The organism is Stenotrophomonas rhizophila, from assembly GCF_020857975.1.
GTDB lineage: Bacteria > Pseudomonadota > Gammaproteobacteria > Xanthomonadales > Xanthomonadaceae > Stenotrophomonas > Stenotrophomonas rhizophila_C.
This window is the reverse complement of the sequence record NZ_JACWUO010000011.1, coordinates 1-56,033: the sequence shown is the minus strand read 5'-3', so window position 1 is coordinate 56,033 and position 56,033 is coordinate 1. Positions and strand designations below refer to the sequence as shown.

At 67.5% G+C, this 56,033-nt stretch carries 51 protein-coding genes and 4 tRNA genes (1 of these 55 running past the window's edge); 36 read left to right on the top strand and 19 right to left on the bottom strand.

The features are described from left to right. A protein-coding gene (locus tag IC535_RS12025; protein ID WP_228886596.1) for an NAD-dependent succinate-semialdehyde dehydrogenase crosses the window boundary here: on the top strand, positions 1–253 show its final stretch. It extends 1,112 nt beyond the left edge of the window; only the last 253 of its 1,365 coding nucleotides appear in the window; the start codon falls outside the window, past its left edge; it ends in the stop codon at positions 251–253. Positions 254–366: 113 nt separating this feature from the next. On the opposite strand, the gene IC535_RS12020 is transcribed toward IC535_RS12025, so the two are convergent. The 7 genes from IC535_RS12020 to miaB all read right to left on the bottom strand — a co-directional run bounded on the left by IC535_RS12020 (position 367) and on the right by miaB (position 7,595). Further along, entirely contained in the window at positions 367–1,368 is a 1,002-nt protein-coding gene (locus IC535_RS12020) for a magnesium and cobalt transport protein CorA (protein ID WP_228886597.1), read from the bottom strand. Positions 1,369–1,383: 15 nt separating this feature from the next. Beyond that, complete coding sequence (locus IC535_RS12015; RefSeq protein WP_228886598.1) at positions 1,384–2,697, bottom strand: DUF4105 domain-containing protein; 1,314 nt, start codon at positions 2,695–2,697, stop codon at positions 1,384–1,386. An 8-nt stretch (positions 2,698–2,705) separates the two neighbouring features. Further along, a complete protein-coding gene (locus tag IC535_RS12010; RefSeq protein ID WP_228886599.1) occupies positions 2,706–3,587 on the bottom strand; it encodes an HlyC/CorC family transporter in 882 nt (293 codons plus the stop codon). Positions 3,588–3,653: 66 nt separating this feature from the next. Beyond that, positions 3,654–4,232: a hypothetical protein gene (locus IC535_RS12005; RefSeq protein WP_228886614.1), complete on the bottom strand. Its 579-nt coding sequence runs from the start codon at positions 4,230–4,232 to the stop codon at positions 3,654–3,656. Positions 4,233–4,263: 31 nt separating this feature from the next. Then, on the bottom strand, positions 4,264–4,749 hold the full coding sequence (ybeY, locus tag IC535_RS12000) for an rRNA maturation RNase YbeY (RefSeq protein WP_228886600.1): 486 nt from the start codon (positions 4,747–4,749) through the stop codon (positions 4,264–4,266). Between the two features lie 58 nt (positions 4,750–4,807). Then, positions 4,808–5,791: a PhoH family protein gene (locus IC535_RS11995; RefSeq protein ID WP_228886601.1), complete on the bottom strand. Its 984-nt coding sequence runs from the start codon at positions 5,789–5,791 to the stop codon at positions 4,808–4,810. 310 nt (positions 5,792–6,101) lie between these two features. After that, a complete protein-coding gene (gene miaB / locus IC535_RS11990) occupies positions 6,102–7,595 on the bottom strand; it encodes a tRNA (N6-isopentenyl adenosine(37)-C2)-methylthiotransferase MiaB (protein WP_267473011.1) in 1,494 nt (497 codons plus the stop codon). Positions 7,596–7,791: 196 nt separating this feature from the next. On the opposite strand from miaB, the gene IC535_RS11985 reads away from it, so the two are divergent. The 6 genes from IC535_RS11985 to IC535_RS11960 all read left to right on the top strand — a co-directional run bounded on the left by IC535_RS11985 (position 7,792) and on the right by IC535_RS11960 (position 12,930). Further along, positions 7,792–8,727, top strand: coding sequence for a lytic transglycosylase domain-containing protein (locus IC535_RS11985; protein ID WP_228886602.1), 936 nt, complete (start codon positions 7,792–7,794; stop codon positions 8,725–8,727). Positions 8,728–8,917: 190 nt separating this feature from the next. Then, a complete protein-coding gene (gene petA / locus IC535_RS11980) occupies positions 8,918–9,538 on the top strand; it encodes a ubiquinol-cytochrome c reductase iron-sulfur subunit (RefSeq protein WP_176989573.1) in 621 nt (206 codons plus the stop codon). A 2-nt stretch (positions 9,539–9,540) separates the two neighbouring features. Beyond that, on the top strand, positions 9,541–10,800 hold the full coding sequence (locus IC535_RS11975; RefSeq protein WP_228886603.1) for a cytochrome b: 1,260 nt from the start codon (positions 9,541–9,543) through the stop codon (positions 10,798–10,800). Then, positions 10,793–11,539, top strand: coding sequence for a cytochrome c1 (locus tag IC535_RS11970; RefSeq protein WP_228886604.1), 747 nt, complete (start codon positions 10,793–10,795; stop codon positions 11,537–11,539). Before IC535_RS11975 ends, IC535_RS11970 begins: the two co-directional genes overlap by 8 nt. Before the next feature lie 160 nt (positions 11,540–11,699). Continuing rightward, positions 11,700–12,335: a glutathione S-transferase N-terminal domain-containing protein gene (locus tag IC535_RS11965; protein WP_228886605.1), complete on the top strand. Its 636-nt coding sequence runs from the start codon at positions 11,700–11,702 to the stop codon at positions 12,333–12,335. A 151-nt stretch (positions 12,336–12,486) separates the two neighbouring features. Then, positions 12,487–12,930, top strand: coding sequence for a ClpXP protease specificity-enhancing factor (locus IC535_RS11960; protein WP_228886606.1), 444 nt, complete (start codon positions 12,487–12,489; stop codon positions 12,928–12,930). Between the two features lie 101 nt (positions 12,931–13,031). Here the strand turns inward: IC535_RS11960 and IC535_RS11955 are convergent, their stop codons facing one another. The 4 genes from IC535_RS11955 to IC535_RS11940 form a co-directional block, all read right to left on the bottom strand. After that, positions 13,032–13,388 carry a DUF3301 domain-containing protein gene (locus tag IC535_RS11955; protein ID WP_228886607.1) on the bottom strand — a complete coding sequence of 119 codons (357 nt, stop codon included), beginning with the start codon at positions 13,386–13,388 and terminating at the stop codon, positions 13,032–13,034. A gap of 84 nt (positions 13,389–13,472) precedes the next feature. Beyond that, positions 13,473–14,510, bottom strand: coding sequence for a DUF2272 domain-containing protein (locus IC535_RS11950; protein ID WP_228886608.1), 1,038 nt, complete (start codon positions 14,508–14,510; stop codon positions 13,473–13,475). A gap of 194 nt (positions 14,511–14,704) precedes the next feature. After that, complete coding sequence (nadC, locus tag IC535_RS11945) at positions 14,705–15,562, bottom strand: carboxylating nicotinate-nucleotide diphosphorylase (protein ID WP_228887179.1); 858 nt, start codon at positions 15,560–15,562, stop codon at positions 14,705–14,707. Next, positions 15,559–15,828, bottom strand: coding sequence for a Trm112 family protein (locus tag IC535_RS11940; protein ID WP_228887180.1), 270 nt, complete (start codon positions 15,826–15,828; stop codon positions 15,559–15,561). The genes nadC and IC535_RS11940 overlap by 4 nt, the downstream gene beginning before the upstream one ends. Positions 15,829–15,887: 59 nt before the next feature. Between IC535_RS11940 and purE the strand changes: the two genes are divergently transcribed. Together purE and IC535_RS11930 are read left to right on the top strand one after the other, a co-directional pair. Next, positions 15,888–16,391, top strand: a complete 504-nt coding sequence (purE, locus tag IC535_RS11935) for a 5-(carboxyamino)imidazole ribonucleotide mutase (RefSeq protein ID WP_228887181.1) — start codon at positions 15,888–15,890, stop codon at positions 16,389–16,391. Further along, on the top strand, positions 16,388–17,536 hold the full coding sequence (locus tag IC535_RS11930) for a 5-(carboxyamino)imidazole ribonucleotide synthase (protein ID WP_228887182.1): 1,149 nt from the start codon (positions 16,388–16,390) through the stop codon (positions 17,534–17,536). Before purE ends, IC535_RS11930 begins: the two co-directional genes overlap by 4 nt. A gap of 123 nt (positions 17,537–17,659) precedes the next feature. Here the strand turns inward: IC535_RS11930 and IC535_RS11925 are convergent, their stop codons facing one another. Beyond that, on the bottom strand, positions 17,660–18,241 hold the full coding sequence (locus tag IC535_RS11925) for a superoxide dismutase (RefSeq protein WP_228887183.1): 582 nt from the start codon (positions 18,239–18,241) through the stop codon (positions 17,660–17,662). Positions 18,242–18,359: 118 nt separating this feature from the next. On the opposite strand from IC535_RS11925, the gene grxD reads away from it, so the two are divergent. The 11 genes from grxD (at position 18,360) to IC535_RS11870 (ending at position 31,938) form a co-directional block, all read left to right on the top strand. Then, positions 18,360–18,680: a Grx4 family monothiol glutaredoxin gene (gene grxD / locus IC535_RS11920; protein ID WP_228887184.1), complete on the top strand. Its 321-nt coding sequence runs from the start codon at positions 18,360–18,362 to the stop codon at positions 18,678–18,680. Further along, a complete protein-coding gene (locus IC535_RS11915; protein WP_228887185.1) occupies positions 18,677–19,420 on the top strand; it encodes an SDR family NAD(P)-dependent oxidoreductase in 744 nt (247 codons plus the stop codon). The genes grxD and IC535_RS11915 overlap by 4 nt, the downstream gene beginning before the upstream one ends. Positions 19,421–19,759: 339 nt before the next feature. Further along, complete coding sequence (locus IC535_RS11910; RefSeq protein ID WP_228887186.1) at positions 19,760–23,020, top strand: TonB-dependent receptor; 3,261 nt, start codon at positions 19,760–19,762, stop codon at positions 23,018–23,020. 266 nt (positions 23,021–23,286) lie between these two features. Beyond that, positions 23,287–24,675 (top strand): nucleotide 5'-monophosphate nucleosidase PpnN, encoded by a 1,389-nt coding sequence (gene ppnN, locus IC535_RS11905; protein ID WP_228887187.1) that lies wholly within the window; start codon positions 23,287–23,289, stop codon positions 24,673–24,675. 195 nt (positions 24,676–24,870) lie between these two features. Beyond that, positions 24,871–25,386: a GspH/FimT family pseudopilin gene (locus IC535_RS11900; protein ID WP_228887188.1), complete on the top strand. Its 516-nt coding sequence runs from the start codon at positions 24,871–24,873 to the stop codon at positions 25,384–25,386. Continuing rightward, positions 25,383–25,874 carry a type IV pilus modification protein PilV gene (gene pilV, locus IC535_RS11895; RefSeq protein WP_228887189.1) on the top strand — a complete coding sequence of 164 codons (492 nt, stop codon included), beginning with the start codon at positions 25,383–25,385 and terminating at the stop codon, positions 25,872–25,874. Before IC535_RS11900 ends, pilV begins: the two co-directional genes overlap by 4 nt. Continuing rightward, complete coding sequence (locus tag IC535_RS11890) at positions 25,871–27,040, top strand: PilW family protein (protein WP_228887190.1); 1,170 nt, start codon at positions 25,871–25,873, stop codon at positions 27,038–27,040. The genes pilV and IC535_RS11890 overlap by 4 nt, the downstream gene beginning before the upstream one ends. A gap of 5 nt (positions 27,041–27,045) precedes the next feature. Further along, positions 27,046–27,570 carry a pilus assembly PilX family protein gene (locus IC535_RS11885; protein ID WP_228887191.1) on the top strand — a complete coding sequence of 175 codons (525 nt, stop codon included), beginning with the start codon at positions 27,046–27,048 and terminating at the stop codon, positions 27,568–27,570. Positions 27,571–27,581: 11 nt separating this feature from the next. Next, the gene (locus IC535_RS11880) at positions 27,582–31,334 is read left to right on the top strand and encodes a pilus assembly protein (RefSeq protein WP_228887192.1); all 3,753 of its coding nucleotides are present in this window, start codon (positions 27,582–27,584) and stop codon (positions 31,332–31,334) included. A 26-nt stretch (positions 31,335–31,360) separates the two neighbouring features. Next, entirely contained in the window at positions 31,361–31,771 is a 411-nt protein-coding gene (locus tag IC535_RS11875; protein ID WP_228887193.1) for a type IV pilin protein, read from the top strand. 90 nt (positions 31,772–31,861) lie between these two features. Beyond that, positions 31,862–31,938 (top strand) — tRNA-Asn (locus tag IC535_RS11870). Between the two features lie 64 nt (positions 31,939–32,002). On the opposite strand, the gene IC535_RS11865 is transcribed toward IC535_RS11870, so the two are convergent. Then, on the bottom strand, positions 32,003–32,545 hold the full coding sequence (locus IC535_RS11865) for a GspH/FimT family pseudopilin (RefSeq protein ID WP_228887194.1): 543 nt from the start codon (positions 32,543–32,545) through the stop codon (positions 32,003–32,005). A 153-nt stretch (positions 32,546–32,698) separates the two neighbouring features. On the opposite strand from IC535_RS11865, the gene uvrB reads away from it, so the two are divergent. From uvrB to IC535_RS11800, 13 genes are all read left to right on the top strand, one after another. Beyond that, positions 32,699–34,723 carry an excinuclease ABC subunit UvrB gene (gene uvrB / locus IC535_RS11860; protein ID WP_228887195.1) on the top strand — a complete coding sequence of 675 codons (2,025 nt, stop codon included), beginning with the start codon at positions 32,699–32,701 and terminating at the stop codon, positions 34,721–34,723. Between the two features lie 106 nt (positions 34,724–34,829). After that, positions 34,830–34,904 (top strand) — tRNA-Val (locus IC535_RS11855). A 141-nt stretch (positions 34,905–35,045) separates the two neighbouring features. Next, positions 35,046–35,402, top strand: a complete 357-nt coding sequence (locus IC535_RS11850) for a YkgJ family cysteine cluster protein (protein WP_228887196.1) — start codon at positions 35,046–35,048, stop codon at positions 35,400–35,402. Positions 35,403–35,556: 154 nt separating this feature from the next. After that, positions 35,557–37,965 carry a DNA internalization-related competence protein ComEC/Rec2 gene (locus tag IC535_RS11845; protein ID WP_228887197.1) on the top strand — a complete coding sequence of 803 codons (2,409 nt, stop codon included), beginning with the start codon at positions 35,557–35,559 and terminating at the stop codon, positions 37,963–37,965. A 3-nt stretch (positions 37,966–37,968) separates the two neighbouring features. Continuing rightward, positions 37,969–38,640 carry a MotA/TolQ/ExbB proton channel family protein gene (locus IC535_RS11840; protein WP_228887198.1) on the top strand — a complete coding sequence of 224 codons (672 nt, stop codon included), beginning with the start codon at positions 37,969–37,971 and terminating at the stop codon, positions 38,638–38,640. A gap of 3 nt (positions 38,641–38,643) precedes the next feature. Next, a complete protein-coding gene (locus IC535_RS11835; protein WP_228887199.1) occupies positions 38,644–39,066 on the top strand; it encodes an ExbD/TolR family protein in 423 nt (140 codons plus the stop codon). Continuing rightward, a complete protein-coding gene (gene msbA, locus IC535_RS11830; protein ID WP_228887200.1) occupies positions 39,063–40,811 on the top strand; it encodes a lipid A export permease/ATP-binding protein MsbA in 1,749 nt (582 codons plus the stop codon). Before IC535_RS11835 ends, msbA begins: the two co-directional genes overlap by 4 nt. After that, positions 40,811–41,833: a tetraacyldisaccharide 4'-kinase gene (gene lpxK, locus IC535_RS11825; protein WP_228887201.1), complete on the top strand. Its 1,023-nt coding sequence runs from the start codon at positions 40,811–40,813 to the stop codon at positions 41,831–41,833. Before msbA ends, lpxK begins: the two co-directional genes overlap by 1 nt. Positions 41,834–41,927: 94 nt before the next feature. Beyond that, on the top strand, positions 41,928–42,701 hold the full coding sequence (kdsB, locus tag IC535_RS11820; protein ID WP_228887202.1) for a 3-deoxy-manno-octulosonate cytidylyltransferase: 774 nt from the start codon (positions 41,928–41,930) through the stop codon (positions 42,699–42,701). A gap of 102 nt (positions 42,702–42,803) precedes the next feature. Next, positions 42,804–44,219 (top strand): hypothetical protein, encoded by a 1,416-nt coding sequence (locus IC535_RS11815; RefSeq protein WP_228887203.1) that lies wholly within the window; start codon positions 42,804–42,806, stop codon positions 44,217–44,219. Continuing rightward, complete coding sequence (uvrC, locus tag IC535_RS11810; RefSeq protein ID WP_228887204.1) at positions 44,216–46,060, top strand: excinuclease ABC subunit UvrC; 1,845 nt, start codon at positions 44,216–44,218, stop codon at positions 46,058–46,060. The genes IC535_RS11815 and uvrC overlap by 4 nt, the downstream gene beginning before the upstream one ends. 9 nt (positions 46,061–46,069) lie before the next feature. After that, positions 46,070–46,693 (top strand): CDP-diacylglycerol--glycerol-3-phosphate 3-phosphatidyltransferase, encoded by a 624-nt coding sequence (gene pgsA, locus IC535_RS11805; RefSeq protein WP_228887205.1) that lies wholly within the window; start codon positions 46,070–46,072, stop codon positions 46,691–46,693. Between the two features lie 46 nt (positions 46,694–46,739). After that, positions 46,740–46,815 (top strand) — tRNA-Gly (locus IC535_RS11800). Between the two features lie 171 nt (positions 46,816–46,986). Here IC535_RS11800 and IC535_RS11795 read toward each other — a convergent pair. Genes IC535_RS11795 through IC535_RS11785 form a run of 3 tightly spaced genes read right to left on the bottom strand, consistent with a single transcriptional unit; the run spans position 46,987 to position 49,889 of the window. Next, positions 46,987–47,922, bottom strand: coding sequence for a DMT family transporter (locus IC535_RS11795; RefSeq protein ID WP_228887206.1), 936 nt, complete (start codon positions 47,920–47,922; stop codon positions 46,987–46,989). Continuing rightward, complete coding sequence (locus tag IC535_RS11790) at positions 47,916–48,887, bottom strand: 2OG-Fe(II) oxygenase family protein (protein ID WP_228887207.1); 972 nt, start codon at positions 48,885–48,887, stop codon at positions 47,916–47,918. Before IC535_RS11790 ends, IC535_RS11795 begins: the two co-directional genes overlap by 7 nt. A gap of 18 nt (positions 48,888–48,905) precedes the next feature. Beyond that, complete coding sequence (locus IC535_RS11785; RefSeq protein WP_228887208.1) at positions 48,906–49,889, bottom strand: hypothetical protein; 984 nt, start codon at positions 49,887–49,889, stop codon at positions 48,906–48,908. A gap of 160 nt (positions 49,890–50,049) precedes the next feature. On the opposite strand from IC535_RS11785, the gene IC535_RS11780 reads away from it, so the two are divergent. Then, the gene (locus IC535_RS11780) at positions 50,050–50,934 is read left to right on the top strand and encodes a LysR substrate-binding domain-containing protein (RefSeq protein WP_228887209.1); all 885 of its coding nucleotides are present in this window, start codon (positions 50,050–50,052) and stop codon (positions 50,932–50,934) included. 111 nt (positions 50,935–51,045) lie between these two features. On the opposite strand, the gene IC535_RS11775 is transcribed toward IC535_RS11780, so the two are convergent. Continuing rightward, positions 51,046–51,393 (bottom strand): hypothetical protein, encoded by a 348-nt coding sequence (locus IC535_RS11775; RefSeq protein ID WP_228887210.1) that lies wholly within the window; start codon positions 51,391–51,393, stop codon positions 51,046–51,048. A 178-nt stretch (positions 51,394–51,571) separates the two neighbouring features. Here IC535_RS11775 and IC535_RS11770 point away from each other — a divergent pair, with 178 nt between their 5' ends. Next, positions 51,572–52,684, top strand: a complete 1,113-nt coding sequence (locus IC535_RS11770) for an NAD(P)/FAD-dependent oxidoreductase (protein ID WP_228887211.1) — start codon at positions 51,572–51,574, stop codon at positions 52,682–52,684. A gap of 51 nt (positions 52,685–52,735) precedes the next feature. Here IC535_RS11770 and IC535_RS11765 read toward each other — a convergent pair whose 3' ends face one another. Next, the gene (locus IC535_RS11765) at positions 52,736–53,170 is read right to left on the bottom strand and encodes a hypothetical protein (RefSeq protein ID WP_228887212.1); all 435 of its coding nucleotides are present in this window, start codon (positions 53,168–53,170) and stop codon (positions 52,736–52,738) included. 178 nt (positions 53,171–53,348) lie between these two features. Further along, positions 53,349–55,622 carry a hypothetical protein gene (locus tag IC535_RS11760; RefSeq protein WP_228887213.1) on the bottom strand — a complete coding sequence of 758 codons (2,274 nt, stop codon included), beginning with the start codon at positions 55,620–55,622 and terminating at the stop codon, positions 53,349–53,351. 335 nt (positions 55,623–55,957) lie between these two features. Here IC535_RS11760 and IC535_RS11755 point away from each other — a divergent pair. Further along, a tRNA-Gly gene (locus IC535_RS11755) sits at positions 55,958–56,033 on the top strand.

Sequence of the window (56,033 nt, the reverse complement as noted above, 5' to 3'; positions counted from 1 at the left end):
CGATGACGCCGAGGCGCTGCGGGTGGCCAACGACACCAGCTTCGGCCTGGGTGGCAGTGTCTGGAGCGGGGATGTGGTGCGTGCCGAGGCGATCGCCAAGCGGCTGGAATGCGGCGCGGCCTTCGTCAACGCCATCGTCAAGAGCGACCCCCGCCTGCCTTTCGGCGGCACCAAGCGCTCCGGCTTCGGCCGCGAACTGGCCGATCACGGCATCCATGAGTTCATGAACATCAAGAGCGTTTACGTGGCCTGAGAATGATCCGGTAGTGCCGGCCGCTGGCCGGCTCTGCGGTCAACCCGGCATCGCCTGGAGCCGGCCAGCGGCCGGCACTACCGGCAATCGCCGACACCGCTTACAGACACCGGTTACAGCCAGCGCACCCGCTTGAACAGGCGGTACAGGCCCACGCAGATCGCGCCCACGCCGATGATCATCGCCGGGTACGCCCAGGGCTGCTCCAGCTCGGGCATGTGGGTGAAGTTCATCCCGTACCAGCTGGTGATCAGGGTCGGGGCGGCCAGCAGCGCGGCCCAGGCACCCAGGCGCTTGACCGTCTCGCCCTGGGCCAGGGTCACCAGCGACAGGTTCACGCTCAGCGCGGTGCCCAGCATCTCGCGCAGGGTATCGATCACATCGCTGATCCGCACCGCGTGGTCGTGTACGTCGCGCAGGTACAGCTTGACCTCGTCGGGTACCAGCTCGCCCTGGTAGCGCTTGATCTGCGCCAGCATGTCCTGCAACGGCGCCACCGCCATGCGCATCTTGTTGAGTTCGCGCTTCAACTCGTACAGGCGCACCACGGTCTGGCGCTTGTAGCTGTCCGAAAAGATGTCCTTTTCCAGCAGCTCCAGGGTCTCGCGGTAACGCTGGGTGATCGGCAGGTAGTTGTCGACCACGAAATCCAGCACCGCATACAGGCAGTAGGACGGGCCCATGGTGCGCAGCAGTTCCGGCTCGCGCTCGACCCGTGCGCGCGGGGCGGCATAGGACAGCGAGGCGCCGTGGCGCACGGTGACCAGGAAGCGCGGGCCGAGGAAGGCGTGGGTTTCACCGTACTCGATGCGCTCATCGACCATCTGCGCGGTGGTCACCACCACGAACAGCGAATTGCCGTAGGCCTCCACCTTGGGCCGCTGGTGCGCGTTGCGGGCGTCTTCGATGGCCAGCGAGTGCAGGCAGAATTCTTCCTGCAGCTTGAGCAGTACGCTGTCGGCCGGCTCGTACAGGCCGACCCAGACAAAGCCGTTGCCGCTTTCGATCACATCGCTGATCGCATCCAGGCTGATGTCGTGGCGCTTGCCCTGGTCATCGTAGTGCACGCAGTTGATGACGCAGGGCGGATTGACCGGTGCGGGGGTATTTTCCATGGCCGGCATCGTGCGTCAGCCGGCCGTGACGGGCAAGTCACGGCGGCCCAGCACCCAGGCCAGCGCCAGGTGCACCGGCAACAGCAGCACGATCCACTGCAGATTGACCTGCGCCTGCAGGGTCAGCCAATGCAGTACCAGGCCCAGCGCCGACAGCAGCGCCACCGCCCACAGCACCGCGGCGAACCACGCGCGCGGGGTGCGCCCGCGCAGCAGGGTGATCGCGCCGGGCAGCAACAGCAGGCACAACGGCGAGAGCTGCAGCAGGTTGCGGTTGGCCCAGGCCGCCTGGTGCGCGCTGAAGCCCCACAGGTAGGTCAGCAGGGCGCCGGCGATGCCGCACAGCAGCCACAGCGGCAGCGCGACGGCGCCAAGCAGGCGCCGCCGTGCACGCAGGGCCACGATCCCGGCCGCGGCCAGCAGCCCGCACAGCAGCCACGGCCACCAGTGGCGCGGCGATTCGGTGGGTTCGGCCGCGATCCGGTGCGGCAGCAGTTCCTGCTCGGCCTGCACCAGCGGGCGGCCGTCGCTGTTGCGGGCCTGGCGCAGCGCATCGGCCAGGCGCATCGGCACGAAGGCTTCCTGCCAGCGCGACAGCGGCTGGTCGGCATACGGGCCCAGCCCGATGTCGAAGCCCAGCCACATCCACGGCGACGGCGAGGCCAGCCGCACCGATTCGCTGCGGTAGGTATTGCCGCGCGAGCGCCCGGACAGCTGCGAATGCAATCCGCCGCCCAGTGCCTGGTCGATCGCATCGCGGACCATGGTGGCGCAGTTGGCGGTGTAGTAATCGTAGTGGTAGCGCGCGTTTTCCGGCTTGGCGCGTTCGGCCAGCGAGGCCGCCAATGCACGCGCCTGCGCCGGGTCCAGGTCCAGCCACTGCAGGCTGGCGCCACGGCCGCTGTCACGGTAGTAGGACAGGTCCTCGTCCAGCGGCAGCGCCACCAGGTAATACATCATGTCGCCGCGCACGAAGCGCCCGACGAAATCGGGCTCGCCCGGATCGAAATAGCCGAAGTTGTACGAGGTCGCCTGGCCGCTGGCCGGGTCCAGCACCACCAGCGCATCGTGGCCGAAGCGTTCGAAGAAGATCTCGCCCGGCTGCATGGTCACCACGCCTATGCGTGGTGCGGAAGGCATGTTCACGCCGACGCGTGGTGCAGAGGGCATGTTCACGCCGTCCACCGCCGCCGAGGGTTCGGCAGGCGCGTGCCCCGGCGGAGCAGGGGCAGCCTGCGCCAGCGCAGGCAACGGCAGGCTGGCCAGGGCCAGCATCCAGGACAGGAACAACAGGCGGCACGACGGCCACCGCTTCAGCAGGGGCCGCATGGCGTGGATCAATCCTCGTTGTTCGTGTCCGGCGGCAGCACGGTCACATGGAACGCCTGTACGCGGCGGGCGTCGGCGCGCGCCACCCGGAACACGAAGCGGTCCAGGCTGAGCTCGTCGCCGGTTTCGGGCAGGTGGCCGATCGCCTCGGTGACCAGGCCGCCGATGGTGTCGTAGTCGTCGTCGGGGAAGCCGGCGCCGAAACGCTCGTTGAAATCCTCGATCGGGGTCAGCGCGTCGACCACGTACTGGCCATCGGCCTGGATCGCGATCTGCGCGGTGTGGTCCTCGGCCTCGTCGTGTTCGTCGTCGATCTCGCCGACGATCTGCTCCAGCACGTCCTCGATGGTGACCAGGCCGGCGACGCCGCCGTACTCATCGACCACGATCGCCATGTGGTTGCGCGAGAGCCGGAACTCCTTGAGCAGCACATTGAGCTTCTTGGCTTCGGGGATCAGCACCGCCGGGCGCAGCAGCTCGCGGATGTTGGCCGGGCCGTGGTCGGCGACCACGCCGCGCAGCAGGTCCTTGGCCAGCAGGATGCCGAGGATGTCGTCCTTGTTGTCGCCGTGCACCGGGAAGCGCGAATGGCCCGATTCGACCACCTGCTTCATCAGGTCCAGGAACGGGGCTTCCACCGGCAAGGAGACCATCTGCGAGCGCGAAATCATCACATCGCCCACGGTGAGCTCGGCCACCGCGATCGCCCCCTCCATCATCCGCAGGGTGTCGGCGGCGATCAGGCCGTCTTCCTCTGCGGTGTGCAGTACCGCCACCAGCTCGTCGCGGGTGTGGGGTTCGCCGGAGAAGGCAGAGGTCAGGCGTTCAAGCCAGCTGCGCTTCTTCTCATGTTGCTCCAGGGCGGAGCTACTACTGTCGTCTTCAGACATCTCTGGAAAAAAAGGCACCCGGCGTGCCGGGCGTTGGAGGGGAGTCTAGCAGGATGCGGGGCGCTGTCAGCGCCCGGCGGCAGCCGCTGGCGGGGCGGCCGGGACCGGGGCCGGCGGCGCTTCGGGCGCTTCCGGCGGCAGGTCCAGGCTGTAGGTACAGCCGGCCAGGGTCTTGCCCGGGTGGGTCTTGACCGTGGACAGGCTCAGGATCACCGATTCGATCATCGGTTCGCCGGTGACCGGGTCGGTGACATCGCGGCTGACCAGTTCGCGCCCGGCCATGAACTTTTCCGGCGTATCCACCCCGTCCTCCAGCGCCAGCGTGCGGGCCAGCGGGCGCGGGTCGGGCAGGTCCAGGATCGCCATGATGCTGGCCCCGGCGATGGCCAGGTACTCGGTGCGCTGGCCGAACACGGTGAGCGGCGTGGCCAGGCGGAACTCGCTCATGAACGCGTTGGTCTGCGGCAGCGGCTGCAGGCCGTTGGCCACCGCCTTGAGCGGGTCGGCCACTACCGGCGCCAGGGCGTTGTAGTCGGCCAGGCCCTGGCGGCATTCGATCAGCGCCGGCAGGTCCAGCGCGGCGGCCGAGCCGGTGGCCGGCAGCAGGGCGGACAGGGCCAGGCACAGGCCTGCGCAGGTGGTCATCGGGAGGGGGAAGGTCGGCATGCCGGGCGGCTCACTGCTCGTTGGCGTAGGGGTCGTCGATGCCCAGGTCGGCGAGGATCTCGCGTTCCAGCTGTTCCATCGCCTCGGCTTCCTTGTCGTCCTCGTGGTCCCAGCCCAGCAGGTGCAGCACGCCGTGCACGGTCAGGTGCGCATAGTGGGCGTTGAGCCGCTTGTCCTGCTCGGCCGCCTCGCTGGCCACCACCGGCGCGCAGATCACCAGATCGCCCAGCAGCGGGAACTTGACCCCCTTGGGCAACCCTTCGGGCAGCTCGGCCGGGAAGCTGAGCACGTTGGTGGCGTAATCCTTGCCGCGGTAGTGCCGGTTCAGCGACTGGCCCTCCTTGGCGTCGACCAGGCGGATGGCCAGGTCGGCTTCGCGGATGCGGCCCTTCAGTGCGGCTGCCACCCACTTGCGGAAACTCACCGCCGAGGGCAGCCCGGCGCGGGGCAGGGCGTAGCTGACGGCGACATCGAGGCGGACGGGACCTTTGGTCATGGCGTGAGTTCCGGGTAATCAGGGGGAGCGGGGGCGGGCACGGCGGCGGGCCGCCGGGTCATTCCGCGCCCGGCTTGACCTGCTGCAGGTCGCGGCGTTCGTAGGCACTGACGATGCGCGCCACCAGCGGGTGGCGGACCACGTCGCGCGCCTCGAAGAAGGTGAAGCTGACGCCATCGACGTCGTGCAGCACCTCGATCGCATCGCGCAGGCCGGATTTGACGTGCTTGGGCAGATCGGTCTGGGTCAGGTCGCCGGTGACCACCGCGGTCGAGCCGAAGCCCAGCCGGGTCAGGAACATCTTCATCTGTTCGATGGTGGTGTTCTGCGCCTCGTCCAGGATCACGTACGCGTCGTTGAGCGTGCGCCCGCGCATATACGCCAGCGGCGCGATCTCGATGACGTTCTTTTCCAGCAGCTTGAGCACTTTTTCCACGCCCAGCATTTCATACAGCGCGTCGTACAGCGGGCGCAGGTAGGGGTCGACCTTCTGGCTGAGGTCGCCGGGCAGGAAGCCGAGCTTTTCGCCGGCCTCCACTGCCGGGCGCACCAGGATCAACCGCTGCACGCGCGACTCGTTCAGGGCCTCCACCGCGCTGGCCACGGCCAGGAAAGTCTTGCCGGTACCGGCCGGGCCGATCCCGAAGTTGATGTCGTGGGTGGTGATCTGGTGCAGGTAGCGCGCCTGGTTGGCGCCGCGCCCGCGCACCGTGCCGCGCTTGACCTTGATCGCCACTTCCTGCGCTTCGTAGGCCCGCTCGACCACGTGTTCGACGTTGGCCTGGTTCAGGCGCAGGTGGATGGCGTGGTTGTCGAAGGGGGTGTCGGCCGCTTCCAGGTACAGCGCCTCGATCAGCTTCTGTGCCTCTTCGGCAACGCGGCTGGGGCCGGTCACGCGGAACACGTGCCCGCGGTTGGCGATCTCCACGCCGAGCTTGAGTTCGATCTGGCGCAGGTGCTCGTCGAAGGGGCCGGCCAGGTTGGCCAGGCGCTCGTTGTCTTCCGGGGCCAGGGTGAAATCGCGTTGTGCCAGTGCCGTCATTGCGTCCGGCGGCCGTCAATCCAGGGGACTGGGCCGCAAGCTGGGGAAAGGAAGCACAGGGTAGCGCGCGCGTGGGGCCGCCGCTACAACGCCGGCCATGCGCGGGGCTGGCGGGCCTGCGTGGGGGGTTCTCCACAGCGGCTGTGCAAGGACGCTGCAGCAACCTGTGGATACCCCGTGCCAGCCCTTGCGCTGCAAGGGTTGTGACGGGGTGGTGAAAAATTGTCCTCGGGCGATCTGCGCGGGCCGCGAAGCGGAAACACCGGCATCCGGCAGATCCGGTAGGTACCGACCGTTGGTCGGTACGCCCTCAGGCCACCACCATTCGCGCGCGCAGCGAATTGCTGTACGCCTCGGTGATCACCACGTCGACGAACTGGCCGACCAGGCGCGGGTGGCCGGGGAAGTTCACCGAGCGCATGTTCTCGCTCTTGCCGGTCAGCTCGTTGGGATTGCGCTTGGAGGGGCCTTCGACCAGCACGGTCTGCACGCTGCCCACCATCTTTTCCGAGATCGCCGCGGCCTGCTGGTTGATCCGTGCCTGAAGCCGCGACAGCCGTGCGTGCTTTTCGGCGTCGCCGAGGGTGTCGGGCAGATCCGCGGCCGGGGTGCCGGGGCGGCGCGAGTAGATGAAGGAAAAGCTGTGATCGAAGCCGATGTCTTCGATCAGCTGCATGGTCTTCTCGAAATCGGCCTCGGTCTCGCCGGGGAAGCCGACGATGAAGTCCGAACTGATCGAGATGTCCGGGCGCACCGCGCGCAGCTTGCGGATCTTGGCCTTGAACTCCAGCGCGGTGTAGCCGCGCTTCATCGCCGACAGCACCCGGTCGCTGCCGGCCTGTACCGGCAGGTGCAGGAAGTTGGCCAGCTGCGGCACGTCGCGGTAGGCATCCACCAGCGAATCGCTGAATTCCAGCGGATGGGAGGTGGTGAAGCGGATCCGGCCGACCCCGTCGATCTGCGCGATGGTGCGGATCAGCAGGCCGAGATCGGCGTAGTGCACCTCCCCACTCGAGCCTGGACTCGCGTCGGCGCCATCGCCATACGGGCCGCGGTAGGCGTTCACGTTCTGGCCCAGCAGGTTGATTTCGCGCACGCCCTGGGCGGCCAGCTGCGCCACTTCCACCACCACGTCCTCGAACGGACGGCTGACCTCGGTGCCGCGGGTATAGGGCACCACGCAGAACGAGCAGTACTTGGAGCAGCCTTCCATGATCGACACGAAGGCCGAGGCGCCGTCGGCGCGCGGCTCGGGCAGGCGGTCGAACTTCTCGATCTCCGGGAAGCTGATGTCCACCTGCGACTTGCCCGATTCGCGCCGCTGCCGGATCAGCTCGGGCAGGCGGTGCAGGGTCTGCGGGCCGAACACCAGGTCCACGTGCGGGGCGCGCTTGATGATCGCCTCGCCTTCCTGGGAGGCCACGCAGCCGCCGACGCCGATGATCACGCCGCGCCCGTTGTTCTTCAGTGCCTTCCAGTAGCCCAGCTGGCTGAATACCTTCTCCTGGGCCTTTTCGCGGATCGAGCAGGTATTCATCAGCAGCACATCGGCCTCGGCCGGGTCGTCGGTCAGCTCCAGGCCTTCGGCGGCGGCCAGCACGTCGGCCATCTTGGACGAGTCGTACTCGTTCATCTGGCAACCGTGGGTCTTGATGTACAGCTTGCCGCGCACCGGACCGGTCACCTGCGGCCTGGCGCCGGGCAGCGGCAGCAGGTCGGGGCGGGCGGCGGGGGTGGCGGGGGCAGAGGCAGGCAGGGCGGAGCCGGCCGAAGTCGGCGCGGTCGAAGCTGGCGTCCCGGTCATGGCGCTTATTCCAGTCGGGTGGGCGGGCAGGCAACCGCAACGGCTGCCGGGGAGCCGGCCATTGTAACGGGGAAGGGCAAGGCGCGCGGGCGCCCGCCGTGGCGGCTGTGACGGCCGTCCGGGTTGGTCCCGGGCGGGGGAGGTCTGGCGCATCAACCCCTTGGCAAGCCCGGGCGAACTTGGGACACTCGCGCCCATGAGGGGAATCTTGGGGATTGCCGCGCTGGCCCTGGCTGCGCTGACCGCTGTGCCGGCCAGTGCGGGCACGCTGTACAAGTGCGTCGGCGCCGACGGCATTCCCAGCTATGTCAGCAAGCGCATGTCCGGCGCGGCCTGCAGCGTGGTCAGCAGCTACCGTCCCGAACGCAATGCCCCGCGCCGTTATGTCCCGCCGCCGGCCCCGGCTCCGGCCGTCGCACCCGCAGTTGCCACCGCCGCCGCACTCAGCCCGGCCCGGGCCGATGGCGCCACTGCCGGCACCGCCGTGGCCGTGGGCGCCCCGGTCCCGGCCGCCGCGCCCGCAAAGCCGCGCACCGGCAAGGCCGGGCGGGTGGTCAACGGCCAGGTCTATTCGTACATGAAGGACGGCGTGCGCCACTACACCAGCGCCCGCCCGGCCCAGCTGGCCAGCCTCGGCCCGGTGCGCACCATCCACTACAGCTTCATCGAACGCTGCTACGCCTGCGGCGCCAACCCGGGCGTCAACTTCGGCTCGGTGCGCCTGAACACCACCGCCTTCCAGTCCGAGATCAGCGCCGCGGCGCGTGAGTTCGGCGTCGAAGAGGCGATCGTGCGCGCCATCATCCACGCCGAGTCGGCCTACAACCCCACCGCGCTCAGCCGTGCCGGCGCGCAGGGCCTGATGCAGCTGATGCCGCCGACCGCGCGCCGCTTCGGCGTGACCGATTCGTATGACGCGGCGCAGAACATCCGCGGCGGCGTGCAATACCTGTCGTGGCTGCTCAAGCGTTTCAACGGCAACCTGACCCTGGCCGCGGCCGGCTACAACGCCGGCGAAGGCGCGGTCGATCGCCATGGCGGGGTGCCGCCCTACAGCGAAACCCAGTACTACGTGAAGCGGGTGGCGCAGCTGGCCGACCGCTACCGCGCCGCGCCGGTCAGCAGCCAGTGACCGGCCGCGCCGGTGCTGCCCATGGCGCTGGCGGGCCTTCATGGCGTAATGTCCTGCAGTAATGTGGTTCGGTGATACCGCGTTGTGTGGCCGACTTCGGTTCAGCTACACTCGCGGCTGATTCAATGTGGACTGGCCCCCACCGGTCTGCTGGCAGCCTCAAGCTACCTAATCAATATCGGAGTGCCGGATGGCCAACGATGGGGTAAACGATCCAGTCAACACTGGACGTCGACGGTTCCTTTCAGCAACCACTGCGGTGGTCGGAGCGGTTGGCGTCGGATTTGCAGCGGTACCGTTCATCAAGTCCTGGAATCCCAGTGCCCGCGCCAAACTGGCCGGTGCCCCGGTGATTGCCGATATCAGCGCCCTGCAGGAAGGCCAGCGACTGGTCATGGAGTGGCGTGGGCAGCCGATCTGGATCGTCAAGCGTTCCAAGGCCATCCTCGAGGCGCTGCACGGCCTTGACGGGCGCCTGAAGGACCCCGGGTCGGGCGAAAAAGAACAGCAGCCCGAGTACGTGCTCAAGCAGAATCCCGAATTCCGCTCGATCAAGGCCGAGGTCTCGGTGCTGGTCGGGCTGTGCACCCATCTGGGCTGTTCGCCGGAAATGGTGGCCGAGATCCGCCCCGAGCCCTACGACCCGCAGTGGAAGGGCGGCTACTTCTGCCCCTGCCACAAGTCGCGCTTCGATATGTCCGGTCGCGTGTTCAAGGATGTCCCGGCGCCGATCAACCTGCTGGTGCCGCCGCACCATTACCAGGACGACAACACCATCATCATCGGCGTTGATCCGCAGGGGGCGGCTTGACCATGGCCAATATCCTTACCCGTACCGCCACCGGGGTATTCGACTGGGTCAACGCGCGCGCGCCCGGGCTGATGCCGGTCTACCGCAAGCACGTCAGCGAGTATTACGCGCCGAAGAACTTCAACCTCTGGTACTACTTCGGTTCGCTGGCGCTGCTGATCCTGGTCAACCAGATCGTCACCGGCATCTTCCTGACGATGCACTACAAGACCAACGCGGCCGAAGCGTTCGCCTCCATCGAATACATCATGCGCGATGTCGAATGGGGCTGGCTGATCCGCTACATGCACTCCACCGGTGCCTCGCTGTTCTTCATCGTGGTCTACCTGCACATGTTCCGCGGGCTGCTGTACGGCAGCTACCAGAAGCCGCGCGAGCTGGTGTGGATCCTGGGCATGCTGATCTACCTGGTGCTGATGGCCGAAGCCTTCATGGGCTACGTGCTGCCCTGGGGCCAGATGTCGTTCTGGGGCGCCAAGGTGATCATCTCGCTGTTCGGCGCGATTCCGGTGATCGGCAACGGCCTGACCGAATGGATCATGGGCGACTACCTGCCCAGCGATGCCACCCTCAACCGCTTCTTCGCCCTGCACGTGATCGCCCTGCCGCTGGTGTTGCTGCTGCTGGTGGTGCTGCACCTGGGGGCGCTGCACGAGGTGGGCTCCAACAACCCCGACGGGGTGGAGATCAAGAAGGGCCCGAAGGGCAACCGCTGGTCGGCCACCGCGCCCACCGACGGCATTCCGTTCCACCCGTACTACACGCTCAAGGATGCGGTCGGTGCCGGGTTCCTGCTGATCATCGCCGCCTTCATCATCTTCTTCGCGCCGGCCTTCGGCGGCCTGTTCCTGGAACACGACAACTTCACCGAGGCCAACCGCCTGGTCACCCCCGAACACATCAAGCCGGTCTGGTACTACACCCCGTACTACGCGATGTTGCGGGTGGTGCCCAACAAGCTCGGCGGCGTGCTGGTGATGTTCTCGGCGATCGCCATCCTGTTCCTGGTGCCCTGGCTGGACCGGGCCAAGGTCAAGTCCTACCGCTACCGCGGGGCGCTCTCGCGCGCGCTGTTGAGCATGTTCGCGGTGTGCTTCGTCTGGCTGGGGGTGATCGGCTCGGGCCCCGGTACCGATGCGCACGAGACCTATGTCGGGCGCGTGCTGACCTTCCTGTACTTCGCCTTCTTCATCACCATGCCGCTATGGACCAAGCTGGACAGGACCAAGCCGGTACCGGACCGGGTGACCACGCATGACTGACCACTGGATTGTCCGGCTGGCCTGTGCGGCCGCGCTGATGCTCGGCAGCGCCCTGGCCGGTGCCGCCGAGGGCGGCAAGACCCTGCAGGCCGGCAACGACCTGGGCGACCGCGCCTCGCTGCAGCGCGGCGCGCAGCTGTACATGAACTACTGCTCCGGCTGCCATGCGCTGAAGTACCTGCGCTATTCGCGGATGGCCGAGGACCTGGGCCTGAGCGAGGAAGAGGTGATGAACAACCTCAACTTCACCGGCACCCCGATCGGCGAGCAGATTCCGGTCAGCATGCCCAAGGCGCAGGCCGAGAAGTGGTTCGGCAAGATGCCGCCGGACCTGAGCCTGATTTCGCGCGTGCGTGGCAGCGACTGGGTCTATACCTACCTCAAGTCGTTCTACCTGGACCCGTCGCGGCCGCTGGGCTGGAACAACAGCCTGTTCCCCAACGCCTCCATGCCCAACCCGCTGTGGGAAATGCAGGGCATGCAGCACGCCATCCATGGCAAGCCGGACAGCCCCGGCGCCGATCCGCCGGTGATCGGGCTGAAGATCGTGCAGCCCGGCAACGTCGATGCCGGCCAGTACGACCAGTCGGTGCGCGATATCACCAACTTCCTGGAGTATGCCGGCGAGCCGGCCGTGCTCAAGCGCCAGAAGCTGGGGGTGTGGGTGATCCTGTTCCTGGCGCTGCTGACGTTCCTGGCATACCTGCTGAAGAAGGAATACTGGAAGGACGTGCACTGAGCACCATCGCGCAGGCCTTGGGCGGTCGATCCGGGACCGGGTCGACAAGCCTATTGGCTTTTGTGATGGTCGGTTGCACACTCGGGTACTGTGACGACCGTCGGCAATGGGCTGGCGGCGCCGATACGACCGGCGGTTACCGGTCGTTGGAGAGCCTTTGATGGCGGCGAGCGTACGCATGCGCAATACCCTGACGCTGTTTTCCTCGAACGACGATGTCCTGTGCCATCGCGTACGGCTGGTCCTGGCGGCCAAGGGCGTGAGCTACGACTTCGTCCCGGTCGACCCGCAGAACCCGCCCGAAGACCTCATCGATCTGAACCCCTACCACTCGGTGCCCACCCTGGTGGAGCGCGAGCTGGTGCTGTACGCGGCGTCGGTGGTGAGCGAATACCTGGACGAACGCTACCCGCACCCGCCGCTGATGCCGGTCGATCCGCTGTCGCGGGCGCGCATCCGCCTGGCCATGCTGCGCATCGAACACGACTGGGTGCCGCAGGTGCAGGCCATCCAGCTGGGCAACAAGACCCAGGCCGAGGCCGGGCGCAAGCGCCTGAAGGAATTGCTGACCAGCGCGGTGCCGCTGTTCAAGGCCAGCAAATTCTTCCTCAACCCGGAAATGAGCCTGGCCGACTGCGCGATGGCCCCGATCATCTGGCGGCTGAAGGCGCTGGACGTGCCGTTGCCCAAGGATGGCAAGTCGATCGAAGACTACGGTAACCGCATCTTCCGCCACCCCGGCTTCATCCGCAGCCTGACCGACCAGGAAAAGAAACTGCGCGATCTGCCTGTGTGAGCGATGCCGCCGGGGCCGCTACGGGCCCGGCCGCACTGAACGCAATGGCAGGGCAGGCACGCCCGGAGGCTGACCTGCGGGTAGGCGGGCGCGTACACTTGCCACTACGCAATCGGATCCCCGCAGCCGAGCATGGCTTGGCGCTACCCACATGACTGAAGACACTTTTCGCATGACCAGCCACCGCCCGTACCTGTTGCGGGCCCTGGTGGAATGGATCAATGACAACGACCTGACGCCGCACATCCTGGTCGATGCCGGGATGCCCGGCGTGCAGGTGCCGCAGAGCGCAGTCAAGGACGGCCGGGTGGTGCTGAACATCGCCGAGCGCGCGGTGGTGCAGCTGCATATCGACAACGACCACGTCAGTTTCTCGGCACGTTTCTCCGGCACCAGCCATCCGGTGCAGGTGCCGATTTCGGCCGTGCTGGCCGTATACGCGCGCGAGACCGGGCAGGGCATGGCGTTGCCGGACGACATTCCCGGGCACGAGCCGGGCCCGGACGACGAGCTGCCGCCCGACGACAGCCCGACCCCGCCCGACGATGCGCCGCCCAAGCCCAGCGGTCGCCCGCATCTGCGGGTGGTCAAATAAAAAAAATGGCCGCCGCAAGGCGGCCTTTCCCCCGGTAGGTCCGACCCATGGTCGGACGTCGTCGGACCGGACACCATTACGATCCGGCACTACGCCCCCGATCACACATCCTCGGCACCGCTGGTGTCCACGCCGCGGCGGATCTCGCTGATCCGCGCCGCCGATGGCCCGACGAAGGACACCAGCGCATCCCCGCGCAGCACCATGCGGCCGCTGTGGCGGTCCACGCCATCGTGCGAGTACTCGAACTTGAAGGTGCGCTCCCAGCCCAGCCAGCCGTTGTCCTTGCGCACCACGCGCAGCCCGGTGGCGTGCACGGCCTGGTCCAGCCATTGCACATCGGCGGCGCGGCAGGCGTTGCGGCCCAGCACGCCGGCGCGCTCGGCGGCGGCGCGCGAGGAATTCCAGAAGGCGTAGGCGAACGCGCCGGCAATCATCAACAGGATCAGGCTGGGCATCGGTGACTCGGCGCGGGCAGGACGGGTGGATCCTACAAGATGGCGACGAATGCGCCGCGGATCAAGCCGGCGGCCGCGCCTGCATCACAAGGTGGCCGGCACCGGGGCGGGTGTGGGCGGCGGCTGTGGTGCGCCGGGGCGTGGCGCGGGCAGAGGTGATGCCGGGGTCTGCGTGGTTGGCGCGGGGTATGGCGCCGGCGTCGGATTGGGCACTACGGTGGGCAGCGCCGCCGGGGCGGTGGCCACCAGTTTCAGCAGCGCGGCCCAATCCTGGCGGTTGAAGCTGCATTCTTCCTCGCGCCCCGGCGTGCAACCCAGTTCCATCCCGTCGGCGGCACCGGCCTTGGCCGGCGGCAGTTCGATACGGCCGCTGCGGTCCAGCGACAATTTACGCATCGCCACGGTGTTCATCACGTTGCCGCCGATCAGGTACAGGGTGCGGTCGCCGCCGATGTTGGCGGCGATCACCACTTCGCAATGCGATTTCCAGTGCGCCACCGCGCCGCTGCCCAGCGATTGCACCAACCCGCTGTAGCTCAGGGCCTGGCGGCGGTCGCGCAGGTAGCACAGCATGTCGCCGGGGGCGGGCTTTTCCTGCGCCGGGTCGGTCATGCGGTACGGGCCGCTGTTCTGGTAGGCGGCGCGGATGTAGTCGATATGGCGCGGCGAGCGGGTGAAGCCGGGCACGCTGGCGCGGGTCATCACCCAGGAAATGAATGCTGCCGACCACGGCGTGTCGATCAGGAAGGCACGGCAGTCGCTGTCGGTATAGCGCGCGCCCGGCGGCGCCAGGCAGCTGGACGCACCGGGCTGGTCGCCCAGCGGCGACAACGTGCCGCTCTGCCGCCAGTAACCGACCACGCGCTGCCAGGCCACCAGGCCGCTGTCGGCCAGATCCACGTCCTCGGCTTCGGTCGCGCTCAGGCTGGCGGCGCGGCCATCGCGATCGATGAAGGGGCGGTACCACAGCCGGTGCTCGTTGCAGGCGGTCTGCACGATGTTCACCGCCAGCGGGCTCAGGCCGAAGCGTGGCGGAATGTCGCAGACCTCGGCCGCCGACGCGGTGGCGGGCAGCAGCGCGGTGAACGGTGACAGGCAGGCAAGCAGGAGCAGGGGGCGCATGCGCGCTCTCCGGATGGGGGCAGGGCAAGCCTCGCAGACCGGGTCTGGCGGGGCCGTGAATATCGCGTAGCGATCGACCGCGCGACCAATGTCCGCACGACCAATGCCGCACGACCAATGCCCGCACGACCAACGGTCGGTACCTACCGCGGGTGGGGCGCGGTAGGTACCGACCGTCGGTCGGTACGCGGTGCTCAGCCCGGCGGCGGGCCCAGCTTCAACGACAGGTCGATCGCCTGCACATGCTTGGTCAGCCCGCCGATGGAAATGCAGTCCACCCCGTCTTCGGCGATCGCGCGCAGCCCGGCCAGGTCCACGCTGCCCGATACCTCCAGCGGAATCCGCCCGGCGGCGATGCGCACCGCCTCACGGCGCATGCCCACATCGAAGTCATCGATCAGGATGCGATCGCAGCCCACCGACAGCGCCTCCTGGAGCTGGCCCAGGTCTTCCACCTCGACCACCAGCGGCAGCTGCGGCCATTGCGCGCGTGCGGCCTGCACCGCGGCGGTCAGCGAACCGGCGGCACGGATGTGGTTTTCCTTCAGCATCACCGTGTCGAACAGGCCGATGCGATGGTTGTCGCCGCCGCCACAGCGCACCGCGTACTTCTGCGCCAGGCGCAGGCCGGGCAGGGTCTTGCGGGTGTCCAGGATGCGCGTGCCGGTGCCGGCCACCGCCGCCACGTAGCGCGCGGTGGTGGTGGCGGTGCCCGACAGGGTCTGCAGGAAGTTCAGCGAGGTGCGCTCGGCGCTGACCAGGCTGCGGTTGCGGCCGTGCAGGATGGCCAGCACGGTACCGGCGCGGACCGCATCGCCGTCGGACACTTGCCAGTCAATCCGCACGTCCGGGTCCAGCGCCCGATGGGTGGCATCGAACCACGGCCGGCCGGCGATCACCGCATCCTGCTTGCACAGCAGGTAGGCGCTGTCGGGGCGGTCGGGCAGCAGCGCGGCGGTCACATCGCCGCTGCCGATGTCCTCGGCCAGGGCGCGGGCGACATCGGCGGCCACCACGGCATCGGCCGGGGCCAGCAGCGGGGCGCGGCTCATTTTTCCGGGAAGTCGGCGATCTGGGCGGTGGCGATGGCCTCTTCGGCCAGCAGCACCGGGATGCCGTCGTCCACGCGGAACACCTGCTTGCGGTCGCGGGTCAGCAGCGCCTCGCGCAGGGCCAGCGCCTGTGCGCTGCCGTCGGCCTTGACCACGCCACCGGCGCCGATGGCGCGGTTGAGCGCCTCCAGGCCCTTGGCGTCGAGCAGGGCCAGGGGCTGGCGGGTGTCGGGCGAGCACAACAGGTCGAGCAGCTTGCGATCCATGGATTCTTCGTCTTGCGTGGAAGATGGCTAGAATACGTCTTTAAGGCAGGTGACGGCCAATGACCCTCAACCAAACCGCGCCGCTCGTCGGCATCGTCATGGGTTCCCGCTCCGACTGGGAAACCATGCAGCACGCCGCCCAGAAGCTGGATTCCCTGGGTGTTCCCTATGAAGTGAAAGTGGTCTCGGCGCACCGCACGCCGGACGTGCTGTTCACCTATGCCGAGCAGGCCGGCCCGCGTGGCCTGCGCGCGATCATCGCCGGTGCCGGCGGCGCCGCCCACCTGCCGGGCATGATCGCGGCCAAGACCGCGGTGCCGGTGCTGGGCGTACCGGTGCAGTCCAAGGCCCTCAACGGCATGGACTCGCTGCTGTCGATCGTGCAGATGCCGGCCGGCATCCCGGTGGCCACCTTCGCCATCGGCAATGCCGGCGCCTCCAACGCGGCGCTGTTCGCCGCGGCGATGCTGGCCGGCGACCAGCCGGCGATCGGCCAGGCGCTGGACGCCTTCCGCGCCCGCCAGACCGAAGACGTCATGGCCCACGACGACCCGCGTCAATGAGCCACAAGACCGTTGGCATTCTGGGCGGCGGCCAGCTCGCCCGCATGATGGTGCTGGCCGGCGCGCCGCTGGGGCTGCGTTTCGAGCTGTTCGACCCGGCGGCCGATGCCTGCGGCGCCCAGCTGGCACCGCTGCAGGTGGCTGCCTTCGACGACGAGGCGGCCCTGGCCGCGTTCGCCGCCCGCGTGGACGTGGTCACCTTCGATTTCGAGAACGTGCCGGCGCACAGCGCCCGCTTCCTGGCCGAACGCGTGCCGGTGTATCCCAACCCGGATGCCCTGGCGGTGGCCCAGGACCGGCTCAGCGAGAAGACCCTGTTCCAGCAGCTGGGCATCCCGCTGCCGCCGTTCGCCGACATCCGCAGCCGCGACGAGCTGGCCGCCAAGGTCGCCGAGTTCGGCATGCCCTGCATCGTCAAGACCCGCCGCCTGGGCTACGACGGCAAGGGCCAGTTCCGCATCCGCAGCGCGGCCGACATCGACGCCGCCTGGGCCGCGCTGGGCGACTACGTCGACCGGACCGGGTTGATCCTGGAGGGCTTTGTCGCCTTCGACCGCGAGGTCAGCGTGGTGGCCGTGCGTGGCCGCGACGGCGAGTTCCGCGCCTGGCCGGTGACCGGCAACTGGCATGTCGACGGCGTACTGTCGGCCAGCCTGGCGCCGGCCCAGCTGAGCTCGGCCCAGCAGGCGGCGGCGATCGGCCATGCCCGCGCCCTGGCCGAGCGCCTGGACTACGTAGGGGTGTTCGCGCTGGAGCTGTTCTGCCGCGGCGAGGAGCTGCTGGTCAACGAGATGGCGCCGCGCGTACACAACTCCGGTCACTGGACCATCGAAGGCAGCGAGACCTCGCAGTTCGAGAACCACCTGCGCGCGGTGCTGGGCCTGCCCCTGGGCGATACCCGCATGCTCGGCCAGGCCTGCATGCTCAACTGGCTGGGTGCGATGCCCGCTGCGGCGGCCGTGCTCGGGCAGCCCGGTGGGCATTGGCACGATTACGGCAAGCAGCCGCGCGAGGGCCGCAAGGTCGGCCACGCCACGCTGCGCCAGGACGATGCCGGTGCGCTGGCCGCGGCGCTGGAACAGGTGGGCGCACAGCTGGGCCGTGCCGACCAGGTCGCTCCGGTGGTCGAGGCCCTGCGCCGGTAACGGGGCAGGGCGGCACCCGTCGCCCCGGTCACGACCAACGGTCGTGACCTACCCCGATTCCGGCCACGTCGGCGGTAGGTACCGACCGTTGGTCGGTACGCCCCTAATCGGTCGGTACGCCCGTCAATCCCGCAACTGCGCGGCGACGAAATCCCAGTTGACGATCTTCCAGAACGCCTCCAGATAGCGCGCGCGCTCATTCTGGTAATCGGTGTAATACGCGTGTTCCCACACATCGCAGGCCAGCAGCGGCGTGCTCTGGCCGGTCAGCGGGGTGCCCGCGTTGCGGGTGACCTGGATCGCCAGCGCGCCGGTGGGGTGCTGCACCAGCCATACCCAGCCCGAGCCGAACAGGCCCAATGCGGCACGCTCGAACTCCTCGCGCAGCCGGCGCACGTCGCCGAACTGGCGGGTGACCAGTTCGCCCAGGCGGTCCTTGGGGTCGCCGCCGCCGCGCGGATGCAGGCACTGGAAATAGAAGGCATGGTTCCAGGCCTGGGCGGCCGCATCGAACAGGCTGCCCTGGCTCTGCCGCACGATGTCCTCCAGCGGCAGTTCGGCCAGCTCGGTGCCCTCGATCCGCGCGTTCACCGCCTCGACATAGGCGCGATGGTGGTGGCCGTGGTGCAGGTCCAGCGCCTGCGCCGACAGGTGCGGCTGCAGGGCGGTGCGATCGTAGGGAAGACGGGGCTGTTCGAGGGGCATGGGCCTGTGCGGATTGGGAACGGGCGCCGGGGATGGGCCAGTAGGATTAGAATGAGCGGGTAGGGAAGTCTATCCGACCGGCGAGGTCGGGTTGTCCCGCATTGGAGGGAGAGTCGTGGTGGCGGTGATGCAGCAGATCCAGTCCGAAGTCGAGCGGTATCCCCTCGTGTTGTTCATGAAGGGCACCCCGCAGTACCCGATGTGCGGCTATTCCAGCCGCGCCATCCAGGCCCTGATGGCCGCCGGCGCGGCGGCGCTGCGTACCGTCAACGTGCTCGAAGAGCCGGAGGTCCGCGCCAACCTGCCGCGGTTCTCCAACCTGCCCAGTTTCCCGCAGCTGTTCATCCATGGCGAGCTGATCGGCGGCTGCGACATCGTGCTGGAGCTGTTCGAATCCGGCGAGCTCAAGCGCATCGTCGAAGAGGCCTCCCAGCCATGAATGCGGTCCCGTCCGTCGTGGCCGGGACCGGGCCGCTGGCCGACCGCGTGATTCTCATCGCCGGCGCCGGTGGTGGCCTGGGCAGTGCCGCTGCGGTGGCCTGTGCCCAGGCCGGTGCCACCGTGGTGCTGCTGGGGCGCAAGCCGCGCCGGCTGGACCGGGTGTATGCCGCCGTGCAGGCGGCGGGCCCGGAGCCGCTGCTGTACCCGCTGGACCTGGAAGGGGCCACCCCGGACGACTACGCCACCCTGGCCGAGCGGCTGGGGTCGGAACTGGGGCGGCTGGACGGGGTGCTGTACTGCGCGGCCGATTTCGCCGGGCTGACCCCGTTCGAACTGGCCGACCCGGCCGCGTTCGCGCGGGCCGTACACGTCAACCTGACCGCGCCGGCCTGGCTGGCCCAGGCCTGCCTGCCGTTGCTGCGCCAGCGCGAGGATGCCGCGCTGGTGTTCTGCGTGGACGACCCGGCGCGGGTAGGGCAGGCCTACTGGGGCGGCTACGGCGCCGCCCAGCATGGCCTGCGCGGCCTGATCGCGGCCCTGCACGACGAACTGGGGCGCAGCCCGGTACGGGTCAGCGGCCTGCAGCCCGGCCCGATGCGGACCGCGCTGCGCGCCCGCGCGTTCTCGCTGGACGAAGACCGCAGTGCCCGCGAGCCGGCCGACTGCGCCGCCGCGGCGGTGCTGCTGCTGTCGGCGGCCGGCGCCGCCCATCGCGGCCAGGTCCTGGACGCCGCATAACGCCGGCCCTGGCCGGTTGTCCCGGCGGTGGGTCCAGCGGCGTGCCGAATCCCTTTGCTGTCAATGGGGCGCTGACAGGGCGCGGCGCCGGTCGACCGGCCTGTCATGGGGATGTCTTCAGGTGATGTGAAGATCCCGTCACGATAGCGTTGTGATGGCGTGTGTTCTGTCGCCAAACCGTCACAATCCGGCGCTACCGTGTTAATCTAGTGTTAACCGTTGCGGCTGAAACCAGCCCGCGGCAAGGGAACCCAGATAAAAGTCCAGTCAGCCGCCAGCAAGGCTGCTTGGGCGCGTTTTTTTTCCGCCATCGCCAATCTCGCATCGAGGCCACCCCAAATGACCCACCCACGTTGTCTCCGGATGTCCAAGCTCACCCTTGGTCTCGTGGCTGCACTTGCTGCCGCCCCCGCCTTCGCCCAGAGCACCTCTGCCGGTGTCGGCGGTCAGGTCACCTCCGCAGCAGGCGCGCCTGTTGCCGGTGCAGAAGTCACCATCACGCATACCGAGTCGGGCACGGTCAGCCGCGCTACCACCGACGCGTCGGGTCGTTACGCCGCGCGTGGTCTGCGCGTGGGTGGGCCGTACACCATCACCATCAACAAGTCCGGTGAGGGCACCAAGACCGAAGAGGGTGTTTACCTGAACCTGAATCAGGTCAACACCATCAACGCCAATCTTGCCGGTGACGTGGCCGGTGCCACCAACCTCGATGCCGTGCAGGTCGTGGCCGTGGCCGGTGGTTCTGAAGTCTTCAGTGCCTACAAGATGGGCACCGGCACCAACGTTGATCGGCAGACCATCGAGTCGCTGCCGTCGGTGAACCGCAACATCCAGGATTACATCCGCCTCGACCCGCGCATCTCGCAGGTCAGCAAGGCCGACGGTGCGATCTCGGTCGGTGGCCAGAACACCCGTTACAACGCGATCCGCATCGACGGCATCGGTGCCGGCGATCCGTTCGGCCTGGAATCCAACAACCTGCCGACCGAACGTCAGCCGGTGTCGATGGATGCGATCCAGGAAATCAACATCGACATCGCCAACTACGACACCACCATTGCTGGCGGTACCGGCGCGGTGATCAATGCGGTGACCAAGTCGGGCACCAACAACCTCGGCGGCACCGTGTACTACGCGTACCGCGACAAGGACATGGTCCGCAAGGATCTGGAAGGCGTCCGCTTCAACGGCTTCGATGACGAGAAGACCTATGGCATGACCCTGGGTGGCCCGATCATCAAGGACAAGCTGTTCTTCTTCGCCAACTACGAAAAGATGGAGCGTTCGGCTCCGGGCGTCAGCCTGACCGACTCGCCGTACGGCAAGGGCAGCATCACCGACGCCGACATTGCCCGCGCGCAGCAGATCGCCACCGGTTACGGCTTCGACGCCGGTTCGCTCACCCCCCCGGCCAACAAGACCGAGGTCGAAGAGTACGCGCTGAAGATCGACTGGAACATCAGTGACAACCACCGTGCCGCCGTGCGTTACAACAAGCTCGAACAGAACGTGGTCCGTTTCCCGCAGATCAGCAATAGTGCGGTCTCGCTGAGCACCTTCTGGTACCAGCAGCCGAAGACCTACGAATCCTGGATGGGCGAACTGTTCAGTGACTGGTCCGAGAACTTCTCGACCGAGTTCAAGGTTTCGCACAAGGAATACACCGCAGTCCGTACCACCCCGTCGAGCCTGCCGCAGATCCAGATCCGTGGCTTCGGTGCCGGTGGCAACGATTCGCTGTACTTCGGTACCGAGCAGAACTCGCACGTCAATGCGATCGAGAGCAAGGAACTGAGCGCCTTCGGTGCCGCCACCTGGTACGTGGGCGACCACACCGTCAAGTTCGGCTTCGACTACTCCGACAACGACCTGCTGAACTACTACGGCCGCAACGTCAATGGCGCGTACACCTTCAACACCCTGGCTGATTTCGAAGCAAACCGCGTCAATCAGTACGTCGTGCGTGCCCCGCGTGCCGGCGGCAGCTACGACGACATTCCGGCCAAGTACACCCTGAAGAACACCGGTGTGTTCATCCAGGACAGCTGGGCGGTCAACAGCAACCTGACCGTGCAGGCCGGCGTCCGCGTCGACATGCCGGACTTCGGCACGCAGAAGCTGTACAACCCGCGCATCATGCAGCTGTACGGGTACGACAACACCCAGATGCCGGACAACAAGCTGGTGCAGCCGCGCTTCGGCTTCAACTACACCTTCGACAGCGATCGCCCGACCCAGCTGCGCGGTGGCGTCGGCCTGTTCGGCGGCGCGGCCCCGAACGTGTGGCTGGCAGGTGCCTACCAGAACACCGGCCTGAACTACATCGAGTACACGGTCCGCAACCAGAACGGTATCTTCACGCCGGAAACCGATCCGCCGTACATCCCGGCGTCCGGTGCGGGTGCGCGCCAGAACGTGGACATTGCCGCGCCGGACCTCAAGCTGCCGTCGGTGTGGAAGACCAACCTGGCCTTCGATCATGAGCTGCCGTGGTACGGCATCGTTGCGTCGGCCGAGTTCCTGTACACCAAGGTCAACAACGGCATCTATTTCGAGCGCCTGGACCTGCGTGGCAAGAATGGCGACGTTGCGGCTACCCGCATCGGTCAGGATGGGCGTGAGCTGTACTGGAACCCGCAGGGCTACGTCCCGTGCGTGGGCGCCACCTGCTCGATCCGAGAGGGTGCGACTGCACCCGGCGGTGGTGTCGTTGGCGGCAAGTACAACCGTCCGGATGACATCGGCGACGTTCTGTTGATGAAGAACACCGACAAGGGCAGCAGCCGCCAGTTCACCGCCGGCCTGAACAAGCCGCTGACCGAAAACTGGGGCTGGTCGCTGGCCTACACCTACACCGCCGCGAAGGAAGTCAGCCCGCTGACCAGCTCGCAGAACACCTCCAACTGGGGCAGTACCCTGATCGGCACCGCCAACGAGAACGTGGCCTATGACTCTCGCTACGCGATCAAGGACCGCATCACCGGCTCGATCAACTGGAAGAAGGCGTTCTTCGGCGACTACAACACCTCCGTGGGCCTGTTCTATGAAGGCCGTTCGGGTCGTCCGTTCAGCTACATTTACTACAACGACATGAACGGCGACGCTGCGTCCACTTCGGGTGCCGGCGTCTTCAATGACCTTTTCTACGTGCCCAACGGCTACGGCGACGTCAAGTTCACCGGCGGCGCGGCGATGGAAAAGGCCTTCTTCGACTGGCTGGCGGCCAACCCGCAGCTGGGCAAGTACCAGGGTCAGATCGCCCCGGCCAACGCCTTCCGCACCAAGTGGACCAACAGCTTCGACGTGCATATCGCCCAGGAATTCCCGGGCTTCATGAAGGAGCACAAGGGTGAGCTGGCGCTGGACATCATGAATGTCGGCAATCTGATCAACAAGAAGTGGGGCAAGATCGAGGATTACGGCTTCAACTCGACCGCCCGCGTGGCCAGCTATGCCGGTATCGATCCGGCTACCGGCAAGTACATCTACAACTTCAGTTCTGCCGATGCTCCGACCATCCAGGAAAACAACAACGACAAGGGCAACACCGGCGTGTCGCGCTGGTCGATGCAGCTGACCCTGAAGTACAAGTTCTGATTCGTCAGAACCTGAAGCAGTAGATGGAAGCGGCCGGGGAGACCCGGCCGCTTTTTTTGGTGGGCTTGATCATGGGCGCCGAATCCCTTGTTGGATTGGCTCGAGCCATGTATATTCCACCGGTTGCACGGAAAACGTGCACATGCGGCGGCCCCACGGCAGTGCCGGGGCACCACATATCCAACGGTCGGGTCTCCCCGGCCGTTTTGCTTTTTAAGGGGGCAGCGGTACAGTCGGAAACCTTGAGGAAAGCATAGAAAATGGAAATGACGATCACCGAAAAGCCGGCGCGTACGCTGCCGGTGCAGGATGCGCGGATCTACCCGCGCGGTGGGCTGGATGTGCTGTCGCGGGCCGAGGTGGCGCGCCTGCGCGATGCCTCCGGCGGCGGCATGCATGAGCTGCTGCGGCGCTGCGCGCTGGCGGTGCTGACCAGCGGCAGTGCCTCGGACGATCCGCGCGCGGCGCGCGATCTGTACCCGGATTTCGACATCCAGGTGGCGCAGCAGGACCGCGGCGTGCGCATCGACCTGGTCAACGCCCCGGCGATGGCCTTCGTCGATGGCGAGATCATCCGCGGCGTGGCCGAGCTGCTGTTCGCGGTGGTCCGCGACCTGGCCTATATGGCCATCGAAATGGGCCCGGCCTACGCGGCCGAGCTGGAATCCTCCGAGGGCATCACCAATGCGGTGTTCGGGCTGCTGCGCAATGCGCGCATCCTCAACCCGGGCGATCCGAACCTGGTGGTGTGCTGGGGCGGCCATTCGATCGGCCGCGATGAGTACCTGTACACCAAGCAGGTCGGCTACGAGCTGGGCCTGCGCGGCCTGGACATCTGCACCGGCTGCGGCCCGGGCGCGATGAAGGGCCCGATGAAGGGCGCTACCATCGCCCATGCCAAGCAGCGCAAGACCACCACGCGCTACATCGGCCTGACCGAGCCGGGCATCATCGCCGCCGAGTCGCCGAACCCGATCGTCAACCACCTGGTGATCATGCCAGACATCGAAAAGCGCCTGGAGGCGTTCGTCCGCATCGGCCACGGCATCATCGTGTTCGCCGGTGGCGTGGGCACCGCCGAGGAGATCCTGTACCTGCTGGGCATCCTGCTGCGCGAGGAAAACAAGGATCTGCCGTTCCCGCTGATCCTGACCGGCCCGACCGTGGCGGCGCCGTACTTCGAGCAGATCGACCGCTTCATCCGCCTGACCCTGGGCGAACAGGCCGCCAGCCGCTACGAGATCATCATCGGCGACCCGGTGGCCGTGGCCCGCAAGATGTCGGCCGGGATCAAGCGCGTACGCGAGCACCGCCTGGCGCAGAAGGATTCGTTCTTCTTCAACTGGTCCATCGAGATTCCGTGGGAGTACCAGCAGCCGTTCGTGCCCACCCACGAGGCCATGGCCGCGCTGGACCTGCACCACGGCCGCGCCCCGCATGCGCTGGCGGCCGACCTGCGCCGCGCGTTCTCCGGCATCGTCGCCGGCAACGTCAAGGAAGACGGCATGCGCCGCATCGAGGAATTCGGCCCGTTCCAGATCCATGGCGATGCCGACATGATGCAGGCCCTGGACGAACTGCTGCGCGGCTTCGTCGAGCAGCGCCGGATGAAGATCTCCGGCGAATACCAGCCCTGCTACAAGGTGCTGGCCTGACCGCAGCGGGCTGAGCCCCGGGCCGTCCGGCCCGGGAGCGGCGGGGGAGCGGGCAGGGGCCGGTACCGCCCGCCACGGGCCAAGGGCGTCAACGCCTTGACGCCCGTCGCCCCCGGGCGACCGTTCGTCCTGCCGCCGCTTGCCGGCGGCCGGCCGGTCGTCCATCTTCTATGCCATCACGCTGGGGAGCGTTCCATGTCTGCACGCCGTTCCAAGGGATTCACGCTGGTTGAGCTGATGGTCACGCTGGTGGTCCTGGGCGTGCTGGCGGCAATCGCGTTCCCGAACTTCACCAGCACCATCCGCTCCAACCGGGTCAGCACCTCCAACAATGAAATCATGGGGATGCTGGCGCTGGCCCGCAGCGAGGCGGTCCGCAACAAGCAGGGCGCCGGCATCTGCGCCAGTACCAAGGGCACCGCCTGCGACGGCACCTGGTCCGACGGCCTGATGGCCTGGTCGGACTTGGACGGCAACGGCAGCTTCAACGGCGGCGACACCGTGCTGCGCTTCGCCCAGGGCTCGCCCGAGCTGGCCGTGACCGGATCGGCGCCGGCGCTGATCGCCTTCGACGCGCGCGGCCGCCGCCGCAGCGCCGCCAACCAGCAGATCGCGCTGGCCCCGGTGAAGTGCAAGGCCGGCGAATCCAACCGCACCTTGACGGTGAATCTCTCCGGCCAGGTCCGGGTTGCACGAGGGACATGTTCATGAAACGCAGGAATATCACCGGGTTTGGCCAGCGTGCGCGTGGCTTCAGCCTGCTCGAAGTGCTGATCGCGCTGCTGGTGCTGGCCTTCGGCCTGCTCGGTTTCGCCCTGCTGCAGACCATGAACGTGCGTTTCGTGCAGAGCGCCAACTACCGTACCCAGGCCACCAACCTGTCCTACGACCTGATCGACCTGATGCGCGCCCAGCGTGCCGATACGCTCAACGGCGGCGGCTATGTCGATGCGTCTTTCGCTGCCGGCTCGATCACCAGCAAGGGTGCCTGCGCCTGGCCGACCGGCAAGGTGATCACCGCCCAGCAGAACGTGGCGCGCTGGCAGTGCCAGGTGGTCAAGACCCTGGGCGACAAGGCCAGTGCCCAGGTGCAGTACAACAACGGCCAGGTCACCGTGGCGATCAGCTGGGGCGACCAGCGCTGGGACGCCAAGGATCCCGACGCACTTACCTCCTTCGGCCTGGTATCCCAGCTATGAGCCCCGCGATCTCCTCCCGCCGCCGCATGGTCGGCCTGTCGCTGATCGAGTTGATGATCGCCATGGTCATCGGCCTGATCATGATGCTGGGCGTGGTGCAGATTTTCATCGCCTCGCGCGCGGCCTCGCAGCTGTCCGAAGGCCTGGCCCGTACCCAGGAAAACGCGCGCTTCGCGCTGGATTTCCTGCAGCGCGACCTGCGCATGGCCGGCCACTTCGGCTGCGTCAACGACCAGGCGCACGTGGTCAAGGGCACCGACTCGATCGGCTACCACATCGCCGGCGTGGTCCCCGGCAGCGGCGTGCCGCTGGATTTCTCGGTGCCCATCCAGGGCTATGAGGCCGGCGGTACCGCACCGACCAATTCGCTGACCATCGGTGCGGCCTGGCAGCCGGCGATCGCCGCGCCGGCCAGCATCACCGGACTCAAGCCGGCCCCCAGCCCGGGCAGCGACATCCTGGTGCTGCGCTTCTTCCATCCCGATGGCGTGCCGATCGCCAGCCTGACCTCGGCCAGTACCGAGTCCAAGGTCGGCATCAGCAGCGACGGCGCCCAGCGCCTGTCGGCCGGGGTCAGCGGCGGTCCCACCGTGTTCGGCGTCGCCGACTGCAACCGCGCCGAAGTGTTCACCGGCACGTTGGACGGAACCACCGTCACTGCCAATGCCACCGACCTGTCCCGCTACGCGGCCAACAACGCGGTGACCATGCTGTACCGGGCCGAGGCGGTGGTCTATTACGTGGCCAACAACGGCACCGAGCCGGCGCTGTACCGTGCCCGTGCCGGTTCCGGTGGCGCTTATGGCGCCGGCGAGGAACTGGTCGAGGGCATCGAAAGCCTGCAGCTGCTGTACGGCCTGGACGCCACCACCAACATCAGCCGCGCCACCCCGCCGACCGGCAACATCAACGAGCAGCAGGCCGGCAACGGTGTCAGCACCGCCACTACCGCCGCCGCGGTGAGCCAGTGGCGCCGGGTCGGCCTGGTCCAGGTCGGCCTGCTCGCGCGCAGCCCCCAGCAGGCCGCGGCCGAGGCGCCCAAGGTGGCCGACAACTACCTGGGCGTACTGGGCACCACCATCGTCCCGCCCGCCACCGACGACAAGCGCTTCCGCGCCAGCTATGAAGTCTCGGTGGCGCTGCGCAACCGCCTGTTCGGGAACTGACCGCCATGAACACCCATACCCCTTCGATCCGGTCCCGGCGCGCAGCACCGGCACGCCATCAGCGTGGCGCGGTGCTGTATGTGGCCCTGATCATGCTGATCCTGCTGGCGGTGCTGGGCGTGGTCGGCATGCAGGTGGCCGGCATGCAGGAAAAGATGTCGTCCAACTACCGCGCCACCAACCTGGCCTTCCAGAATTCCGAGGGCGCGGTGCGCAGCGCCGAGGACGCGGTGGAGAAGATCGCCAACCGCGAAGCGGCCGGCAGCGACCCGATCGTCAGCAGCGCCGACATCGAACAACGTTGCGATGACGGTTACGACCCGGTGGCGTGGGTGCGCGGCTCCCGGCTGGGCAGCAAGCCGCTGGTCAAGGTGCGCCAGATCCAGGGCTGCATCCAGGGCGAAGGCGCGCTGGACATGGGCAAGCCGCTCGATGCACCCACCCCGGTCTACCAGATCACCGGTTATGCCGCAGATACCAACGCCGATGGCACTTCGTCATCGGCGATCGATACCGTGTTCAAGCTCTGAGGGCCGCCGCAATGATGTCGCGCAAGTTCAAGTCCCTGCTCGCCGCGTCGGCGGTGCTGCTGGCCGGTGGCGGCTACCTTATCTACAGCCTGATGGCGGCCCAGGCCCAGGGCGTACTCGCCCAGGCGCCGCTCAACAACCTGGTGCAGACCCCGCCAGCGTTCATCATGGCCGTCGATGACTCCAACTCGATGACCTTCGAGCGCATGTTCCCCGGCGGCGACGGACGCATGCGCTGGAACACCACCACCCACAGCTTCTTCCGTTCGGCCGGGGTGTTCTCCAGCGTCGGTGAAGCCTGCTCCAATAATTCCACCGACTGCTACCTGTACCTGTATCCGCACGCGAACTTCAACACCAGCTATTCCCCGGGCCGGGCGATTCCGCCGCTGGACATCTTCGGCTTCGCGCGCTCGCCCACCTATAACGCCAGCTATTACAACCCCGGCGAAGTCTATGAGCCCTGGCGCAATGCCAACGGTACGTTGTGGGCCAATGCCAGCATTACCGCCGCGCGTGCCGATCCGCGCAGTGGCTTCAATGGCAATGGTGTCGCCTACGATCTGACCAGCAATCGCACGACCACCGGCGAGAGTTTCCAGTTTGTGGCCGGCATGACGATCCCGGACCTGACCGGCACCGGTACCCGCTACTACCAGAACAATGCGTGGCGTACCGCTTCACGCAGCATCACCAGTGATACCACCATTGCGGTGGATTACTTCCCGGCTACCTTCTACCTGCCGGCCAATGCCCCGGCGCCGGCCGGTTACCGTACCGAAGATACCTATCGCCCGGTGATCGCCGGTGCCTGCGGCCCCAGCTGCAACATGCGCCGCTACCAGATCAAGAGCGCCAACTACGCCAGCACCGCCGCCTACAACGCGGCGATCCAGAACTTCGCCAACTGGTTCCAGTACCACCGCAATCGCATCCTGGCCATGGTTGGTTCGGCCAGCCATGCGATGGTGGATGTCAACAACATGCGGGTGGGCTACTTCACCATCAACAAGCTCAGCCCGGTGACCATGTACGACATGGCCTCCAACAAGGCCGACCTGTATACCCAGATCTACAAACTGGCCCCGGCCGGCGGCACCCCCAACCGCCAGGCGGTGGACTACCTGGGCAAGCAGTTCCGGCGCACCGATGACGGCGCACCGGTGAAGCTGGCCTGCCAGAAGAACGGCGGCATGCTGTTCACCGACGGCTACACCAATACCTCCAGTACGGTCAGTGGCTATGCCAACGCCGACGGCACCGGCGTCACGCCGTTTGTCGGCGCGCCGTTCAAGGATGCCTACAGCAACACCATCGCCGACGTGGCCGCGGCCTACTACGGCGGCGCCGCGTGGACGCCGCTGCGCAGCGATACCGACTTCCCGGCCGGTCTGGTACCGGTCAGCAACCAATGCAAGACGCTGGATCCCACCACCCCGGCATGGAAGCGGCTGGATTGCCAGACCAACCTGCACATGAATTTCTACGGCGTCACCCTGGGTGCGCAGGGCAAGATCTACGGCGTCAACCAGGCCGCGACCGACGACCCCTATGCCAATCCGCCGAACTGGGACGGCAACGGCAACCCGGTGGCGGTGGACGACGGTACCGTGATCGACGAACTGTGGCACGCGGCGATCAACAGCCGCGGCGAATTCATCAACGCGCAGACCCCGGCCGAGGTCACCGCGGCGATGCGCCGCGTGCTGTCCTCGATCAGCGCCGGCGGCTCGCCCTCGGGCAGCATTGGGTCGACCGGTGCGCGCATCGGCGCCGGCTCGCTCAGCGTGATCCCGCGCTACGACATCGCCAACGAGGGCACCGACTGGTACAGCCGGCTGCGCGCCTCCAAGGTCAGCGTCAACCCCAAGACCCAGGTGGCCGAATACACCGAGGTCTGGGACGCGGCGACGCAGCTGAGTTCCACCGGCCGCCAGATCGTGCTGAACAAGAACGGCACCGCAGTGGATTTCAGCAGCACCAACGTGGCCTTGGCCGATCTGTGCCAGGGCCCGCTGGCGGTCTGCACTGAGGACCCGACTAAGGAGCAGAACCTCACCGCCCTCGGCGCCACCAGTGCTACTGCGGTTGCTTACCTGCGCGGCGATGCCTCGCGTGAAGTACGCAATGGTGGCATCTTCCGCGATCGCACCACGCTGCTGGGGGACATCATCAATTCCAACCCGGTGATCAGTTCGCCGCTGGACGACTACGGTTTCCGCCAGCTCGGCGGCAGCCTGGCCACCTCGTACGGCAACTACCTGGCGACCAAGGTCAAGACCCAGAACTACATGGTCTATGTGGGCGCCAACGACGGCATGCTGCACGGCTTCGACGGCGGCATGAACGGCAGCAGCCAGGACACCACCGATGGCGGCAAGGAGCGCCTGGCCTATATCCCGGCCACCGCATTGGGGCATATGGGCAACCTGCTGTTCCCGTACAAGTCCTCCGCCAGCGGTCAGAAATTCCAGCACCGCTATTACGTCGATGGCCCTGTGGCCGTGTCGGACATGTTCGATGGCGTCAACTGGCGCACTGCCGTGGTCGGCACTGCCGGCGCCGGCGGCCGCTCGGTGTTTGCGCTGGATGTCACCGATCCCACCAAATTCGGCCCCGGCAACGTGCTGTGGGAGATCAACGACCGCAACACCAGCCTGTCGCTGGATGTGCGCAACAGCATCGGCCACGTGTTGGGCAAGCCGGTGATCGTGCCGGTCCGCTCGGGTGCCAACGTGGTGTGGAAGGCGATCTTCGGCAACGGTTACGGCAGCGTCAACGGCAAGGCCGTGCTGTTCGTGGTGGACATGGTCACCGGCAGCGTCTCGATGATCGAGGCCGCTGAGGCCAGTTCCACTGTGGCCGGCAGCAACGGCCTGGGCAACATCGTGGCGATCGACCGCTGGAGTGGTACCACCCAGACCGCTCGCGGCCGTGATGGCGCCGCCGACACCGTGTATGCGGCCGACCAGCGCGGCGCGTTGTGGAAGTTCGACCTACGCAGCGCGGCCACCAGCATCACCACCCCGGTGTTCACCACCGCCACCCATACCGAAACCTCGGGCAGCAACACGCTGACCTACCGCCAGCCAATCACCGGCGGCCTGACCGCCGCCACCGGCGCCGGCGGTGGGGTGATGCTGTTCTTCGGTACTGGCAGCTTCTCCTTCTACAACGACACGGCCGACACTTCGCAGCAGGCGCTGTACGGGGTCAACGATGTCAGCAACGGCGCCCCGGCCACCACGCTGGGGCCGTCCAACCTGCAGGTCTACTCGGTGGTGACCACCGGCGAGGAACGCACCCTGACCGCCGGGAGCGTGCCAGCCAACGCGCGTGGCTGGACCATCGTGCTGCCATCGACCACCGGCGAGCGTTTCGTCGGCAACCCCAGCATCGTCGGCGGCACCCTGTTCATGCCGACCTATGTGCCGAACCGGGAGACCGTGGGTTGCTCGACCAGCGGCTCGAACTGGCTGTTCGGGGTGGAGGCGCTGACCGGTGCCGGCGCGATGTCGGACATGCGTTTCGGCAGCCCGGAGGGTACCAGTCCGGGTAAGGGCACGGCCGCGGTCGGGCTGAAGACCAACGGCACTGCGCCGGTCAAGGATGTCGGTGTCTCGGCGATCCCACGCCTGCGCAGTGGCGGCGGCTCCGGTCCGCCGGGCGGCAACTCGTGCTGGATGGTGGTCAGCGTCGCCGGTGGCGAGCCGATGTACGCGCCATACCCCTGTGGCCGCCAATCCTGGCGCCAGGTGCAGTGACCATGAAAGAACAGGACCTCACGACCATGAATCGCCTCCGCAAAGCCCCGTCGATGGTGGCCGGTTTCACCTTGATCGAATTGATGCTGGTGATCGGGGTGATCGCCGTCCTCAGCGCCATCGCCTATCCGTCGTACCTGGACCAGGTGCGCAAAAGCCGCCGCGGCGCGGTCAAGGCCGACCTGGTGGAATACGCCCAGCGCGCCGAGCGCCAGCATTCCTCCTCCAACACCTACGCCGGTTACGCGCTGCCGTACACGGTGTCGCCGCGCGAGGGCGGCACCGCGTACTACAACCTGAAGGTGGATACGACCCAGTCCACCTTCACCATCACCGCCACCCCGCAGGGCAGCCAGGCCAAGGACAAGTGCGGCGAGATGACCATCGACCAGGCCAACCGCAAGACTGCCGAGACCACCTTGAGCGAGTGCTGGTAAACCGGTGCGGGCAGGGCGCGGCCGCGTGCAGGGCAGGCAACGCCGAAGGTGTTGCCCTTCGGCAAAAGCGCCATTACAATGCGCCTCCCCGCCCGAATAGCTCAGCCGGTTAGAGCACTTGACTGTTAATCAGGGGGTCGTTGGTTCGAGTCCAACTTCGGGCGCCAGATACTGAAAAGCCGCGAGAAATCGCGGCTTTTTCGTGTCCGTGCGGCAACGGCCGCCGCACCTTCAGGGCAGGCAACCGCCGGCCTGCTCCAGGCGCTCGGAGCGGATCCGGCCGCTGTTGTTGACCACCACCTTTCCCCAGAGATGATCGCCGCTGCAGATCTTCAACTGCAGGTTGGTACCCAGTGCGCGGCCGTCCGCCAGATAGCGGATATGCGCGCGGCCTATGCTGGACTGGATGTGCCAGCCGGGCGGGTAGTCCAGCTGCTGGTGGCGCAGCACCGTGGCCTCGGTGGCCGCGCCGGCGCGGGTGGGCCGGATGATCCAGCCCTGCGCCCAGCCGCTGGGGTCGCCGCTGCAGCGCACGCCGTCGCTGCTCGGGCACATGCTGATTTCCGCGTGGTGCTGGATCGCGGCCAGCCGGGCGAACGCCAGGTGGCTGCTGACCAGGTGCCGGGCACTGGCCGCGCGCTGGCGGTCCAGCAGCTGCTGGCCGGCCGGCAGGGCCAGCGAGGCCAGCGTGGCCAGTACCACCATCGCGGTGATGGCCTCCAGCAGGGTCCAGCCGCCGGCAGGGGCGGCGCGCGGGGGTCCGGATCGGGTCATGGCCGGGCTCGGCAGGTTGGGGCGGGAGATCAGCCTGCGCTGGACAGCCAACGCGTCCCATCAGGGACCGCCGCACGCGGTTGTCGGCGACCTTCTCAGCCGGCCGTCACCATTGCCCCCGGTATACTGGAGGGCCCGGGCATTGGCGGCACCATGAGCGATCGGTTTGAACTTGTATCCCCGTATTCACCGGCGGGCGACCAGCCGGCGGCGATCGAAAAGCTGACGGCCAATTTCCAGGCCGGCATCGCCAAGCAGACCCTGCTGGGCGTGACCGGTTCGGGCAAGACCTACACCATCGCCAACGTCATCCAGAACGTGCAGAAGCCGACGCTGATCATGGCGCCGAACAAGACCCTGGCCGCGCAGCTGTATGGCGAGTTCAAGGCGTTCTTCCCCAACAACGCGGTGGAGTATTTCGTCAGCTACTACGATTACTACCAGCCCGAGGCCTACGTGGCCGCGTCGGACACCTTCATCGAGAAGGACAGTTCGATCAACGAGCACATCGAGCAGATGCGCCTGGCCGCCACCAAGACCCTGCTGTCGCGCCCGGATGCGATCGTGGTGGCCACCGTGTCGGCGATCTACGGCCTGGGCGCGCCGGAAGACTACCTGTCGCTGCGGCTGATCCTGTCCACCGGCGAGCGCATCGACCAGCGCGACCTGATCAACCACCTCACCTCGCTGCAGTTCACCCGCAACGAGTACGAACTGCAGCGCGGTACCTTCCGCGTGCGCGGCGAGGTGATCGATGTGTTCCCGGCCGAGTCCGACAGCGAGGCGGTACGGATCGAGCTGTTCGAGGGCGAGGTCGAGCAGATCAGCATGTTCGACCCGCTCACCGGCGAGAGCCTGCGCAAGCTGATGCGCTACACCCTGTATCCCAAGACCCACTACGCCACCACCCGCGAGCGCGTGCTGGCCGCGGTGGAGACCATCAAGGCCGAGCTCAAGCCGCGCCTGGAACAGCTATATGAGCAGAACAAGCTGGTCGAGGCGCAGCGCCTGGCCCAGCGCACCCAGTTCGACCTGGAAATGATGGCCGAGGTCGGCTTCTGCAATGGCATCGAGAACTATTCCCGGCACCTCACCGGCAAGGCCCCGGGCGAGCCGCCGCCGACCCTGTTCGACTACCTGCCGCCGGACGCGTTGCTGGTGATCGACGAATCGCACGTGACCATTCCGCAGATCGGCGCGATGTTCAAGGGCGACCGCTCGCGCAAGGAAACCCTCGTGGAGTTCGGTTTCCGCCTGCCGTCGGCGCTGGACAATCGGCCGCTGCGGTTCGAGGAATGGGAGGCGCGCTGCCCGCGCAGCATCTATGTCTCCGCTACTCCGGGCCCGTACGAATTGCGCGAGGCGGCCGATGAAATCACCGAACTGGTGGTGCGCCCGACCGGGCTGATCGATCCGGTGGTGGAGATCCGCCCGGTCGGTACCCAGGTCGACGACCTGATGAGCGAGGTCAACGAGCGCATCAAGCTCGGCGACCGCGTGCTGGTCACCACCCTGACCAAGCGCATGGCCGAGAACCTCACCGACTACCTCACCGAACACGGCATCCGCGTGCGCTACCTGCACTCGGACATCGACACCGTCGAACGGGTGGAGATCATCCGCGACCTGCGCCTGGGCAAGTTCGACGTGCTGGTCGGCATCAACCTGCTGCGCGAAGGCCTGGACATGCCCGAGGTGTCGCTGGTGGCGATCCTGGATGCGGACAAGGAAGGCTTCCTGCGCTCCACCGGTTCGTTGATCCAGACCATCGGCCGCGCCGCGCGCAACCTGCGCGGCAAGGCGATCCTGTACGCCGACAAGACTACCCGCTCGATGCAGGCGGCGATCGACGAGACCGACCGCCGCCGTGCCAAGCAGGTGGAGTACAACACGCTGCATGGCATCACCCCCAAGTCGGTGTTGCGCCCGATCACCGATGTGCTCGAAGGCGCGCGTTCGGAGGCGGCCGAGAAGGAGTCGCGCGGCAAGGGCAAGGGGCGCGCCGGAAAGGTGGCCGAGGAAGCAGTGGATTACCGTACGCTTGGCCCGGCCCAGATCGCCAAGCGCCTGCAGGCGCTGGAACAGAAGATGTACCAGCATGCGCGCGACCTGGAATTCGAGGATGCCGCCCAGGTCCGCGACCAGATCCGCCAGCTGAAAGAGGCCAGCCTGCGCTGAACCCCGGTGGCGAAATACCTTCACAAAACAGTTGCGCTTCCCGGGAGGCGCCCGTAATATACGCGGCCTGCACCGACGCAATTGCGCCGGCGCAGCGGGAAGAAACGGGCGGTTAGCTCAGCGGTAGAGCACTACCTTGACATGGTAGGGGTCACAGGTTCGAACCCTGTACCGCCCACCACTCCGGCCTCCAGCAGGCGCGGGTGGAAACGAAGAAGGCCAGCCATCGCGCTGGCCTTTTTGTTGTTCCGGTCCGCTCGGCGGCGCTGCCTGCCGGCGCGATTCCCGTGCCGGCGATCGTTTGCTTCTGGGGTGCCTGCCAATGCCGTATGCGAACACCGAAAAGCTGTTGCAGCTGCGCGAGCGCATTCCTTCGTTCCGTTGCATCGTCGGCTGCCACGATTGCTGCGGGCCGGTGACGGTGGCCAGCGAGGAGATGGCGCGGTTGCCGGTCAAGACCGAGGCCGAGCACGCTGCGGCCCTGGCCGAGTTGAGCTGCCCCTACCTGGGCCAGCACGGCTGCGAGGTGTACCACGAGCGGCCGCTGATCTGCCGGCTGTTCGGCACCACGCCGCGTCTGCTGTGCCCCAACGGCCAGCGCCCGGTGTACATGATCGATACCCAGGCCGAGGACGACATCCACCAGTTCCTGCGTTCGACCCGGCAGGTGCTGCTGTAACGGTGGGCGATGCAACGCCAGGTGCAGCCCGCTGTGCCTATGCTGCCTCAGGCGGTCCCCACACGCGGTAATCACCGACGCCCACGCACGGGTCGTGCCGATAGCGATGCTTCGCGGTCTGTCCAAGCATGCGGTTTTCAGCCCGGCTACCGGCATGTCAGTGTCGCATCAGATCGCAAACAGTCCACCACCTGCGCCTGTGCCCGTGTTCGGCAAGGCCTGCGCGGCCGCACTGTTGTGCGGGGTGTGCCTGCTGGTGTTCGCGCCGGTATTGCTGCCACGCGGCCCTGCGCTGGCCGGCGTCGCCGCCGGGATGGCGCTGTGGCTGTGGCCGTCACGCCTGCGCTGGTTGGGCGCGGCCCTGTTCGGCCTGGGCTGGGCCGGTGTCCACGGCCATGCCGCGCTGGAGCGGCAGTTGCCGGCCCATGCTGCGGCCACCGAGTACGCGTTGCAGGGCAGGGTGGTCGGCCTGCCCGAGCATGGGCCGCGCAGTACCCGCTTCCGTTTCCAGGTCGATGACACCGCCGCGATGCCACCGGCGGTGCGCGGGCGGGTGTTCGCGCTGGGTTGGCATGACCTGGGGACGCGCGCTGCGCCGCCTGCACGCCGGCACTTGCAGGGCGGTGCCCGCTGGGCCTTGAGCGCGCGCCTGCGGCCGCCGCGCGGCCTGCTCAATCCCGGCGGTTTCGACGCCGAGCGCCACGCGCTGCTGGAGGGCATCGCCGGTACCGGCTATGTGCGGCCGGCGCCGGCGGCGCAGGCACTGGGTGAGCCGACCGGGCTGCCGGCCTGGCGCGAACGCATGGCCACGGCGATCGCCAGCCAGGTGCGCGGCGACGGCGCGCGCTTCGTGCAGGCACTGGCACTGGGTGATACGCGGGGCTTGAGCCAGGCCGACTGGGACGATCTGCGCGCACTGGGGCTGACCCACCTGGTCGCCATCTCCGGTTTTCATGTCGGTCTGGTGGCCGGCGTCGCCGCCTGGCTGGCCGCCCTGGGCTGGCGGGCACTGCCGCTGCTGGGGCGGGTGTGGCCACGGCCGCTGGCGGCGGCCATCGGCGCGGTGGCCGGGGCGGCGCTGTACGCCGCTGTGGCCGGCTTCGCGCTGCCCACGGTGCGCACGGTGCTGATGATCGCGGTGGTGGCCGCGGCGCGCTGCACGCGGCGGCGGGCCACGGTGGGGCAGGCACTGGCCCTGGCAGCGCTGGCGATGCTGCTGTTGGACCCGCTGTCGGTGCTGGCGCCGGGGTTCTGGCTCAGCTTTGCCGGCGTGCTGTGGCTGGTCTGGTGCCTGCCGGGGCGCGACCAGCACTGGCTGCGCACCTTTCTGAGCGCGCAGGGGGTGGCGACGCTGGCGCTGCTGCCGCTGGGGGTGGCCTGGTTCGGCCAGGCCTCGCGCGCCGGGCCGCTGGTGAACCTGCTGGCGATTCCCTGGTGGAGCCTGGTGGTGGTGCCGTTGGCCCTGCTCGGCACCGCGCTGGAGGCGCTGGTCGACGGTGCCGGGCGCTGGCCCTGGCAACTGGCCGGGTGGTGTTTCCAGGTCAGCTGGTGGCTGTTCGGCTGGGCCGCGCGCAGCGAACTGGCCCTGTGGTGGTTGCCACAGGCCGGGCGCATGGCGCTGCTGGCGGCATTGCTGGGGGTGTTCTGGCTGCTGCTGCCGCGGGGTGGTGGCGCGCGCCTGCCGGCGCTGCTGTTGTGCCTGCCGTTGTTGTGGCCGGCCCGCGCGCGCCCAGGCCCGGGCGAGGTGGAGTTGCTGGTGATGGATGTGGGGCAGGGCCTGGCGGTATGGGTGCGCACGGCCCGGCACCAGTTGCTGTACGACGCCGGGCCGGCCGCCGAGGCAGGCTTCGATGCCGGCGAGCGGATCGTGGTGCCGACCCTGCGTGCATTGGGCGAGGGCCGGCTGGACCGGGTGGTGCTCAGTCATGCCGACCAGGACCATGCCGGCGGCGTGGCGGCGGTGCGCCGGGCCTTTGCCGCCCCGCCGCTGCAGGCGCCGGCCGGCGCGCCGGTCGCCCTCAGCCAGCCGTGCGTGGCCGGGCAGGGCTGGCGCTGGGATGAGGTGGGTTTCCGTTACCTGCATCCGCCCGGCCCGGCCCGCTACGTGGGCAATGAAAGCAGCTGCGTGCTGCGCATCGACACCGGCTATGGGGCGATCCTGCTGGCCGGCGACATCGGCGCGCGCAGCGAGGCGCTGCTGCTGCAGGCCGCGCCGCAGTCGCTGCGCGCGCAGGCGGTGATCGTGCCGCATCACGGCAGTGCCGGTTCCTCCACGCCGGCCTGGGTGCAGGCGGTGGCGCCGCAGCTGGCGATCGTCTCGGCCGGGCATGGCAACCGCTTTGGGCATCCGCGTGCCGCCGTGGTGGCGCGCTGGCAGGGCGTGGGCGCCGAAGTGCTAAGTACCGCCGACAGCGGCGCGCTGCGCGTGTGGCTGGGGCGTGAAGGCCTGCAGGTGCGTGAACAGCGGGTTTTTCAGCCGCGTTGGTGGGATGCCGCGGAGCGGGCGCGGTCGGCTGCTATCCTATCGGCGGTCAAACAGGCGGCCGATGGGCCGGAGGGTTGAAACGTGTGGGAACTGGTCAAGGCCGGTGGCTGGCCGATGGTGCCGCTGCTGCTGTTGGGCGTACTGGCTTTGGCGATCGTCCTGGAGCGTTTCTGGACCTTGCGGCGTAACGAGGTGCTGCCCCCCGGGCTGGGCCAGGAAGTGCGCAACTGGGCCGCACGCGGCAAGCTCGACCCCAGCCACATCCAGTCGCTGCGGGCCAATTCGCCGCTGGGCGCGCTGCTGGCGGTCGCGCTGGAAGCGCGCAACCGGCCGCGCGACCAGATCCGCGAGCGCATCGAGGATGCCGGCCGGCACCTGGTACACCGCATGGAGCGTTTCCTGAACGCCCTGGGCACGATTGCCTCGGCAGGCCCGCTGCTGGGCCTGCTCGGCACGGTGGTGGGCATGATCCAGATGTTCCTGGGCATCCTCGACCACGGCGTGGGCGATGTGAACCAGCTGGCCGGCGGTATCGGCAAGGCGCTGGTCTGCACCGCCACCGGCATGATCGTGGCGATTCCGGCGCTGATGTTCCATCGCTATTTCAAGGGCCGCATCGGCGGTTATGTGATCGAGATGGAACAGGAAGCCGGCGCCCTGCTGGACGCGCTCGACGGCCGCCCGGGGGTGATGAACGCCACCGCCCGCGCCAACCCCGCCGCCGGCGCGGCGCCGGTCACGGCCAAGGGCTGACGGATGCGCATCCGCAATGACCGGGTCCAGGACGAGCCGCACATCGATCTGGTCCCGCTGATCGATGTGATCCTCGTGCTGATCATCTTCTTCGTGGTCACCACCACCTTCGACGCGCGGTCGACCCTGCAGCTGCAGCTGCCGACCGCCAGCCAGCAGAACCACGCCGAGCCGCCGCGCGCGCTGAGCGTGCTGGTCAACGCCGAAGGGCGCTATTTCATCAACGACCAGGAAGTGCTGCGCACCGACGTGGAGTCGGTCAAGCAGACCATCGCCGCCGTGGCCGGCAGCGATCGTGAGCAGACCGTGCTGCTGCGCGCCGATGCGCGCACCCCGTACCAGGCCGTTGTCACCGCCCAGGATGCCCTGGGCCAGCTCGGCTTCCGCCGCATTGCCATTGCTACTGCGCCGGAGGTGCATCCATGAGTAACCAACACCCGCCGATCTGGCCGATCTACAAGCGCCTGCTCGGCTATACCCGCGCCTATTGGGTGTTCATGGTGGCGGCGGTGATCGCCATGATCATCGAGGCGCTGGCCGGCTACCACTTCACCAAGCTGATGGAACCGCTGGTCAACCGCGGCTTCGTCAACCCCGAGCCGAAGATGGCGGTGATCCTGCCGTTGACCATCCTGGGCCTGTTCATGATGCGCAGCCTGGCCACCCTGGTCAGCGACTACACGCTGGCCCGCACCGGCCGCAGCGTGGTCCGCGACCTGCGCGAACAGGTGCTGGAAAAGTACCTGCACCTGCCGTCCTCGCACTTCGATTCCGAAGCCACCCCGGTGATGGTCAGCCGCCTGAACTTCGACACCGAGCAGGTCACCCAGGCCAGTGCCGATGCGCTCAAGACCCTGGTTGCCGACACCCTGACCATCATCGCCATGCTGGTGGTGATGCTGCAGATGAGCGTCAAGGTGACCGTGGCGATGCTGGTGGTGGTGCCGCTGATCGGGGTGATCGTTTCGTTCGTGGGCAAGCGCTACCGGCGCATCAGCCGTGGCATCCAGGATGGCATGGGCAGCATGGCCCAGACCGCCGAGCAGTCGCTGGCCGCGCAGCAGGAAGTGAAGGTGCATGGCACCCAGGCGCACGAGATCTCGCGCTATGCACGGCTGGCCAACCGCATGCTCGGCCTGAACATGAAGGTGGAAACCACCCGCGCGCTGGCCTCCAGTACGGTGCAGTTCCTGGCCGCGCTGGCGCTGGCGGTGATCGTCTGGGTGTCCACCCGCGAGGCCTTGGCCGGCAAGCTCAACGCCGGCCAGTTCATGGGCCTGATGACCTCGATGATGGCGATCATTCCTTCGCTGCGGCGCCTGACCAGCGTGCAGACCTCGATCTCGCGCGGCGTAGCCGCCGCCGAGCGCCTGTTCGGCATCCTGGACATGCCGGTCGAGCGCGACCAGGGCACCCGGCGCATCGGCCGCGCGCACGGCGAGCTGGCCTTCGAGCACGTGATGCTGCGTTACCGCGAGGACACCGGGATTGCGCTGGATGACATCAGTTTCGTGGCCAGGCCGGGCACGGTGACCGCGATCGTCGGCCGCTCCGGCAGCGGCAAGACCAGCCTGATCCGGCTGGTGCCGCGCTTCTACGAACCCAGTGGCGGCCGCATCACCCTCGATGGCGTGGCCCTGGACGACTACCCGCTGGCCGACCTGCGCCGGCAGGTGGCGATGGTCGGGCAGAAGGTGATGCTGTTCGATGACAGCGTGGGCGCCAACATCGCCTACGGCATGGACGCCACCGAAGAACAGATCCGTGCCGCGGCCGAAGCGGCCAACGCCTGGGAGTTCATCGCGCGCATGCCGCAGCAGCTGCAGACCCCGGTCGGTGAAAACGGTGCGCTGCTGTCCGGCGGCCAGCGCCAGCGCCTGGCGATCGCCCGCGCGATCCTGCGCGATGCGCCGATCCTGATCCTGGATGAGGCCACCGCCGCACTGGACAACGAATCGGAGCGGCTGGTGCAGGATGCCCTGCAACGGCTGATGCCCGAGCGCACCACGCTGGTGATCGCGCACCGCTTGTCCACCATCGAGCATGCCGACCAGGTGCTGGTGATGGACCATGGCCGCATCGTCGAGCGCGGCACCCACCACGAGTTGCTGGCGCTGGGCGGGCTGTACGAGCACCTGCACAAGATGCAGTTCCGCGACAGGCAGGCCTGATGGCGGCCAAGGGCGCCCAGACGCCGTCGTACTGGTATGACGGCAGCACGGTTCCGTGGCCGGCGCGGCTGCTGGCCCCGCTGTACGGCGCGGCCATCGCGCTGCGCCGGCTGCTGTACCGGCGGCGCTGGCTGAAGCGGCATTCGCTGCCGGTGCCGGTGATCGTGGTCGGCAATGTCACCGCCGGCGGCACCGGCAAGACCCCGCTGACCATCGCCCTGGTCAACCGACTGCGCGAGGCCGGCTGGAAACCCGGCGTGGCCAGCCGCGGCTACGGCCGCGAGGATGCCGGCGTGGCGCGCTGGGTCGAGGCCGGCACCGCCACCGGCATCGGTGGCGACGAGCCGGTGCTGATCGCCTGGAAGACCGGTGTGCCGGTGCGGGTGGACGCCGACCGCGTGGCGGCCGGCAGGGCGCTGGTCGAAGCGGGTTGCAACATCATCGTCTGCGACGACGGGCTGCAGCATTACCGGCTGGCGCGCGACATCGAGATCGAAGTGGTCGACGCCCAGCGCCGCTACGGCAATGGCCGGCTGATTCCCGCCGGCCCGCTGCGCGAGCCGGCCAGCCGCGCCCAGGACTGCGACTTCCGCGTGGTCAACATGGGCCAGGCCAGCGATGGCGTCGGCGCGCAGCCGGCCTGCGGCTTCGGCGAATGGCCGATGCAGCTGCACATCGATACCGCCCAGCCGCTGAGCGGCGGCCGCCCGCGCGCGTTGAGCCATTTCCGCGGCCAGCGCGTGCATGCCGTGGCCGGCATCGCCCATCCGCAGCGGTTCTTCGACATGCTGCGCGCGCAGGGCATCGGCGTGGTGCCGCACGCCTTCGCCGACCACCACGCCTACCAGCCCGCCGACCTGCGCTTTGGCAGCGAACTGCCGGTACTGATGACCGAAAAGGACGCGGTGAAGTGCAAGGTGTTCGCCAACGAATGGCATTTCGCCGTGCCGCTGGCGGCCGACCTGCCGGCCGCGTTCTGGGTCAACCTGCTGGACCGGCTGGACAAGCTCGGCAAACGTTGACGGCTACGCCGCCGTGGCGGCACACCACGCTCGATTTCGCGCAGGCCAGGGCGCCTGCAATCCTGCAACCCGCAACATCGCCGAGAGCCCCCGCATGAGCCAAACCGTCGATTTCGTCGTCGCCATCCCCGCCCGCTACGCCGCCTCGCGCTTGCCGGGCAAGCCGCTGCGCCTGCTGGGCGGGCAGCCGCTGGTGCTGCGCGTGGCCGAGCGTGCGCTGCAGGCCGGCGCGCGCGAGGTATGGGTGGCCACCGACGACAGCCGCATCGCCGAGGCCTTGCAGGGCCTGTCCACGGTGCGGGTGGCGATGACCTCGGCCGCGCATGCCTCCGGCACCGACCGCCTGGCCGAGTGCGCCGCGCAGGCCGGCTGGGCCGACGACACCCTGGTGGTAAACCTGCAGGGCGATGAGCCGTTCGCCCCGGCCGAAGGCATCCGTGCGGTCGCCGAGGCGCTGGTCTACAGCGGCGCGGAGATGTCGACCCTGGCCACGCCGGTGGAAGACGCGCAGACCCTGTTCGATCCCAATGTGGTCAAGGTGGTGCGCAAGCAGAACCTGGACGCGCTGTATTTCAGCCGTGCGCCGATCCCCTGGCACCGCGACGCCTTCGCGCAGTCGCGCGATACCCTGGCCGGCCCGCACTGGCTGCGCCATATCGGCATCTACGGCTATCGTGCCGGCTTCCTGCGCCAGTTCGCCGCGCTGCCGCCCGGTGTGCTGGAACAGCTGGAATCGCTGGAGCAGCTGCGGGTGCTGGAAGCCGGCTACCGGCTGAGCGTGGCCTTGTCGCCGGCCGAGTTCCCGCCGGGCATCGACACCCCGCACGACCTGGAACGTGCCGAAACCTGGCTGGCCGCGCAGGCCTGAGCCGGCCGGCCCGGTGCCGCCGCGGCGGCCAACTGCGGCTGCCGTCGCAAATCTGGCGCGGCCGCGACGATTGCATGACGCCGACTCCGGCATAATCGGGGCATGAACGTACAGCCTGTCCAGGACCTGCCCGAATTCGCCACGTGGCTCAACGCCGCCCCGACCACCCTGACCGAGCTGCGCGGGCGCCCGGTGGTACTGGCCTTCGTCAACGCCGCCTCGGTGTGGTGCGCGCAACGGCTGGCCGAACTGGCCCAGTGGCAGTCGCGCAATCCCGGCAAGTTGCAGGTGCTGGTGCTGCAGGTGCCGCGTTTCGATTGCGAACGCGACCCGGTGCAGGCGCTCAAGCTGCTGCGCCGCCAAGGCCTGACCGCCCCGGCCCTGCTGGATGCGGACTGGGATGGTTGGCGCCGCTTCGGCGTGAGCGCCTGGCCGACACTGGTGCTGCTGGATGCGCAGGGCCGAGAGCGTGAGCGCCTGGTCGGTTTCGGTGGCGAACTGGAACGTGCGCTCAGCGCGCTGTGCGAGGGCGGCGCGCGCCCGGTCGACGGCGATCTGGCGCTGGCCCGCGAACTGCACCCCGAACCGCGGCTGCCGCTGCGCTTCCCGATGGGGCTGGTGGTCACCACCGAGCGCCTGTACATCGCCGACAGCGGCCACCACCGGGTGCTGGAATGCAGCCACGGCGGACGCGTGCTGCGCCAGTTCGGGCTGGGCACCGCCGATTTCATGGACGGTGGCCCCGGCGAGGCCGCCTTCCACCGCCCCCAGGGCCTGGCCCTGGAGCGCGAGTGGTTGTACGTGGCCGACACCGGCAACCATGCGCTGCGCCGCATCCACCTGCTGACCGGCCAGGTCGACACCCTGTGCGGCACCGGCCGCCCGGGCGAACCCACCGAAGGGGTGGTCGCCCAGCCGCGGCAGACCGCGCTGAACCACCCGCAGGGGCTGGCGGTGGCCGACAACCAGATCCATATCGCCATGGCCGGCGACAACCGCATCTGGAGCTACCACCTCGGCCAGCGCACCTTGAACTGGCGTGCCGGCTCGGGCGCCATCGACGAACGCGACGGCAGCGGCCACCTGGCCGCGTTCGCCCAGCCGGCCTCGGTGGCCGCGGTGCAGCAGGTGCTGTACGTGTGCGATGCGCTGGGCTCCTCGATCCGGGCCATGCAGCTGCGCGGCGACCTGGTGCAGACCCTGGTCGGTCAGGGCCCATGGGCGTTCGGCGAACAGGATGGCGCGCGCGCCATCGCCCAGCTGCAGTACCCACAGGCGATCGCACTGAGCCCGGATGCGCCGCTGCTGTGGATCGCCGACGCCGGCAACGGCCGGCTGCGCACCCTGCGCCTGGGCGGCGGCGAGCTGAACACCCTGGAGCTGCCGCGGCGCCTGCATGGGCCGGCCGGGCTGGCGCTGGGTGGCGGTGCGGTATGGATTGCCGAAACCGACGCGCACGCCGTGCTGCGTTTCGACCCGGTCAGCGGCGTTCTGAGCGACGTCCCGATCAGCGAATGACCGTGTCCACCGCTCCGGCCTTCGACGGCAAGGCATTCGCGGCGCACCTGAGTACCGCGCCCGGCGTCTACCGCATGTACGCTGCCGACGACAGCCTGCTGTACGTCGGTAAGGCGCGTGCGCTGCGCAACCGCGTCGGCAGCTATTTCAACGGCACGCCCAAGGCCACCCGGACCATGTCGATGCTGTCGCAGGTCGCGCGCATGGACGTGACCGTGACCCGTTCGGAGGCCGAGGCGCTGCTGCTGGAAAACCAGCTGATCAAGTCGCTGTCGCCGCGTTACAACGTGTCCCTGCGCGACGACAAGACCTACCCGCAGGTGCTGCTCACTCGCGAGCCATGGCCGCGCATCGCGCTGCACCGCGGCCCGCGCGCAGTGCCGGGGCGCTACTACGGCCCGTACCCGGGCGTGACCGCCGTGCGCGATACGCTCAACCTGATGCACAAGCTGTTCAAGCTGCGCAGCTGCGAAGACAGCGTGTTCCGCAACCGCACCCGGCCGTGCCTGCAATACCAGATCGGCCGCTGCAGCGCGCCGTGCGTGGAGCTGGTCAGCAGCGAGGACTACGCCGAATCGGTGCGCCGCGCCTCGATGTTCCTGGAAGGCAAGAGCGACCAGCTGACGCGCGAGCTGGGTAGCCAGATGCAGGCGGCCAGCGACGCGCTGGAGTTCGAACAGGCCGCGCGCCTGCGCGACCTGGTCACCGCGCTGCGCAGCATGCAGACCCGCCAGTACGTCGATGGCCGTGCCGCCGACCTGGACGTGCTGGCCTGTGCCACCCAGGGCGCCAACGCCTGCGTGATGCTGCTGGCCTTCCGCGACGGCCGCAACCTGGGCACGCGCCCGTTCTACCCGCGTACCAATGGCGAGGAGAGCGCCGAGGAGGTGCTGGGCGCCTTCGTTTCGCAGTATTACGTCGAGCATTCGCCGCCGCGCGAAATCCTGCTCGACCGCGAGATTCCCGATGCCGGCCTGATCGAATCGGCGCTGTCGGCCTCGGCCGAGCACAAGGTGCAGCTGAAGTGGAACGTGCGCGGCGAGCGCGCCGGCTACGTCGAACTAGCCAGCCGCAATGCGCAGATCACCCTGGTCAGCGAACTCACCAGCCGCAGCGCCCAGCATGCGCGCAGCGAAGACCTGCGGCAGATGCTGGGCCTGGCCGAGCCGGTCAAGCGGGTGGAGTGCTTCGACATCAGCCACACCATGGGCGAGGCCACGGTGGCCTCGTGCGTGGTGTTCGACGCCAGCGGCCCGGTGCGCAGCCAGTACCGTCGCTTCAACATCAGCGGCATCGAGCCGGGCGATGACTACGCGGCCATGCGCCAGGCCATCGAGCGGCGCTTCCGCCGCGCGGTCGAAGAGGACGGCGTGCTGCCGGACCTGCTGCTGATCGACGGTGGCGCCGGCCAGTTGGGCCAGGCGCAGGCCGCGCTGGCCGACCTGGGGGTGGAAGGGGTGGTGCTGGTCGGCGTGGCCAAGGGCGCCGAACGCCGGGCCGGGCACGAGGCCCTGGTGCTGCCCGATGGCCGCGAGCTGCGCCCCGGCGCGGCCTCCCCGGCGCTGCAGTTCATCCAGCAGGTGCGCGATGAAGCCCACCGCTTTGCCATCACCGGCCATCGCGGGCGCCGCCAGAAGGCGCGCATGACCAGCAAGCTGGAGGATATCCCCGGTATTGGCCCGCGCCGCCGCGCCAGCCTGCTCAAGCATTTCGGCGGCCTGACCGGGCTCAAGGCCGCCGGCGAGGCGGAAATCGCCAACGTGGAGGGCATCAATGACGCCCTTGCCGCACGCATCTACGCTAACCTGCATGGACTGCCCACGCCCACTGCGGGCGAGTAGAGAGACGCAATGAAGTTGACCCTCCCCACCTGGCTGACCCTGCTGCGGATCCTGATGATCCCGGTGCTGGTGCTGGTGTTCTACCTCCCCTACAAGTGGACCAATTTCGCCTCGGCGGCGATCTTCGGCCTGGCCGCGTTGACCGACTGGCTGGACGGCTGGATCGCCCGCCGCTACGACTTGGCTTCGGCCTTCGGCGCCTTCCTCGACCCGGTCGCCGACAAACTGATGGTGGCCGTGGCCCTGTTCCTGATCGTGCAGGGGCATCCCACCGCATGGATGGCGGTGTGGGCGGCGGTGATCGTCGGCCGTGAAATCGCCGTGTCGGCGCTGCGCGAATGGATGGCCGAAATCGGCCAGCGCGCCAAGGTGCGGGTGGCGCTGATCGGCAAGATCAAGACCACCGCGCAGATGGTGGCGCTGCTGTGCCTGTTGTATTCGGTGGCGCCGCATACGCCGATGCAGGAAATCTGGATGGGCATCCCGGTGTTCCATATCGGCGACTGGACCCTGGCCATCGCCTCGATCCTGACCCTGTTCTCCGGGCTGCAGTACCTGCACGCGGCGTGGCCGAGCCTGCGCGAGGACGAGCGTGCCGCGCGCGAAAACGCCCGGGCGAAAAAGAACGGCTGAGGGCTGTTGACAGCCCCGTGTTTGGCTGTAGAATTTCGCCTCCCAAGCGGGAATAGCTCAGTTGGTAGAGCGCAACCTTGCCAAGGTTGAGGTCGCGAGTTCGAGTCTCGTTTCCCGCTCCAGACAAGGCGTTCGCTGCGGTTCCACCGTAGTGCGGCGCAAACGCGAAAAGCGGCCTTCGGGTCGCTTTTTTGCGTTTGTTCCTCTCCCTTCGTCAGCACCGCCTGCGTGATCGTTCATGCGCTGCCGGACGGCAGATGCGCAGCTCCATCGCCATGCCCACCGTCCCGTCACTACCGCTTGTCGGCCGGCGCATGCAGGCGTCGGCCGGCCGCCTCGGCGCGACCCTGCCGGCGGGCGACCAGGATGCCCGCCGCCACCACCGCAATGCCCAGATAGGTGGTCCACTGGATCACCTCGCCGAACATCAGGGCAGCCCAGATCAGGGTGACCGGCGGTTCCAGGTAGACCAGTGCCGACGCCCGGGTGGCCGACATCCATTTCAGCAGGCGCCACAGGCTCAGGTAGGCGATGAAGGTGGAGAACACCGTCAGCCATGCCACCGACACCCATACCTGCGTGCTGCCCGGCACCGCGATCAAACCCAACGGTACGCCGGTGGCCGCCAGCAGCATCCAGGTGGCCACCGACTGCAGGAACAGCGGCAGCAGCAGCCCGTCCTGGCTGTGGCCGGTGGCCAGCACCGCCTGCCGACGCTGGTAGAGCGTGGCGATGGACAAGGTGACCGCCGCGATCAGCGGCAATGCGTACACCCCCGGGCTGAGTGGCCGGGCGGCCAGGCCGTACTCACCGGCAATCACCACGCTGACCCCGGCAAAGCCGATCCCCAGCCCCAACCATTCGTACAGGCCGCTGCGCTCCTGCCGGCCTCGGCTCAGCGATGCGGTGATCAACGGTTGCAGGGCGCAGATGACCGCGGCGATGCCGGCCGGCAGGCCGCCGCGGATGGCGATGTAGACGCTGACCAGATAGGCGAACTGGGCCAGCAGGCCGATCACCGCGTTGTAGCGCACCTGCGCCCAGGTCAGGGCAGCCAACCGGTGCCAGACCAGCGGCAGCAGGCACAGGTTGACCAGCGCAAAGCGCCAGAACAGCAGGTTGATTGCACCTGCGTCGGCGGTGCCCAGCCGCGCGCCGATGAAGCCCGAACTCCACGACAGCACGAACACCGCCTGCAGCGCCAGCAGCGAGAGCGGGCGGATCAGCACCGGCGCGCCTCGGCGCGGCCCAGCTCTTCGAAGGTGATCGGCACGATGCCCAGCGCGGCGAACTGGCGCTGCGCCGGGGTGAGCACGGTCCAGCGCAGGCGCAGCCAATGCGGGAGGGTGGCGGCGATGCCGTCGTCCGAGGCCAGGTGCCAGAAACGGTTGGAGTCCTGCCGCGCGTAGGGGCAATGGAACGACAACACCAGCGACATGCGCCGCCCGCGCTGTACCGGGCACACGCCGTGGAACACCCGGCTGCCGTAGAGGAACAGCGCGTCACCGGCCTCGTTCAACGGCGCGGCCTCGACGCTGCGGCAGTCCTGCACGTCGAAGGTGTCGATGGTGTGGTTGTGGAACAGGAACTGGCCGCCGCTGTAGTCCGCCGCATTGGACAGCACCAGGTTGAGCACGTAGTTGGTACCGTCGGTGTGCCACATGCCGACCTGTTCGCGTGGCTGGCCGGCGCAGGCCGGGTAAAAATAATTGACCTGGGCGCGGGCGTTGACCATCGGGTAGGGCAGCAGCGGCACCCCGGCGATGCGCGACACCGCCAGCAGGAACGCGCGGCTGTGCATCATGCCGTGCAGGAACGGCGACAGCGCAGTCGCCCCGCGGGTGCGGCGCGAGATGATCCAGTCGCTGTTACCTGCACAGTGTTCCAGGCCCGTGCAGATGCGTTGCAATGTGGCCACCGCCTCGGCAGTCAACAGGCGGTGCACCACGCTCAGGCCGGTGATGGCCCCCGACGCGATGTTGGGGTGGGGGCTGCGGGCATAACCCAGGTCGGCCAGGCTGCGGCTGTCGCTGATGACCGGGCCGGCCGGGGACAGCAACGTGTCCTGCCACCGGCACGGTATGTCCAGCGGGGCAGTTGTGCGCGACGGCGCGCGTTGCAGCGTCGATTTCAGCGCCAGCTTCACCCGGCCAAGGCCGCGTGCGAACAGGGGGAGTGGGGTGGTGCGGTGCATGGCGTGTCGCTCCCGCGGTCAGGGGGATGGGAGGTGCTGGGCGATCTGGCAGCGCACCGATCCATCGCCGCTGGCGAGCTCGTCCAGCACCGTGCAGTTGCCATGCAGGCGCCTGACCCGGCGGAACTGCTCGGGCGTGTACTTGATGCAGCAGTTGGTCAGCAGATAGCCGCGTTGCTGCCGCTGCTCGACCGGTTGCAGGGTGACGGCCACATGCAGTAACTCGCCGCCGATCTTCAGGCGAACCAGGTGGACGTGGTGGTCGCCCAGGGCGACAAAACCCTGCTGGAGCGCGACCAGGCTGGAAAACTGCCGCATGCCCGGATGGGCGTAGAAGGCGGTGATGCAGCTTTCCAGGCCTTCCTCGTACATCTGCATTTCCGAAATGATGCAGGTGCGCTCATCGGCCAGGGTACGGATCAGGCGCCCGGTGGCGGCCGGCGGCTCGTTGCCTTCCTGGAAACCGAACATCGTGATCAGGGTCAGGTCCTGATCGTGGCGCAGCGTTTCCTGCGTCACACTGCGATAGTCCGCAGCCAGGTAGTGGAAGCGGGCCGGGTCGGCGATGATCGGCATCAGCGTTGCGCGCATGGCGGGTTCGGAGGTGCTGTTGATGTCGATCGCGGTGTAGCGCAGGGTTGCCGCTGCCCGGGTGAGCCGGGCCAGGATGCAGCGGGTCTTGACCGGCTCGGGTCCCAGCTCGACATAGTGCACGTGGTTGCCGTCGCTCAACGCGGCGAGCCGTTGGGTCAATTGCGTCAGCAGGCTTTTCAACGAACCGTGGCCCTGCCGGTCGGTGCACAGCCCGTCGGCGCCGATGCCCTGCTCGTTGAGCGCACACATCAGCAGGAAGATCTGATGGTGGATGCGATGATCCTGTGCGGGGTCCGATGGCGGCTGCAGGGTCGAGTATTTGGCGTGATTCTCCACGGTCCACAGGGCATCGCCCTGATACGGGCCACGACGCGTGAGCGAATCGACAACGACGGCGTTCAAGCTCATCCGGCTGCCTCCATTTCTGTGACTGGGATCGGTTCTCGCCCGCGTTCAATGCCGCTTCCGGTAGCCGATCCACCTTGACCCCACCCTAGGCGCGGAGAAAAATGCTGTACAGACGAATTAAGTGGACCGGTGATTCGGCACGATCAAATCAGGTGACCTGATGGGCAGAGGCTTCGATGTCGATGTATTGCGAACCTTCCAGGCCGTGGCAAGGCTGGGGCGCTTCAAGGCGGCGGCCGAGTATGTCCATCGCGGCCCTTCGGCGGTGACCTCGCAGATCCAGAGGCTGGAGGAAAAGGTCGGGCAGCAACTGCTGGTGCGCAGCAACCAGTGCGTGGAACTGACGCCGGCGGGCAGGCAGCTGCTGGGCGAGGCATCGCGCTTCCTGAGCGCGCATGACCGGCTGTTGGCCACGCTGGCGCCGCAGCAGATGACCGGCCAGGTGCGGCTGGGCGTGCCCGACGGCTATGCCGCCGATTTCATGCGCGATTTCCTGCCGCGGTTTGTTGCCCGCCACCCGAACCTGGAGCTGGAGGTAGTCGCACGCTCCAGTGCCGAGCTCGTCGACCTGTTTGGCCGACAACAGCTTGACCTGGCCCTGGCCGTCAGTGCCGATACGCCGGGGCCGGGCGAACGGCTGTGTTCAACCCGGCCGCGCTGGGCGGCGGCGGCCGACTTCCGCCCCGATCCCCATCGACCGCTGCCACTGGCGCTGCAGCTCAAAGGCTGCCCGTATCGGGAGGTGGCCATCACGGCGTTGAAGGCGCGCGGCATCCCGTACCGGATCCTGCTGGAAAGCGCCAACTGGCAGGCGGTGCTGGCCTGCATGGACAGTGGGCTGGCCATTGGCATCGTCGAAGGAGGCGCCGCCACCGATATCTGGCCGGCCTTGGCGGCAGGGCTGGATCTACCCACCCTTCCCGAGCATCACCTCTGCCTGCTGACAGACGCAGCCCATCCTGTCGCACTGCATCTGCGCGGCATATTGACCTCGACCCTGCAGCGGGAAGATTGGCCAGGGCACCCTGAGCGGACCGAATGCTGAGCGCGGTCTGAGCCCATGCAGTGACACATCTCCGGTTGCGGAGCGCCACGGGCATCAGTGGCATGGGCATGCTGCTCATTGCTGCCGGGCCCGGTCAGCCGGTTCACCCCGTCAGCGCGGCTTTCCCTTGCGTGCACTGCACCACGTGCGGAAATTCTCTCGATCAAAGTGCGGGCATTTGTTGTCGATGGGGATGTACAGATAGGGGGCTGCAGGGTCGTAAGTGAAGTGGTAGTAGTGCTTGCGGTCCTTGCCGTAGTGCCAGTAGCCCCCGGATCCCGAGTCGATGACGTACGGGTTGAAGAAGAATATCGACGACTCGGCCGGGATGAAATTGCTGCGGTCGGTGAGCAGCAGCCACGCGTTGGAGGCAAGGTTGGAGGTGCAACTGGTCATGATCGCGCTGACGGCTGCCGCGGCGAGGATCAGTTTGAGGTTTCTGCGCGAGCCGGGTTGCATGGCGATGTCTGCTGGTGTGCACGCAAAATCGTGCCAGCTGCGCTACGGCCTGGCAATGCAATGGTTGGCAATCTGCAACGCAGGTCGATGACTTCATTCCCACTTCACCGACGCTTCATGGCCTCACCGCCGTGGCGCTGGATCCTGCGCACCCCGCTTGCGCAGGACGGCACTTCCCATGAACAGTACTTCTTCGGCATACGACTACGACCTGGTCGTGGTCGGCGCCAGCTTCGCCGGTGCAGCCTGTGCACTGGCTGCGGCGCACTACGGATTGCGCGTGTGCGTGCTGGAGCGCAAGGCCGACCCGGGCGCGCGGCTGCATACCACCGGCATCCTGGTCAAGGAAGTGGTCGAGCAGACCTGGCTGCGGCGCCTGCCAGCCGAACTGGTGCAGCGGGTGGAGCGGGTGCGCTTGTATGCGCCCAACCTGCGCAGCGTGCTGCTGGCCGCGCCGGGCTATTACTTCATGACCACCGACACGCCCAACCTGATGCGCTGGCTGGCCACGCAACTGCAGGCCAGCGGCGTGGACCTGCGCCTGCAGCAGTCCTTCACCCAGGCCCGGCGCGATGGCGAGGGTTGGCAGGTGGACGGGGCAGGGCGTACGCGCTATCTGGTGGGTGCCGATGGCGCCACTTCGCGGGTAGCCCAACGCACCGGGCTGGGTCGGGTGCAGGACGCGCTGTATGGCGTCGAGCAGGAATTTTCCGGGGTGCAGCTGCCCGAGGCCGGCGCGCTGCACTGTTTTGCCAGTACCCGCTTCGCGCCCGGCTACATCGGCTGGGTGGCGCAGAACCCCACCGGGATCCAGCTCGGCCTGGCCCTGCGCCACGATCCGGCCCGTGCCCGCCAGCCGGACATCGAGGGCTTTGCGCAGCACGTGCGCAGCGTGGTGGGCCTGCCGGCCGCGGCCCGGCCCAGTGCCACCCGCGCCGGGCTGGTGCCCTGCGGCCTGCCCGATGGCCCGATCGCAGCGCCGGGGGTAATCCTGACCGGCGATGCGGCCGGCATCGTCTCGCCGCTGTCGGCGGGCGGCATCCATTCGTCCTGGCGGCACGGCTGGGCGGTGGGCGATGCGGTCGCCCTGCACCTGCGCGGCAAGGGGCCGTCGCCCGAAGCCGTCGCGGTTCGCGCCGCGCCGCGCTTCCGCGCCAAGCGCGCGCTGCGCTGGGCGATGGATCACCTGCAGATGGACTGGCCGCTCAATCTGGCCCTGCACTCGCGCGCGCTGCGGCGGGTGGCCGAGCAGATCTACTTCCATCGGCGCGGGATGCGGATGGTGCCGTAGTTGTGGGGCCGGTGCAGGGGCCTTTGCGGGCTGTCCGACCAGCCAAGTTCACTAGCGCAGGCGCCTTGTGCGTATCCACCGGCGCACAACGCCTGCCGTATTGATGGTTGCATCTGTGCAAATGGCCAACAACACGGCTGCATTGAACAACAACAACCAGTTCATGTGGCTGCCGCGCACGGGTGGCTGATGCATTCCGGCCATTGCCCAGGGCACGGACCACAGCAGTAGGACAATCAGCAGGGCACTCAGCCGCCGCAGGCGCGGGAGCTTCCATGGGCGGGCGATCAGGGTGCCCAGGGCTATCTCCAGCGCCGTGATGATGCAAAACACGATCACTTGGGCAAGCGGATAGGGGGCCGGGCGGTCGTCATTCTGAGGTGGCCAGTAGTCCGGCTGGAAGCCGGAGGATATGTAGACGGTGACCATTGCCAGCCAAGCCAGGATCGCCAGGATCCAGAAGGGACGGGACGACGACGAGCTCATGGGAAGTGCGGCTGCGCAACTGCTGGCGTTACTACGGATAGCCTGTTGATGTCGAGCGTGAACGTGTGCTTGGCGACTGCCTTGCACTGCGGGCTTGGAATGAACATTTTGGTTAGGCTCGATTTGAGAGGGCGGCGCACGAGGAGGCTCGGCATGGCAGGTGGCTTTGCAGAAGCTGTCAGGAGTGTAGATAGCCAAGGTCACGCCAATGACGCATTGCGAATTCATCATCGGTTGCGTGGAATGGTGGGTTGCCCTCCATCAATGCGGCATTGACTTTCTGCAGGCGGGCAGCGGCGTGCTGAAACAGTCGTGCTGCGTCGAGTAGCCGCTGGCCTCCGACGGCATCGAGTGGGGAAGACGTCTGGTCGCCGTCCTGGTCGACGAGGTGTCGAACCCGTACGCGTTCTACCCCATCCTCGCAACGTTCGATGTCGTAGTAGTAGCTCTCGATCCTGGTTTCATGCGAGGCGTTGCAGTAATAGCTGCGGGAAAGTCGCAGGATCGGAAGCCTCGTATCGCCATCGGCATCAATGCCCTGCTGGCGGAAGGCGGCATGGAAATGGCCCAGCCAGAGCCCGTTGCGGTCGCTATCTTCGTAGTCGTCATAGGGGGCTGCAACCGGCAATGCCAGCAGGGACCGCACCTGGCTGGCAGGTATCTGGCTGGCAATCCAGTGCCGGTTTGACGCCCATTGCTGCAGGGCGGCCCATCCATTGAGGATCAGTGCGTTGAACTCCGGCGCGAAGAAAACGCCATCAAGCCCCACCCAGTCGGGGTCTGCCGCATGCAGATTGCTGCAGGTTGCCTTGAACAGAACCCAGCCTTGTTGCGGTTTGCGCAGCAGCAGCACGTCCGTCCATGACCGGGGCGTCGTCTCCCGTTGCTGGGTGAAGCTGACGCCGATGCCGCGGGCCAGGTCCTTGATGAAGATCGAACGCCTTGGTATGCGCTCTTCTTCCGATATATAGGCCATCGAGGTCAACTCGAGTCCGTCGTGTTGAAAGCTGTGCAGGCACCTCCCGTCCGGCAGCAGGTCCGGGTCGGACACCCGAAGGAAATTCTCGGGACTGATATTGGCGTCGGCGAACAGCGAGGGAATGGTGAAAGGTTCGGACAGCCGAATCAGTGCATCCTTGCATATGACGCTGTGACCGGCCTGCAACCGTTCGAGCATCGCGGCGGCATCCAGCGACCATTCCAGTTCCGGCTCGGATTCGTGCTGTATCAGGCATTCGGCGGCGATGATCTGCCTGAGTTCGTCGCCGTGCAGTGCGTCCAGGTCATCCACGCGTTTCAAACAGCTGACCTTGCCGAGCAGATCCATGTGGTAGTCGGTCTGGATCAAAAGGTCTGCCTTCGTGTCACCGCTGACATGCAGGCAGCCGTGGTTGTAGTCGCCCCAGTACAGTTCGTCGATTGTCAGGTTACCGCCGACATGGATCTGTTGGCCGCCGACGATGGCATTGCAGGTCGCTAGATCGCCCAATGCGACCAGGCCGCAGGCTCCGTCGGTCTCCAGGCTCCAGATATGCCGTTCGATGAAGACGCTGCCGGTGACCAGGATGAACCAGGGAAGTACTTGCTCGGCGTCCGGCTTTCGCCATGGAGAGAGTGGATCGTCCAGATCCAGGCGGTCAAGACGCAGATCGCCTTCAACGCAGAGAACGATGTTCTCTCTTGAGCGGCTACTCACATCGTCAAGGTGGAAAAGGGAGGTCTCGGGCACCTTGTCCGCGATTTCGGCATAGCCCAGTACGGTGAAGGGGCAGCCTGCCAGCAGGGTGTCTGCTACTTGCTCTGGAGTGGGTGGAAGGACTTCAGCGCGGTTGCAGGAGTGGATGATTTCACCAAACAGCTCGCTCCAATTACCAACATCCACCTCTGCCAGCCGGCCAAGACAGCTCTGCAAGGCATTGGCGATCTCCCGAGGTGACAGGGGGGGCGGGCACGCTCCATGAATGGCATCGAACGCCCAGCCGATTGCATCGTCGTGCTGCTGCCTGTGGCCCGTAGCGGTGGCCCAATCGAACATCGCATCCAGCCTTCCGTCTGCGATGTCGCCATAGACTGCACGTAGCAGGTGCAGCATGTTCCACGGAACATCGGCGGGGCTGCCGATGTCGTGGGTCGTGGCCATGAACAGCGACATCCAGAGCATCGTCGGTTCGACTTCAGCGATCACCAATGGAGTCGGCCAGCGGTGAGAGTGCACCTTGGAATTGTCCACTTCTTTCCGCCATAGGGCGACATCCTGCGGGCCGGCGGGCTTGCGCATGAAGCAGGCGGCGAAGTGGGCCATTTCGGCCGGGTCTTGGAACAGCGGCGACAGCACCTGGTTAGCGTCCGGGTCGTGGCCGAAGTAGTGGCGCGCGCCAGCCAGAAGCAACGATTCGATATTGCCGACTGCATCACGGCGGCCAAACAGTGGGTTGGGCAAAGGAAGGGGCACTATTCCGGTCTTGGTAGGTAGGCGTGCCAGTTTCCCGTGACGTCCCGCGCCAAACCATGCAACTTGTTGAGGCTTGGGGTGTTGGAATGGCCGCGTACGGTCGGCGTTGGCGCGCAGTCCCTGGCATACGTGCTGCACCTGGCCGCACCGCTGGGCTGGTACGGCTCCTGGTGGCGGGGGATCGGCAGAGTCGTCTCGATTGTGTGGTCCGGGCAGTTCCGGGCTGTTGACGGCGTGAAGGAAAATCGACACAATGGCGCTCCTTCGACGCAGGTCGAGGGGCCGACAGCCTCCAGCGCCCCAGGGTGCGGTGCGGTCGGGGCAAGCGAAAGTCTGCGGGAATAGCTCAGTTGGTAGAGCGCAACCTTGCCAAGGTTGAGGTCGCGAGTTCGAGTCTCGTTTCCCGCTCCA

What these genes read in the sequence shown, in the direction of transcription:
- IC535_RS12020 (WP_228886597.1), bottom strand. Translation starts at nt 1,368, where the DNA reads ATGGAAAATACCCCCGCACCGGTCAATCCGCCCTGCGTCATCAACTGC.
- IC535_RS12015 (WP_228886598.1), bottom strand. Translation starts at nt 2,697, where the DNA reads ATGCGGCCCCTGCTGAAGCGGTGGCCGTCGTGCCGCCTGTTGTTCCTG.
- IC535_RS12010 (WP_228886599.1), bottom strand. Translation starts at nt 3,587, where the DNA reads ATGTCTGAAGACGACAGTAGTAGCTCCGCCCTGGAGCAACATGAGAAG.
- IC535_RS12005 (WP_228886614.1), bottom strand. Translation starts at nt 4,232, where the DNA reads ATGACCACCTGCGCAGGCCTGTGCCTGGCCCTGTCCGCCCTGCTGCCG.
- ybeY (WP_228886600.1), bottom strand. Translation starts at nt 4,749, where the DNA reads ATGACCAAAGGTCCCGTCCGCCTCGATGTCGCCGTCAGCTACGCCCTG.
- IC535_RS11995 (WP_228886601.1), bottom strand. Translation starts at nt 5,791, where the DNA reads ATGACGGCACTGGCACAACGCGATTTCACCCTGGCCCCGGAAGACAAC.
- miaB (WP_267473011.1), bottom strand. Translation starts at nt 7,595, where the DNA reads ATGACCGGGACGCCAGCTTCGACCGCGCCGACTTCGGCCGGCTCCGCC.
- IC535_RS11985 (WP_228886602.1), top strand. Translation starts at nt 7,792, where the DNA reads ATGAGGGGAATCTTGGGGATTGCCGCGCTGGCCCTGGCTGCGCTGACC.
- petA (WP_176989573.1), top strand. Translation starts at nt 8,918, where the DNA reads ATGGCCAACGATGGGGTAAACGATCCAGTCAACACTGGACGTCGACGG.
- IC535_RS11975 (WP_228886603.1), top strand. Translation starts at nt 9,541, where the DNA reads ATGGCCAATATCCTTACCCGTACCGCCACCGGGGTATTCGACTGGGTC.
- IC535_RS11970 (WP_228886604.1), top strand. Translation starts at nt 10,793, where the DNA reads ATGACTGACCACTGGATTGTCCGGCTGGCCTGTGCGGCCGCGCTGATG.
- IC535_RS11965 (WP_228886605.1), top strand. Translation starts at nt 11,700, where the DNA reads ATGGCGGCGAGCGTACGCATGCGCAATACCCTGACGCTGTTTTCCTCG.
- IC535_RS11960 (WP_228886606.1), top strand. Translation starts at nt 12,487, where the DNA reads ATGACTGAAGACACTTTTCGCATGACCAGCCACCGCCCGTACCTGTTG.
- IC535_RS11955 (WP_228886607.1), bottom strand. Translation starts at nt 13,388, where the DNA reads ATGCCCAGCCTGATCCTGTTGATGATTGCCGGCGCGTTCGCCTACGCC.
- IC535_RS11950 (WP_228886608.1), bottom strand. Translation starts at nt 14,510, where the DNA reads ATGCGCCCCCTGCTCCTGCTTGCCTGCCTGTCACCGTTCACCGCGCTG.
- nadC (WP_228887179.1), bottom strand. Translation starts at nt 15,562, where the DNA reads ATGAGCCGCGCCCCGCTGCTGGCCCCGGCCGATGCCGTGGTGGCCGCC.
- IC535_RS11940 (WP_228887180.1), bottom strand. Translation starts at nt 15,828, where the DNA reads ATGGATCGCAAGCTGCTCGACCTGTTGTGCTCGCCCGACACCCGCCAG.
- purE (WP_228887181.1), top strand. Translation starts at nt 15,888, where the DNA reads ATGACCCTCAACCAAACCGCGCCGCTCGTCGGCATCGTCATGGGTTCC.
- IC535_RS11930 (WP_228887182.1), top strand. Translation starts at nt 16,388, where the DNA reads ATGAGCCACAAGACCGTTGGCATTCTGGGCGGCGGCCAGCTCGCCCGC.
- IC535_RS11925 (WP_228887183.1), bottom strand. Translation starts at nt 18,241, where the DNA reads ATGCCCCTCGAACAGCCCCGTCTTCCCTACGATCGCACCGCCCTGCAG.
- IC535_RS11915 (WP_228887185.1), top strand. Translation starts at nt 18,677, where the DNA reads ATGAATGCGGTCCCGTCCGTCGTGGCCGGGACCGGGCCGCTGGCCGAC.
- IC535_RS11910 (WP_228887186.1), top strand. Translation starts at nt 19,760, where the DNA reads ATGACCCACCCACGTTGTCTCCGGATGTCCAAGCTCACCCTTGGTCTC.
- ppnN (WP_228887187.1), top strand. Translation starts at nt 23,287, where the DNA reads ATGACGATCACCGAAAAGCCGGCGCGTACGCTGCCGGTGCAGGATGCG.
- IC535_RS11900 (WP_228887188.1), top strand. Translation starts at nt 24,871, where the DNA reads ATGTCTGCACGCCGTTCCAAGGGATTCACGCTGGTTGAGCTGATGGTC.
- pilV (WP_228887189.1), top strand. Translation starts at nt 25,383, where the DNA reads ATGAAACGCAGGAATATCACCGGGTTTGGCCAGCGTGCGCGTGGCTTC.
- IC535_RS11890 (WP_228887190.1), top strand. Translation starts at nt 25,871, where the DNA reads ATGAGCCCCGCGATCTCCTCCCGCCGCCGCATGGTCGGCCTGTCGCTG.
- IC535_RS11885 (WP_228887191.1), top strand. Translation starts at nt 27,046, where the DNA reads ATGAACACCCATACCCCTTCGATCCGGTCCCGGCGCGCAGCACCGGCA.
- IC535_RS11880 (WP_228887192.1), top strand. Translation starts at nt 27,582, where the DNA reads ATGATGTCGCGCAAGTTCAAGTCCCTGCTCGCCGCGTCGGCGGTGCTG.
- IC535_RS11875 (WP_228887193.1), top strand. Translation starts at nt 31,361, where the DNA reads ATGAATCGCCTCCGCAAAGCCCCGTCGATGGTGGCCGGTTTCACCTTG.
- IC535_RS11865 (WP_228887194.1), bottom strand. Translation starts at nt 32,545, where the DNA reads ATGACCCGATCCGGACCCCCGCGCGCCGCCCCTGCCGGCGGCTGGACC.
- uvrB (WP_228887195.1), top strand. Translation starts at nt 32,699, where the DNA reads ATGAGCGATCGGTTTGAACTTGTATCCCCGTATTCACCGGCGGGCGAC.
- IC535_RS11850 (WP_228887196.1), top strand. Translation starts at nt 35,046, where the DNA reads ATGCCGTATGCGAACACCGAAAAGCTGTTGCAGCTGCGCGAGCGCATT.
- IC535_RS11845 (WP_228887197.1), top strand. Translation starts at nt 35,557, where the DNA reads ATGTCAGTGTCGCATCAGATCGCAAACAGTCCACCACCTGCGCCTGTG.
- IC535_RS11835 (WP_228887199.1), top strand. Translation starts at nt 38,644, where the DNA reads ATGCGCATCCGCAATGACCGGGTCCAGGACGAGCCGCACATCGATCTG.
- msbA (WP_228887200.1), top strand. Translation starts at nt 39,063, where the DNA reads ATGAGTAACCAACACCCGCCGATCTGGCCGATCTACAAGCGCCTGCTC.
- lpxK (WP_228887201.1), top strand. Translation starts at nt 40,811, where the DNA reads ATGGCGGCCAAGGGCGCCCAGACGCCGTCGTACTGGTATGACGGCAGC.
- kdsB (WP_228887202.1), top strand. Translation starts at nt 41,928, where the DNA reads ATGAGCCAAACCGTCGATTTCGTCGTCGCCATCCCCGCCCGCTACGCC.
- IC535_RS11815 (WP_228887203.1), top strand. Translation starts at nt 42,804, where the DNA reads ATGAACGTACAGCCTGTCCAGGACCTGCCCGAATTCGCCACGTGGCTC.
- uvrC (WP_228887204.1), top strand. Translation starts at nt 44,216, where the DNA reads ATGACCGTGTCCACCGCTCCGGCCTTCGACGGCAAGGCATTCGCGGCG.
- pgsA (WP_228887205.1), top strand. Translation starts at nt 46,070, where the DNA reads ATGAAGTTGACCCTCCCCACCTGGCTGACCCTGCTGCGGATCCTGATG.
- IC535_RS11790 (WP_228887207.1), bottom strand. Translation starts at nt 48,887, where the DNA reads ATGCACCGCACCACCCCACTCCCCCTGTTCGCACGCGGCCTTGGCCGG.
- IC535_RS11785 (WP_228887208.1), bottom strand. Translation starts at nt 49,889, where the DNA reads ATGAGCTTGAACGCCGTCGTTGTCGATTCGCTCACGCGTCGTGGCCCG.
- IC535_RS11780 (WP_228887209.1), top strand. Translation starts at nt 50,050, where the DNA reads ATGGGCAGAGGCTTCGATGTCGATGTATTGCGAACCTTCCAGGCCGTG.
- IC535_RS11775 (WP_228887210.1), bottom strand. Translation starts at nt 51,393, where the DNA reads ATGCAACCCGGCTCGCGCAGAAACCTCAAACTGATCCTCGCCGCGGCA.
- IC535_RS11770 (WP_228887211.1), top strand. Translation starts at nt 51,572, where the DNA reads ATGAACAGTACTTCTTCGGCATACGACTACGACCTGGTCGTGGTCGGC.
- IC535_RS11765 (WP_228887212.1), bottom strand. Translation starts at nt 53,170, where the DNA reads ATGAGCTCGTCGTCGTCCCGTCCCTTCTGGATCCTGGCGATCCTGGCT.